Consider the following 56,798-nt stretch of genomic DNA (forward strand, 5'->3'; position numbering starts at 1 on the left):
ACCTACACCGGCTCGATCGGTGCGGAATTCATGCATATCTCCGAGGTCGAGCAGCGCCAGTGGCTGTACCAGCGCCTGGAACTGGCCGGTGGCAACTACAGCCTGGACGCTGACACCCAGCGCCGCACGCTGGAGCGCCTGACCGCCGCCGAAGGCCTGGAACGCTACCTGCACACCAAGTACGTCGGCCAGAAGCGCTTCTCGCTGGAAGGCGGCGACTCGCTGATCCCGATGATGGACACCATCATCCGTGACGCCGGCAAGGACGGGGTCAAGGACGTGGTGATCGGCATGGCCCACCGCGGCCGCCTCAACGTGCTGGTCAACACCCTCGGCAAGAACCCGCGCAAGCTGTTCGACGAGTTCGAAGGCAAGTTCGAGCACGACGAGCACGCCTCGGCCGGCGACGTGAAGTACCACATGGGCTTCTCGGCCGACGTGGCCACCGACGGTGGCCCGGTCCACCTGGCGCTGGCGTTCAACCCGTCGCACCTTGAAATCGCCGACCCGGTCGTGGCCGGTTCCGTGCGTTCGCGCCAGGAGCGCCGCAAGGACAGCGCCCGCAAGCAGGTCATGCCGATCCTCATCCACGGCGACGCGGCCTTCTCCGGCCAGGGCGTGGTCATGGAGCTGTTCCAGATGTCGCAGGCCCGCGGCTTTGCCGTCGGCGGCACCGTGCACATCGTGGTCAACAACCAGGTCGGCTTCACCACCTCGAACCCGGAAGACACCCGTTCGACCCGTTACGCCACCGACGTCGCCAAGATGATCGCCGCGCCGGTGCTGCACGTGAACGGCGACGATCCGGAAGCCGTGGTGTTCGCATCGAAGCTGGCCTTCGAGTTCCGCCAGCGCTTCGCCAAGGACGTGGTCATCGACCTGATGTGCTACCGCCGTTGGGGCCATAACGAAGCCGACGAACCGGCGATCACCCAGCCGCTGATGTACCAGGTGATCCGCAAGCACCAGACCACCCGCGAGCTGTACGCCGCGCAGCTGGAACAGGCCGGCGTGATCGCTGCCGGTGCCGGCAAGGCGATGGTCGATGCCTACCGCAACAAGCTCGATGCCGGTGAAGTCACCACCGAACTGGCCCAGGTCGAAAAGACCCCGCCGAGCAGCGCGCTCTTCGTCGACTGGCCCAAGCTGCTGGAAGGCAAGCTGTCCGACCCGGTCTCGACCAAGGTCGACCCGGCCAAGCTGAAGCAGCTGGCCGAGATGATCAACACCGTGCCGGCCGAGGTAGAGCTGCACTCGCGCGTGGCCAAGGTCTATGACGACCGTCGCAAGATGGCCGCCGGTGAGATCCCGGGCGACTGGGGCTTTGCCGAAAACCTCGCCTACGCCACCCTGCTGGACGAAGGCAATGCCCTGCGTCTGGTCGGCCAGGACGTGGGCCGCGGTACGTTTACCCACCGCCACGCGATCCTGCACGACCAGAAGACCGACAACTACTACCTGCCGCTGCGGCAGCTGGTGGACTCCCCGGAGAAGGCCAGCATCATCGACTCGCTGCTCAGCGAAGAAGCGGTGATGGCCTATGAGTACGGTTTCTCGACCACTGATCCCAACACCCTGTGCATCTGGGAAGGCCAGTTCGGCGACTTCGCCAACGGCGCCCAGGTGGTGATCGATCAGTTCATCGCCGCCGGCGAAGCCAAGTGGGGCCGCATCACCGGCCTGACCCTGCTGCTGCCGCACGGCTATGAAGGCCAAGGTCCGGAACACAGCTCGGCGCGCCTGGAGCGCTTCCTGCAGCTGTGCGCGCTGGAGAACATGCTGGTGGTGGTGCCGTCGACCCCGGCGCAGGCGTTCCACATGCTGCGTCGCCAGATGCACCTCACCACCCGCAAGCCGCTGATCGTGATGTCGCCCAAGTCGCTGCTGCGCCACAAGCTGGCCGTGTCGACCCTGGACGAGCTGGCCAACGGCGAATTCCAGCACCTCATCGGCGACGCCAATGCGGACGCCAAGAAGGTCAAGCGCGTGGTGCTGTGCTCGGGCAAGGTCTACTACGACCTGCTCGAAGACCAGACCAAGCGCGGCCAGGACGACGTGGCGATCATCCGCGTGGAACAGCTGTACCCGTTCCCGCGTGCGCTGCTGGCTGCCGAACTGAAGAAGTACGGCAAGGCCACCGACGTGGTGTGGACGCAGGAAGAACCGCAGAACCAGGGTGCTTGGTACCAGATCCGCCACCACCTGCAGTTCTGCCTGGCCGATGGCCAGAACCTGCACTACGCCGGTCGCGCCCGTTCCGCCTCCCCGGCTGCCGGTCACATGGCCGACCACATCATCGAACAGCAGAAGCTGGTCGCCGATGCACTGGTCAACCCGTTCAACGACGCGGTCGCTGAATAACTTTCCCTCATTCCAGAAAAGACAAACCAGGAAGCCCCCGCATGGCCACCGAAGTCAAAGCCCCGGTACTGCCCGAATCCGTCGCCGACGGCACCATCGCCACCTGGCACAAGAAGGTCGGCGACGCCGTCAAGCGTGACGAAAACCTGCTCGACCTCGAAACCGACAAGGTCGTGCTGGAAGTGCCGTCGCCGGTTGATGGCGTGCTGAAGGAAATCAAGTTCGAAGTGGGCGCCACCGTGACCTCCAGCCAGGTCGTGGCGGTGATCGAGGAAGGCGCCGTGGCTGCTGCCCCGGCCCCGGCCGCTGACGCCCCGAAGGCCGAAGCCGCCGCCCCGGCCGCTGCTGCACCGGCCGCTGCCGCTGCGCCGGCGCCGGCCTCGAAGTCGGCTGCCGATTCGCTGCCCCCGGGCGCGCGTTTCAGCGCCATCACGGAGAACGTGAACCCGGCCGATGTCGACGGCACCGGCCGCCGCGGCGCGGTGACCAAGGAAGACATCGTCAACTTCGCCCGCAACGGCGGCGCCGGCAAGTCCGGTGGTGCCCGTCCGGAAGAACGCGTGCCGATGACCCGCATCCGCAAGCGCATCGCCGAACGCCTGATGGAGTCCAAGAACTCCACCGCCATGCTGACCACCTTCAACGAAGTCGACCTGTCCAAGGTGTCGGCCGCGCGCAAGGACCTGCAGGACGAGTTCGTCAAGGCGCACGGCATCAAGCTGGGCTTCATGAGCTTCTTCGTGAAGGCCGCCGCCAACGCGCTGCAGCGCTTCCCGCTGGTCAACGCCTCCATCGACGGCGACGACATCATCTATCACGGCTACGCCGACATCTCGATCGCCGTGTCGACCGAGAAGGGCCTGGTCACGCCGGTGCTGCGCAACGTCGAGCGCATGTCGTTCGCCGACATCGAAAAGACCATTGCCGACTACGCCAAGAAGGCGCGTGACGGCAAGTTGAGCCTGGAAGAACTGCAGGGCGGCACCTTCACCGTGACCAACGGCGGCACCTTCGGTTCGCTGCTGTCCACCCCGATCATCAACCCGCCGCAGAGCGCCATCCTGGGCATGCACGCGATCAAGGAACGTCCGATCGCGCAGAACGGCCAGGTCGTGATCGCGCCGATGATGTACCTCGCCATGTCCTACGACCATCGCATCATCGACGGCAAGGATTCGGTGCAGTTCCTGGTGGACATCAAGAACCAGCTGGAAAACCCGGGCCGCATGCTGTTCGGCCTGTAAGACCTCCCGCCCCTCCGCGACCGCGCGGAGGGGTTCTGGTAAAGCATCAAGGAATTTTCAATGGCTGAACAATTCGACGTTGTCGTCATCGGTGCCGGCCCGGCCGGTTACCACGCCGCCATCCGCGCCGCGCAGCTGGGTCTGAAGACCGCCTGCATCGACGCCGCCCTGGGCAAGGATGGCAAGCCGGCGCTGGGCGGTACCTGCCTGCGCGTGGGCTGCATTCCGTCCAAGGCGCTGCTGGACTCCTCGCGCCAGTTCTGGAACATGGGCCACATCTTTGGCGACCATGGCATCAGCTTCAAGGATGCCAAGATGGACGTCGAAGCGATGGTTGGCCGCAAGGACAAGATCGTCAAGCAGTTCACCGGCGGCATCGCCATGCTGTTCAAGGCGAACAAGGTCGCTGCCTACTACGGCTTTGGTGAGCTGCAGCCGGGCAACGTGGTCAAGGTTACCCAGCACGACGGCGAAGTGGTCGAGCTCAAGGGCACCAACGTGATCATCGCCGCCGGTTCGGACTCCATCGAACTGCCGTTCGCCAAGTTCGACGGCGAGACCATCGTCGACAACGTCGGCGGCCTGGACTTCACCGAAGTGCCGGCCCGCCTGGCGGTGATCGGTGCCGGCGTGATCGGCCTGGAACTGGGCAGCGTGTGGAAGCGCCTGGGTGCGGAAGTGACCATCCTGGAAGCGCTGCCGACCTTCCTGGCCGCTGCCGATGCCGAAGTGGGCAAGGTTGCTGCCAAGGAATTCAAGAAGCAGGGCCTGGACATCCGCCTGGGTGCCAAGGTCTCCAAGGCCGAAGTGACCGGCAAGGGCAAGAAGAAGGAAGTCGCCCTGACCTACACCGACGCCGAAGGCGAGAAGAGCCTGGTGGTGGACAAGCTGCTGGTGGCCGTGGGCCGTCGCGCCGCGACCAAGGGACTGCTGGCCGAAGGGACCGGCGTCAAGGTCAACGAGCGTGGCCAGATCGAAGTGGACGACCACTGCCACACCGGCGTCAACGGCGTGTGGGCGGTCGGCGACTGCGTGCGCGGCCCGATGCTGGCGCACAAGGGCTTCGAGGAAGGCATCGCGGTGGCCGAACTGATCGCGGGCCTGCCGGGCCACGTGAACATGGACACCATTCCGTGGGTCATCTACACCGAGCCGGAGCTGGCCTGGGTCGGCAAGACCGAAGAGCAGCTCAAGGCTGAAGGCATTCCGTACAAGGCCGGCAGCTTCCCGTTCGCCGCCAACGGCCGTGCCGTGGCGATGATCGAGCCGGCCGGTTTCGTGAAGGTGCTGGCGCACGCTGAAACCGACCGCATCCTCGGCATGCACCTGGTGGGCGCGAACGTGTCCGAACTGGTCCACGAAGGCGTGCTGACCATGGAGTTCAGCGGCTCGGCCGACGACCTGGCCCGCATCTGCCACGCGCACCCGTCGCTGTCGGAAGTGGTCCACGACGCCGCCATGGCCGTGAGCAAGCGCGCCATCCACAAGGCCAACTGACCGGCCCTGGCGTGACGCAACGAAAAACCCCGCCTCGGCGGGGTTTTTTGTGGGCGTCTGATGGCGCCTGATCGATTGCCGGTAGAGCCACGCCCTGCGTGGCTGCCTTTCCGTCCGGCACCGCGAAGCCACGCAGGGCGTGGCTCTACCCCGCCTTTGGTTCACGCAGCCACAGGGCGGCCGCCGCCCAGCAACCTGGCCGGAAGCATCAGCACCGCACCCAAAAACGCGAACAGCGCCGAGAACGTAATCCCCACCAACCGGAACGGCAGGCTCAGCAGCCACACGAACGGCCAGGCCAGCAGGGCCAGGATCGCCAGCGGCCAGCACAGCACGAACAGCAGGCACCACACGCCGAGCGCGAACAGGGTCTTCATGACGGTCTCCAGGCGGCACCTTGCCGCGTGGGACCACGATGGCGCCCTGCCCCGCCCGGTTCAAGCAGATTGCGACGAAACCCGGCATACGCCGACGAACCGTAGTGCCGGCCGCCGGCCGGCAACCACGCACGCCCGTCCGAAGGTCCATGAAGAGCCGGCCGGCGGCCGGCATTACTCGAATGAGCCGACCGAATCGTGCGACAGGTTGTCGAAGCGGGTGTATTCGCCGAAGAACTTGAGCTTGCACGAGCCGGTCGGGCCGCCTCGGTGCTTGCCGATGATGATCTCGGCCAGGCCCTTGTCCGGGGAATTTTCCTTGTTGTAGTAGTCGTCGCGGTAGATGAACACGATCATGTCCGCGTCCTGCTCGATTGCGCCGGATTCGCGAAGGTCGGCCATCACCGGGCGCTTGTCGGTACGCGTTTCCAGCGAGCGGTTGAGCTGCGAGAGCGCGATCACCGGTACGTTGAGTTCCTTGGCCAGGCCCTTGAGCGAGCGCGAGATTTCCGAGATTTCGGTCGCGCGGTTCTCGCTGTTGCCCGGCACGCTCATCAGCTGCAGGTAGTCGATCACGATCAGCCCGAGGTCGTGCTCGCGCTTGAGGCGGCGGCACTTGGAACGCAGGATCTCCGGCGACACACCCGGGGTGTCGTCGATGAAGATCTTGGTTTCCTTCAGCATCCGGATCGCGCCGGTGACGCGGCTCCAGTCCTCGTCTTCGAGCTGGCCGGTACGCAGCCGCTGGGCGTTGATGCGACCGTTGGAGGAAATCAGGCGCATCGCCAGCTGCGAGGCCGACATTTCCATCGAGAACACCGCCACGCCCTTCTTGGACTTGATCGCGGCGTACTCGGCGATGTTCAGCGCGAAGGTGGTCTTGCCCATGGCCGGACGCGCGGCCAGGATGATCAGGTCGGTCGGCTGCAGGCCCGAGGTCATCGCGTCGAAGTCGGCGTAGCCGGTCGGCAGGCCGGTGATGTTGCCGCCGTTCTCGAAACGGTTGCGCAGCTCTTCGAAGGCGTCCTTCAGTGCGCCGGGCATCGCCACGAAATCGGTGCGGCCGCGGGCGCCCTGCTCGGCAATGGCGAACACGGACTTTTCCGCTGCCGAGAGCAGCTCGCTGCTCTCACGGCCTTCGGGCTGGAAGCCGTCGTTGACGATGTCGGTACCGACCTGGATCAGCTGCCGCAGCACTGCCTTGTCGCGCACGATCTCCGCATAGGCGGCAATGTTGGCGGCCGACGGCGTGGTGCTGGCCAGTTCGATCAGGTAGGCGCCGTCGCCGACCAGCTCCATCTTGCCCTGCGATTCGAACCACTCGCCCAGGGTCACCGCATCGAACGGGCGGTCGCGTTCGGACAGCTCGCGGATCGCGCGGTAGATGGTCTGGTGGTCGCGCCGGTAGAAGTCGGTTTCGGTGAGCTGGTCGTTGATCCGGTCGTAGCTTTCCGGGGCCAGCATCAAGCCGCCCAGCACCGCCTGTTCGGCCTCGATCGAATGCGGCGGCACGCGCAGCGCGTCGATGCGCATTTCGTCGCGATCGAAGCGGTCACCGCGGTCTTTGCGGTCGGAACGGAAGCCGGAGCGGGCGGACATGGCGGGGGTACTTCCTGCTGAGTGGTGCGTGGGACATGGTAGGCGCGGAGCGGCCAACCCGGTTATGCACAACCCTGTGGATAAGCCGTGGATAGCTGGACGCCCCGATACCCCCATTATCGCAGAAGCCCCCTGCTCAACGCTGACCGCCATGCGTGGCGATCCAGGCCAGGAACTTGTCCACGTATGCCTGCAGGAAGTCGCGGGTGCCTTCGTTGCTGATCGTGCCGTGCTCGTCGATCAGGCCTTCCTTGAAATGGATGAAGGCCTCCGGCTGCCCCAGCACCGGCATGTCCAGATAGGCCAGCACGTTGCGCAGGTGCTGCTGGGCCAGTGCGGTGCCGATCGCGCCGATGGAGGCGCCGATCACTGCCGCCGGCTTGCCGGCGAAGGCACTGTGGCCGTAGGGGCGCGAGCCCAGGTCGATCGCGTTCTTGAGCACGCCGGGGATCGAGCGGTTGTATTCGGGGGTGACGAACAGGACCGCGTCGGCCTTGCGGATCTGGTCCTTCAGGCGCAGGCCTTCGGCCGGGTAATCCTTGTCGAAGTCCTGGTTGTAGAGCGGCAGGTTGCCGATCTGCACGTACTCGAAGGTCGCCTTGCCGGCGACCAGTTTTTCCAGCGCGTGGGCCAATGCCTGGTTGTGCGAGCCCTTGCGCAGGCTGCCGACGAGGACGGCGATGGTGGGGGTGGCCATGGGGTGTCTCCGTTCCAAGGGGAACACCCAGCCTATGGTGGAGAACCGTTGCTGCTGGTGAAGGGTAGGGTCGGTCCCCAGACGACTGCCGATGGCGGCTCAACGCCCGGTTACGCATGAACAGCACCGAAGCGAAAGCCTTTGCCGCCGACTGTCATGCCATCACCGGACGCGGGGCGCGCAACGGCAGTCGATCGGGATGCGACCCTACCAGTACGCGTCCGCTCCCTGTTACGTGCGTGCCACCCCCGCCCTCGCCTGCTTCCAATGCGCCTGCCAGGCCTGGAACATCAATACGTTCCACAGGTGGGTGTGCCACTTGCGTTCGCCGTTCTTGAACTGCGCCCACAACGGTGCCACCGCGTCCACGTTGAACACGCCTTCGGCGGCGAGCCGTGCCGGGTCCAGCAGTTCATCGGCCCAGCCGCGCAGGTCGCCCTTCAACCAGGCGCTTACCGGCGCGCCGAACCCGCGCTTGGGCCGGTGCACCATGTCCTGCGGCACGTAACGGCCCAGTACCCGCTTGAGCATGTACTTGCTGACCCCGTCGCGCTGCTTCATGCCCAGCGGCAGCGACCAGGCGAACTCGGCCACCCGCCAGTCCAGCAGCGGCGCGCGCGCTTCCAGGCTGACCGCCATGCTGGTGCGGTCGACCTTGCACAGCAGGTCGTCCGGCAGATAGGTGCTGAAATCGGCCAGCATCATCGCGTCGGCCGGCGAACCGGCGCCGTGCAGCGGGTCGGCCAGGTCGTAGAAGCTGCCCGCGCCGCGCGCGCCGATCACCGCCGCGACCGGGTCGCGCCAGCGCGAAATGCGGTTGCGGTACACGTCGCCAATGCCGCGTGCGCCGGTTTCGGCCAGCAGCGCGGCCAGCCCGCCGGTGCGCGAGGACTCGCCCTGGGTGTGCGCATGCGCGGCCATCCAGCGCCGCAGCGGTGCCGGCACCCGGCCCAGCATTGTCCAGTTGCGCAGCGCGCGCTGGTACCGGCTGTAGCCGAAAAACAGTTCATCGCCGCCGTCGCCCGACAGCGCCACCGTCACCGCACTGCGCGCCAGCCGCGCGACCAGCGCGGTCGGTACCTGCGAGGCGTCGGCGAAGGGTTCGTCGAACATCCCCGGCAGGTCCGGCACCACCGCCAGTGCGTCGGCGCCGCTGACGTACAGCTCGGTGTGGTCGGTGCCCAGGTGCCCGGCCAGCGCCTTGGCCAACGGCGCCTCGTCGTGGTCGGAGCCTTCGAACCCGATGCTGAAACTGTGGATCGGGCTGGACGACTGCGACTGCATCAGCGCCGCCACCACCGACGAATCGGTGCCGCCGGAGAGGAACACCCCGACCGGCACGTCGGCCACCATGCGCAGCCCGACCGCGTCGCGCAGCACCGCGTCGAGCTGGTTCTCGGCCTCGTCGTCGCTGCCCAGGAACGGCTGCGCCAGCGCCTGCTGCATGCGCTCGCGCGCGTTCCAGAACGGCAGCTGCTGCTGGTCCGGGCGGTGCGCGGCCGCGCCGGCGGCCACGGTCGCCGCATCCAGGCGCAGCACGCGGCCCGGCATCAGCTTGAAGCAGCGCTCATGGATGCAGTGCGGCGCGGGAATGTAGTCCAGCCGCAGCAGCAGGGTCAGCGCGTCGCGGTCGATGTCGTTGTCGAAGTCCGGGTGCTGCCACAGTGCCTTCAGCTCGGAGCCGAACACCAGCGTGTCGCCGGCCCAGCCGTAGTACAGCGGCTTCTTGCCGACGCGGTCGCGGGCCAGCCACAGGCACTGTTCGGCGCGGTCCCACAGGGCGATGGCGAACATGCCGTTGGCCCGCTGCAGGGTGTCGTCAAAGCCCCAGGCGACGAACGCGGCCAGCAGCACCTCGGTGTCGGAATGACCCCGGAACACATGACCCAGGCCCTCCAGCTCCAGCCGCAGCGCCGCGAAGTTGTACACCTCGCCGTTGTAGGCCAGCACGTAACGGCCGTCGTCGGAGGCCATCGGCTGGTGGCCCAGCGGCGACAGGTCAAGGATGCTCAGGCGGCGGTGCGCCAGCGCGATGCCGCTGGCGGCGTCGGCCCATACCCCGCTGTCATCCGGCCCACGGTGAAGCAGGGCATCGCCCATGCGGCGTGCCTGCTGTTCCAACGCGGCCTGCTCCCGTCCGGGGGCGGCCAGCAACATTCCTGCCAGTCCACACATGCGTCAAAGGTCCTGCGCCAACACCCGCGCGGCGCTTACCACGGCATTGTCGCTTGGAAGCACGCACAATGCTGCCCCCGCCAGCGGCGTGTAGGTGTCGGCACCGCACACGCGCTGCAGCGGCAGGTGCCCCAGCCCGACTTCGACCAGGGCGGTGATGATGCCCTCGCCCACCCCGGCGCTGTGCCGGCCTTCGTCGACCACCAGTACCCGGCGCGCGTCGGCGGCCTGTTCGGCAATGAAGCCGGCATTGAGCGGCACCAGCCAGCGCAGGTCGACCACGCGGACCTGCCAGCCCAGTTCGGCCTCGATGCTGCGCGCGGCACGCAGGCTCATCGGCACGCCGTTGCCGTAGGTGAAGATCACCAGGTCGCTGGCCCCGGCCGCGTACACCCGCCCCTCGCCCAGCACCAGCGCCTGGTCGGGTTCGGGGTACGGGAACAGCCACTGGCCATCGCCCGCGGCATGCAGGTCCTTGCTCATGTACAGCGCGATCGGTTCCAGGAACACCGCCACCCGCCCGTCGACCCGCGCCAGTGCCGCCAGCGTGCGCAGCATCATCGCGGCATCGTCGCCGCGCGAAGGACAGCCCACCACCAGCCCGGGAATGTCGCGCAGCGCGGCGATCGAGTTGTCGTTGTGGAAATGCCCGCCGAAGCCCTTCTGGTACCCCAGCCCGGCAATGCGCACCAGCATCGGGTTGCGATACTGGTCGTTGGAGAAGAACTGCAGCGAGCAGGCCTCGCCGCGCAGCTGGTCGGCGGCGTTGTGCAGGTAGGCCAGGTACTGGATCTCCGGGACCGGCAGCATGCCCAGGTTGGCCAGGCCCTGGGCCATGCCCAGGATCATGGTTTCGTCCAGCAGGGTGTTGAACACCCGGCGCGGACCGAACGCCTTCAGCAGGCCCTTGCTGACCGTGTACACCCCGCCCTTCTGCGCCACGTCCTCGCCGAACAGCAGCGCGCTGGGGTACTTGCACAGCAGGTCGTGCAGGGCCTGGTTGATCTGCACCGCCAGGTGGCGCGGCGGCTGCCGTTCCGGCAGCTGCGCGGCACTGCCGAACGCCGCCTCGCGTGCGGCGGCGTCTGGCACGCGACGGGCCTCGGCATCCACCGCCGCCGGCGTGTACGGCGCCAGCGGCGCCATGATCTCGGCCAGCGCGGCCAGCTTCGGCCGCTGGTCGGCCGCCTCGGCCGCAGCAAAACAGCGCGCGCGCATCGCCTCGTAGCGTTCCAGCAGCTGCGCGGGGGTCGTCCAGCCCGATTCCAGCGCGATCCGCGCCGAGCGCAGCAGCGGGTCGGCCGCTTCGGCCGCGCACAGCTCCGGCAGCGGCCGCCATTCGATTTCGAAGTCGGTACCGGCATGGCCCATCAGGCGGGTCGTGCGCAGGTGCAGGAAGGTCGGTCGGCGGGTGCGCCGGCAGTGTTCGAGCGCGCGTTGCACCTGTTCGTGGCCGGTGGCCAGGTCCAGGCCATCGGCGAAGAAATAGTCCAGCCCCGGACGATGGCGGAAGCTCTCGGCGATCCAGCCTTCAGGGGTCTTCACCGAGATGCCGATGCCGTTGTCCTCGCAGACGAACAGCACCGGCGCCGGCAGCTTCTGGTACGCGGCCCAGGCTGCCGTGTTGAACGCGGTCTGCGCGGTGGCGTGGTTGGCCGAGGCATCCCCGAACGAGCAGATCACCACGCTGTCATCCGGGATTGGCAGGGCGTGGCCGATCCGGCGTGCGGTCTCGATCGCCATCGCCGTGCCCAGCGCCTTGGGCAGGTGCGAGGCGATGGTGGAGGTCTGCGGCAGCACCCACAGCGGCTTGCTGCCCCACACCTTGTGGCGGCCGCCGCTGGCCGGGTCGTCGCGGCTGGCCGCGAACGACAGCGCTGCGTCCATCACCGGGTCCATGTCCGGCAGCTGGCGGAAGCGCTCGGCCATGAAGGCACCGGAGCGGTAGTGCAGGAACGCCGGATCGGTATGCCGGGCCAGCCGCGCCACCAGCGCATTGCCTTCGTGGCCGGAGGAGCCGATGGTGTAGAAGACCTTGTTCTGCACGCGCAGCACGCGCGCCATCAGGTCCAGGTGGCGGCTGACCAGCTGCGATTCGAACAGCGCGTCGAAGCCCTGAGCGTCCAGCGTGCTGCCCGGCAGGATCGGTGCGCGGGGGTCGGGACGCGGCGCGGCGGGGCCGTCCCACTGCCGCACGAACTCGATGAAGTTGACGTCGCAGATCTCGGCCCGGTTGAGGCCTCTCATGCGCGCGGGAATCGGATCGGGGACCACGGCCACCATGCACTACCCTCCAGCTGAGCCGAACGGACGGACCGGGCGAGCATGGCGGCAAGCGGTGCGGGTTGCCAAGCGCGGGTGCAGCATGCGGAAACGCAACAGGCCGGCGAAGTGCCGGCCTGTTGGGAGTGATTCGTTTGCCGGGCAGAGCCCGGCATTACGGCGAACGTACCGTTACCGGGTCGTCGTATCCAGGGCGGCGGTCTGGGTGACCAGCTGGCCATCCACCACCGGAAGGCGGTCGCTGGCCGGCTTGTTGGCCATCTTGACCGTCTTTTCGACGCCGTCGTAGCGGTAGGTGACGTTGTAGCCGGTCACTGCGTTGTTGGTGCCCATGGCGATGCGGTTGCCCGGCTTGCTGGCCATGCGCATGGTGCCGGTGGTGCCGTCTTCATTGCGGTAGGTCACGTTGTAGCCGGTGACCTTGGTCGACTCGGAGGTCGCGGTTTCGGTGTGGCACTGGCGCTCGGTGCGGTTGACCACGCGGCCACCGACATGGCGCTTGTCGACCTGGTTGCCGATCAGGCCACCGGCCACTGCACCGGCTGCGGTCGCGGCCTTCTTGCCGTTGCCGCCACCGACCTGGTTGCCGAGCAGGCCGCCGATGACCGCACCGGCCACGGTGCCGCCGACGTTGCCGTCGCGCTCGGGCAGGCGTTCCTGCACCACCACGTCTTCGCAGACTTCATGCGGGGTCTGGGTGGTGGAGGTCTCGCGCACCGGCTCGGTGCCGATCACGGTGGCGTAGGCCTTTTCCTTCTGGGTCAGCGGATCGACCTTGACCACGTCGGCGTATTCCAGGCGACCGGCCTTGTCCACGGCCAGCTCGTCGGTACGGGCACCGTCGTCGGCCAGCGGCGTGGTGTCGATGGTCGGGTGGTTCGGGTTTGCGGTGACCGGGTCGGCGGAAGTACCGCTCTTCATGAAGGCGGCGGTGGCGATGCCGCCGACCAGCAGGGCGCCTGCGGCGACCAGGGCAGTAGTAGTGGTGCTCTTCATTTCCGTCTCCCTGCGGACCATCCGCAACGTTCTTGATGCGGATTCCAGCATGCCATTGCTGAACGGTATCTCCACATGACGCATACACCGCTGTAACCCATTCAGGTTCTGTGCGAGAGAGGCTCGTGATAGCGTTTACAGCAACTGCCGAGGAGGTCACACAATGCCGGGTCCCCTGCTGCTGCCAGTGATGTCGTGGGCGCAGAAGCTGCGCTATCCCACGCTGTTCAAGGTCACGGCCGCGTTGTTTGCCATTACGTTGGTCATTCCCGACCCGGTGCCGTTCGTGGACGAGATCCTGTTCGGCCTGGGTACGTTGCTGCTGGCCAACTGGAAGCGCCGCAGCGACACCCTGCCCCCGCGCCTGGACCAGCAGGACGCGTGAACCTGTTCGACAGCCACTGCCATCTGGATGCCGACGAGTTCGATGCGGACCGCGCGCAGGTCATTTCCCGCGCGCAGGCCGCGGGCGTGCGCTCGCAGGTGCTGCCGGCGGTGACTGCGGCCAGCTGGCCCAAGCTGCGCGAGACCGCGCGGATGGCCGAAGGCCTGTACCCGGCCTATGGCCTGCACCCGATGTTCCTCGACCAGCACCGGCCCGAACACCTGGACCAGCTGCGCGAGTGGATCGTCCGCGAGAAACCCTGTGCGGTGGGTGAGTGCGGGCTGGACTTCTACGTCGACGGCCTGGACGCCGAGCAGCAGCAGTTCTACTTCGACGGGCAGCTGCGCATCGCGCGCGAGTTCGACCTGCCGGTGATCGTGCATGCGCGCCGCGCCGTGGATGCGGTGATTGCCGCGATCAAACAGGTCGGTGGGCTGCGCGGCGTGATCCACAGTTTTCCGGGCAGCCCGGAACAGGCGGCGCAGTTGCACAAGCTGGGCTTCCTGGTCGGCCTGGGCGGTCCCCTGACCTATGACCGTGCCCAGAAGCTGCATCGTGTGGTGGCGCAACTTCCATTGGAGCAGCTGCTGCTGGAGACAGACGCGCCAGACCAGCCGGATGCAGGCATTCGTGGGCAGCGCAATGAGCCGGCGCGTTTGACGGTGATTCTGGAAACGGTGGCGCGGTTGCGCGGCGAGGAGGCCGAAGCGATTGCCGAGCAGACCACGGCAAATGCAAAGCGGTTGTTCAATCTCGCTTAGAGACACGCCACGCGTGTCCCAAGCGGTGCCGGCGCCCCCGCGGACACGCATGGCGTGTCCCTACGCGGTCATGCGTCGACCGGTTTTTTCTTCAACAACATCTCCAACGCCTTCCCCACCGCCGCGAACGCAAACGCGCCGGTGATATGCGTCGCCGCGCCCAGACCCGCCCCGCAATCCAGCTTCAACGCCGCATCCGCCCCCAGCTGCGGACGCACGCCACACACAGTCCCATCGGCCTGCGGGTACTTCACGTTCTCCAGCGAGTACACCGCCGGCACGCCGAAGTAGCGCGAGGCGTTCTTCGGGAAGTTGAAGTCGCTGCGCAGCTTCTTCCGGATCAGCGCCAGCATGGCGTCGTGCTCGGTGCGCGACACATCACGAATGCGCACCAGGGTCGGGTCGGTACGCCCACCGGCGGCGCCCACGGTCAGGATCGGCAGCTTGCGGCGGCGGCACCAGGCGATGGTTTCCACCTTGACCCGGAAGCTGTCGCAGGCATCGATCACCAGGTCGAAGTCGCGGTCCAGCAGCTCCACCATGTTGGACACGGTCAGGAACGAGGCAATCGCATCCACCTCGATGTCCGGATTGATCGCGCGGCAACGCTCGGCCATGGCCTCGGCCTTGTTGCGCCCGTACTGCCCGGCCAGTGCCGGCAGCTGGCGATTGGTGTTGGAGACGCAGATGTCGTCGGCGTCGATCAGGGTCAGGTGGCCCACCGCCGTGCGCGCCAGCGCTTCCACCACCCACGAGCCGACCCCGCCCATGCCGACCACCGCTACCCGGCGGCGCGACAGCTGGTCCACGGTGCCTGCCCCATACAACCGGTCGATGCCGGCAAAGCGTTCGCGCAATACGTCGTTCATGCCGTCCATTTTAGACGGCCCGGGGTCGGCGATGTACGGCCGCCCTGCGCGGCGGGTAGGATGCAGCGAGCCACCCACAAGGACGCCACCCCCATGAACACCCCCACCCGCCGCCCGTCTGCCGCCTACCGTTATCTGTTCGTCGCCGGGCTGGGCCTGATCGTGGGCATCATCGCCACGGTGATGATCTCGCGCGCGATCCAGGCGCGGCAGGACCCGTTCCCGGACAGCCTGATGCACGTGATGCAGCGCCAGGTCGCCCTGCTCGGCGACGCGCAGGCGCAGAACCGCTGCAGCCTGGCCGACAGCGTGCCGCGCCTGCAGACGCTGCGTTCGCTCTCCAACGACATGGACATCGCCTTCCCGGACATGCGCGACAACGCGCAGTTCCAGCAGCACGCCAGTGGCCTGCGCGCCACGCTCAACACCGCCCTGGCCACCCCGCCCGCCGACTGCGCGGCGATGGGCACGCTGGTGGAGAAGATCAAGACCAACTGCCAGGCCTGCCACCAGGATTTCCGCTGATTCATCTGCCAGCCACGATGTGAGGGCCCGATTGGCGCCCTGTTCACACAGGACCCGACAGGATCTGCGCCATGCGACCCACACGGAGTACCACCATGAAGATCCAACTCATTGCTGCAGCTGCCATCGCGACCCTCGGCCTGGCCGGCTGCGCCACCTCGCCCGGTTATGGCGGCGGCGGCTACAACAGCGGTTACAACAACAGCGGCTACAACAACGGTGGCAACTACAACACCAACCGCTGCGCCGACTGCGGCATCGTGACCCGGATCAACCAGGTGGCCTCGGGCCGCAGCGCGCCGAGCGCGACCGGTGCGATCCTGGGCGGCATCGTGGGCGCGGTGGCCGGCCATGAGATCTCCGACCACACCGGCGGCAGCAAGGGCAACCAGAACATCGCCGCGGCGGCGGGCGCGGTCGGTGGCGCGCTGGCCGGCAACCAGATCCAGAAGAATGTCACCAGCGACACCTTCGACATCACCGTGCGCATGGACGATGGCCGCACCGTGGTGGTCAACCAGCGCGACCTGGGTGGGATCCGCGAGAACACTTACGTGCGCGTGGTCAACGGCCGGGTGGTCATCCGCTGAGGCCAGGCGTTCGGCCCCCGCTGGAAAGAAGAAGGCCCGCTTGCGCGGGCCTTCTTCGTTACCACGCGTGCGCGGTGGCCTGCCGGATCAGACCGGCTGGACCTTGTCGGCCTGCAGGCCCTTCTGGCCCTGCACGACTTCGAAGCTCACCGACTGGCCTTCCTTGAGGCTCTTGAAACCCTGGGTTTCAATCGCACGGAAGTGCACGAACACATCTTCACCGTTCTGGCGGCTGATGAAGCCAAAGCCCTTGGCGTCATTGAACCACTTCACAGTACCCTGCTCACGATCAGCCATCTCACTTACTCCCTGGTATCTCTGCTTTGTCGTTGGATACGCCTTTGCGGGCGGCTGACAGCAAGGGGGAAGCGAGGTGCATCGATGGAGCGGATCTGGAAGACCTACCATCATCAGGCCACGATCCACGGTGACCTTGCCAAGCTCAGCGACTGCAACTTAACCCGGGCAATTTTAAAAATCAACTGGCATATTTCACAAATGTCAACCCAAATTCGGCAAACATACGGCACAGCATGGACCCTTCATTCATCTTTTACCTGATCGCGGTAGTGCTGGTTCTGGTCGGCATCGCCGGCATCGTGCTGCCTGCCCTGCCCGGTATTCCGCTGGTATTCGCCGGGCTCCTGGTCGCCGCCTGGGGCGATGGCTTCGTGCATGTGGGCTGGGTGCCGCTGACGGTGCTTGGCCTGCTGACCCTGGCCTCGTTCGCGGTGGACGTGATCGCCACCATGGTCGGCGCCAAGCGGGTCGGCGCCAGCAGCAAGGCGCTGTGGGGCACCTTCATCGGCAGCATCGCCGGACTGTTCTTCATGCCGATCGGGCTGTTCGTCGGCCCGCTGGCCGGCGCCCTGCTCGGCGAGTACTGGCACACCCGCGAACTCGGCCGCTCGACCAAGGTCGGGCTGGCCACCTGGATGGGCATCCTGCTCGGGTTGGCGCTGAAGCTGGCGCTGGTGATCACGATGCTGGGCATCTTCGCGTTCGCCTGGTGGTTCTGATCCGCACCGGCTTCACGCCGCGCGCACAGGGGACACCGGCATAAACGCGCTGAAACCGTCACGCGCGTTCTTGCGCGCGCTGGCGGGAATCCGGGGCAGCCGCCACACTGTTCCGGCTCTCCCCTCATTCATCGGCCAGTCCCCATGACCCACCGCCCCCGTTCGGCCCTGTTCTCCGCCCTGGCCCTGGCAACCGCGAGCCTGCCCGTGGCCGCACAGGAGGCCTCGCCGAGCCCGGCCTCGCCCGAGGCCTGTTCGCAGGTGAGCACCGACGCGGCGCGCCTGGCCTGCTACGACAAGCTGTTCCGGCCGACCGCGGAAACCACCCAGGCGGCCGACGCGGCAGCGATCGCGGCCAAGCAGGAACGGCGCGAGGAACGCGCGGCGGCGCGCACGCCTGACGCCCCGGCGACCGAACGGGTCAAGCAGCGCGTGGGCGAGGTCTTCAAGAACGACGGTCACGAAGCCGCGCTGGCCAATGCCGGCAAGGGCTCGCTGCTGGACAGCCGCTGGGAACTGGCGCAGGACTCCAAGCTGGGCGCCTTCCAGCTGCGGGCCTACAAGCCGGTGTACCTGCTGCCTGCGTTCTGGACCAGCGACAAGAACCAGATGCCGCAGTCGCCGAATCCCGACAACACGGTTACCACGCCGCAGCAGCTGGACAGCAACGAGCTGAAGTTCCAGCTGAGCTTCAAGACCAAGGTGTGGGAAAACGTGTTCGGCGACAACGGCGACATCTGGGCCGGGTACACCCAGAGTTCGCGCTGGCAGGCCTACAACGCCGACAACTCGCGCCCGTTCCGCGAAACCAATTACGAGCCGGAAATCATGATGATGTTCCGCAACGGCTACTCGATCGGTGGCTGGCGCGGGCGCATGAGCGGGCTCAGCCTGACCCACATGTCCAACGGCCGCGCCGATCCGCTGTCGCGCAGCTGGAACCGGGTGATCGCCACCATCGGCCTGGACCGCGAGAACTGGGCGCTGGTGCTGCGCCCCTGGTACCGCCTGCCGGAAGACCGCGAAGACGACAACAACCCGGATATCGAGGATTACATGGGCCGCGGCGACGCGACCCTGACCTGGAACCGCAATGGCCACGAAGTCTCGCTGATGGCGCGGCATTCGCTGCGCGGTGGCGACCGCTCGCATGGCGCGCTGCAGCTGGATTACGGCTTCCCGATCAGCAACCTGCTGCGCGGGCACGTGCAGATCTTCGACGGGTACGGCGAGAGCATGATCGATTACAACCACAAGGCCACGTATGTGGGCGTGGGTGTGTCGTTGCTGGAGTGGTATTGAGGTTGCGGTGCAGCCACGCAGGGCGTGGCTCTACCGCCAATCGGAAATCCCCTCGCGCCGATAAACCTCGGCGAATGCGGCCCGCGCCTTCATGTGGTCCGCAAACGCCTTCAACACCGGCCACGAATCGCTCGGTCGCGGCATGTTTCGCGACCAGCGCATCAGCATCACCAGCATGAAATCGACCACGCTCAGGCGCTCGCCCAGCACGTACGGTCCGTTGCTCTCCAGGTGCTCCGCCATCTGCGCCCAAGCCGCTTCAAGCTGCTGTCGGGCCATCGCACGGGTGGCCTCGGTATTGGCCTCGCCGGCCGGCTCACTGGCGTAGAACCACGCCCGGTACGCCGGCTGCAGCGTGTTGGCGCACCAGAACATCCAGCGGTAGGCCTGGCCACGTTCGGGGGTACCCGGCGCCGGCAGCAACCCGGCCTGCGGATGCAGATCGGCCAGGTGCAGGGCGATTGCCGCCGCTTCGGTGAACACCTGCCCTTCCATGACCAGCGTCGGCACGCGTCCAGCGGGATTGAGCGCCAGGTAATCGGCGCCCTTCTGCTCGCGCGTATCGAAATCCAGCAGCACCAGTTCGTGCGCGATACCCAGCTCGATCAACAGCCAATGCACCACCAGTGAGGCGGTGCTGGACGATCCATACAGCGTGGTGGCCATGTGCGGCGCCTGCAGTCGGGAAACCCCGATTATGCCTGCGCCGCTACCCACCGGATCGCAGGTGTCAGGCCACAACCACAGGGATCTGACCGATTTTTGCCTGCCACTCGCGCGGGCCGATGATGTGCACCGATTCGCCGGTGGAATCGACCGCCACGGTCACCGGCATGTCCTGCACGGTGAATTCGTAGATCGCTTCCATGCCCAGGTCGGCGAAGCCCACCACCTTGGCGGCCTTGATCGCCTTGGAGACCAGGTAGGCCGAACCGCCGACCGCCATCAGGTAGGCCGACTTGTTGTCGCGGATCGCCTCGATCGCGGCCGGGCCGCGTTCGGCCTTGCCGACCATGCCCAGCAGGCCGGTCTGCTCCAGCACCTGGCGGGTGAACTTGTCCATGCGGGTGGCGGTGGTCGGACCGGCCGGGCCCACCACTTCGTCGCGCACCGGATCGACCGGGCCCACGTAGTAGATGAAGCGACCCTTCAGGTCGACCGGCAGCGGCTCGCCCTTGTTGAGCATGTCGACCATGCGCTTGTGCGCGGCGTCGCGGCCGGTGAGCAGCTTGCCGTTGAGCAGCAGGGTCTGGCCCGGCTTCCAGCTGGCCACGTCTTCCGGGGTAATGGTGTCCAGGTCGACGCGGGTGCCCTTGGAGGCGTCATAGGTGATCTGCGGCCAGTCTTCCAGCGACGGCGGGTCCAGCATCACCGGGCCGCTGCCGTCCAGGGTGAAGTGGGCGTGGCGGGTGGCGGCGCAGTTGGGGATCATCGCCACCGGCAGGTTGGCGGCGTGGGTCGGGAAGTCCTTGACCTTGACGTCCAGCACGGTGGTCAGGCCGCCCAGGCCCTGCGCGCCGATGCCCAGCGCGTTGACCTTGTCGTACAGCTCCAGGCGCAGTTCCTCGGCCCGGTTGGAGGCGCCGCGCGCCTTGAGCTCGTTGATGTCGATCGGCTCCATCAGCGATTCCTTGGCCAGCAGCATCGCCTTTTCGGCGGTGCCGCCAATGCCGATGCCCAGCATGCCCGGCGGGCACCAGCCGGCGCCCATGGTCGGCACGGTCTTGAGCACCCAGTCGACGATGGAATCGGACGGGTTGAGCATGGCGAACTTGCTCTTGGCTTCGGAACCACCGCCCTTGGCGGCAACGATCACGTCGACGTGGTCGCCGGGCACGACCTTGACGTTCACCACGCCCGGGGTGTTGTCCCTGGTGTTGACGCGCTTGCCGGCAGGGTCGGCCAGCACCGAGGCGCGCAGCTTGTTGTCCGGATGGTTGTAGGCGCGGCGCACGCCTTCATTGGCCATGTCTTCCACGCCCATGGTGGCGTCGTCCCAGCGGACGTTCATGCCGATTTCCAGGAACACGGTGACGATGCCGGTGTCCTGGCAGATCGGGCGGTGGCCCTCGGCGCACATCCGCGAATTGATCAGGATCTGGGCCATCGCTTCCTTCGCGGCCGGCGACTCTTCGCGCTCGTAGGCGGCGGCGAGGCTCTTGATGTAGTCGACCGGGTGGTAGTACGAGATGTACTGCAGCGCGTCGGCGATGGACTGGATGAGGTCTTCCTGCTTGATCGATGTCACGTAATGCTCGCTTGCTCGGGGCTGGCGGGGGGTAAGCCGGCCATTTTACCCCTGTCGCGGATCGGTGTTGAGAATCGATCCCGCCCGGGAATGTCACGGCGCCGGCCCCTGATCCGTCTACCCTATGAAGACGCCCATTCCGGCCGTCACGGAGTTTCCCGATGTCCGCTTCCCCCCGCGTCCCCTATGCCCGCCTGGCCGCCGACGCCTTCAAGGGCCTGCTGGCCACCAGCAAGGCCGTGCATGACAGTTCGATCGACCCCACCCTGATGGAGCTGGTGTTCCTGCGCGTGTCGCAGATCAACGGCTGCGGCTACTGCATGGACATGCACGGCACCGCGCTGCGCAAGGGCGGGATCGAGCCGCGCAAGCTGGACACCCTGCCGGCCTGGCATGAGAGCCGGTTCTTCGACGAGCGCGAAAAGGCCGCCCTGGGCTGGGCCGAGGCCCTGACCCGGCTGAGCACGGCGGCACCGTCGGACGCGGCCTTCGACGCGCTGGCGCCGCATTTCGATGAAAAGGGCATCAGCGACCTGAGCATGGGCATCGCGGTGATCAATGCCTGGAACCGGCTTGGCGCGGGGTTGCTGCCGCCGCTGCCGTAAAGGGTGGGTGACCAAAACCCTCTCGAACCGATCGACCCGTCGTAGTGCCGGCCGCCGGCCGGCTCCAGGCGATGGCCAGCAGCATGGGGAGCCGGCCGGCGGCCGGCACTACGCGTCGACGGGGGCCGGTGCACAATGGCCCGCATGCCTCCTGCGCCTCCCCAGAAAAACCCCAGCCTGCGCGAACGCTTCAAGGCGATGCGCAACCTGCCCCCGTTCCTGCGCCAGGTCTGGCAGACAAGTCCGGCGCTGGCCACGGCCAGCCTGGGCCTGCGCGTCATCCGCGCGCTGCTGCCGGTGGCGATGCTGTACGTGGGCAAGCTCATCATCGATGCCGCGCTGCTGCTCAGCCGTCACGAGGCCGGTTTCCCGCCCTTCGGTGAGGCCCTCTCCAGCGGGCTGCTCAATCCGCTGCTGAGCCTGCTGGCGCTCGAATTCGGCCTGGCGATCGCCTCGGACCTGCTCGGCCGCATCGTCAGTTACGCCGATGCGCTGCTCTCGGAGCTGTTCACCAACGTCACCAGCGTGCGGCTGATGGAACACGCCGCCGAGCTGGACCTGGAGGACTTCGAGGACCCGGACCTGCAGGACAAGCTGGACCGCGCCCGACGCCAGACCATGGGCCGGATGAGCCTGATGAGCCAGCTGTTCGGCCAGGTGCAGGACCTGATCACGGTGGCCAGCCTGGCGGTCGGCCTGCTGATGTACGCGCCATGGCTGATCCTGCTGCTGGCGGTGGCGCTGGTGCCGGCCTTCATCGGCGAGTCGCACTTCAACGCGGCCGGTTACAGCCTGAACTTCCAGTGGACCCCCGAGCGCCGCCAGCTCGACTACCTGCGCCAGATCGGCGCCAGCGTGGAAACGGCCAAGGAAGTGAAGATCTTCAACCTGCACCGGTTCCTGATCGACCGCTACCGGTTCCTTGCCGAGAAGTTCTTCCTCGCCAACCGTGCCCTCGCCCGCCGCCGCGCGTTCTGGGGCACGCTGCTGGCCGGACTGGGCACGCTGGGCTACTACACCGCCTATGCCTACATCGCCTGGCGCACCGTGCGCGGCGACTTTTCGATCGGCGACCTGACCTTCCTGGCCGGCAGCTTCCTGCGCCTGCGACAGCTGCTGGAAGGCCTGCTGATCGGGTTCTCCCAGGTGGCCAGCCAGGCGCTGTACCTGGACGACCTGTACTCATTCTTCGAGATCGAGCCGGAAATCCATTCGCGCGCCGACGCGGTGCCGGTGCCGCAGCCGATCACCCGGGGCTTCGTGTTCGAGAACGTGGGGTTCCGCTATCCGGATGCCGAGGCGTGGGCGGTGCGCCACCTGGATTTCGAGCTGCGCGCCGGCGAAGTATTGGCCCTGGTCGGCGAGAACGGCGCCGGCAAGACCACCCTGGTGAAGCTGCTGGCGCGGCTGTACGACCCCGACGAGGGCCGCATCCTGCTCGATGGGCGCGACCTGCGCGAGTACGACCTGGACGACCTGCGCGCCAACATGGGGGTGATCTTCCAGGACTTCGTGCGCTACAACCTGACCGCCGGCGAGAACATCGGGGTGGGCCTGGTCGAGGCGATGACCGACGACGCGCGCATCCGCGACGCGGCGCGGCGCGGCATGGCCGACGAGGTGATCGAGGGACTGCCACAGGGCTACGAGCAGCTGATCGGGCGCCGGTTCAAGCAGGGCGTGGACCTGTCCGGCGGGCAGTGGCAGAAGATCGCCATCGCGCGCGCGTACATGCGCGACGCGCAGGTGATGATCCTGGACGAACCCACCGCCGCGCTGGACGCGCGCGCCGAGTTCGAGGTGTTCCAGCGCTTCAAGGAGCTGTCCGACAACCGCACGGCGGTGTTGATCTCGCACCGGTTCTCGTCGGTGCGCATGGCCGACCGGATCCTGGTGCTGGCCGAGGGCCGATTGGAGGCCAGCGGCACCCATGCCGAGCTGATGGCGCAGGGTGGACGGTATGCGGAGTTGTTCGAATTGCAGGCGGCGGGATACCGCTGAATGGGGTTCAATGAGAATTTATCTCATTTGGGCTAGAATACCCCCGACAACACAGATCAGACCCCACCCCCATGTCTTCCGCTTTTGGTGCCGAAACGGTGCTTGAAGTCCGTCACTGGACGGACGCCTACTTCAGCTTCACCACCACCCGCGACAGCGGTTTCCGCTTCGAGAATGGCCAGTTCGTCATGATCGGGCTGGAAACCGAGGCGCGGCCGCTGCTGCGTGCGTATTCGATCGCCAGCGCCAACTGGGAAGAGAACCTGGAGTTCTTCAGCATCAAGGTGCAGGACGGTCCGCTGACCTCGCGCCTGCAGCACATCAAGCCGGGCGACAAGGTGCTGGTCGGCAAGAAGCCCACCGGCACGCTGCTGATCAGCGACCTGCACCCCGGCAAGCACCTGTACCTGCTGGGCACCGGCACCGGCCTGGCGCCGTGGCTGTCGGTGATCAAGGACCCGGAAACCTACGAGCGCTTCGACAAGGTGATCCTCACCCATGGCGTGCGCTTCGAGAAGGACCTGGCCTATCGCGAGCTGTTCGAGAAGGAACTGCGCGAGCACGAGTTCCTGGGCGAGATGATCGGCGACAAGCTGCTGTATTACCCGGCCGTCACCCGTGAGCCGTTCCCGAACCAGGGCCGCCTGACCTCGCTGATGGAAAGCGGCGAGATGCAGCGCACCCTGGGCCTGCCGGAACTGAACCCGGAAAACGACCGCGCGATGATCTGCGGCAGCCCGCAGATGCTGGCCGACCTGCGCCACGTGCTGGACGCCCGCGGTTTCCAGACCTCGCCGCGCATCGGCACGCCGGGACATTACGTGTTCGAGCGCGCGTTTGTAGAGAAATAACCGGCGCCGGGTGATCCGCGAGGGACACGCATGGCGTGTCACTACGCGTAGAGACACGCCATGCGTGTCCCGCGCAGACCCCGCCGCCCCAGCGTAGAGACACGCCATGCGTGTCCCGCGCAGACCCCGCCGCCCCAGCATAGAAACACGCCATGCGTGTCCCACGTTCACCCCAACGCAGCCTCCACGTCTCCGCGCAGGTTTTCCGGCTTATCCGTGGGCGCATACCGCTCGAGCACCCGACCATCGCGGCCGATCAGGAACTTGCTGAAGTTCCACTTGATCGCGCTCAAGCCGAGCAGGCCGGTTTTCTCCTTTTTGAGCCACGTCCACAGCGGGTGTGCGCCGTCGCCGTTGACCTCGATCTTCTCCGACAGCGGGAAGTCCACCGCGTAGGTCAGCGAGCAGAAATTCCGGATCTCGTCGGCGTTGCCCGGCTCCTGGTGCCCGAACTGGTCGCACGGGAAGCCGATCACCACCAGGCCGCGTTCGCGGTACTCCTTCCACAGGGTCTCCAGGCCTTCGTACTGCGGCGTGAAGCCGCACTTGCTGGCCACGTTCACCAGCAGCAGGGCCTTGCCCCGGTACTGCTCCAGCGGCTGCGGCTGGCCGTCCAGGTCCACGAACGAGAAATCGAATGCGGTGGTCATGGTCGTGCTCCGGAGTGGGGATAGGGTGATTGTAGGCCGCAGCCACGCAGGGCGTGGCTCTACCGGTTCGAAACCCTCGCCTACACATGCCTTTCGACACAAGCCCGGGGCCATCACCCCGGGTTAACCTCGGGCACTTGTCTGACCGGAGATTTCCCCTTGACCACCCGTCTTGCCCTCGCTGTCGCCGTGACCCTCGGCCTTGCCCTGCCCGCCTATTCCGCCGTTGCCGCCACCCCGGCCGCCAACGCCGCCCAGCAGGCCAACCCGTTCTTCGCCGACAGCCCGCTGCCGCTGCACTACCCGCAGTTCGACAAGATCAAGGACAGCGACTTCGCTCCCGCCTTCGACGCCGGCATGGCCCAGCAGCTGAAGGAAGTGGAGGCCATCGCCAACAACAAGGCCAAGCCGACCTTCGAAAACACCCTCATCGCCCTGGAAAAGAGCGGTGACACCCTGGACCGCGCCACCACCGTGTTCTTCAGCCTGGTCGGTGCCGATACCAACGACACCCGCAAGAAGCTGCAGGCCGACTACTCGGCCAAGTTCGCCGCGCACAGCGATGCGATCGCGCTGAACGGCAAGCTGTTCGACCGCATCCAGGCCCTGTATGACACCCGCACCCAGCTCGGCCTGGACGCCGAAGGCGTGCGCCTGGTCGAGAAGTACTACGAAAGCTACGTCCGCGCCGGCGCCAAGCTCAACGAAGCCGACAAGACCAAGCTCAAGGCGATGAACGCCGAGCTGGCCAGCCTGGGCACCAAGTTCAGCCAGAACGTGCAGAACGAAGTGAATGCCTCGGCCGTGACCGTGGACGACGTCAAGCTGCTGGACGGCCTGTCGGACGAGCAGATCGCCGCCGCCTCCGAAGCCGCCAAGGCGCGCAAGCTCGACGGCAAGTACGTCATCGCGCTGCTCAACACCACCGGCCAGCCGCCGCTGACCAACCTGACCAACCGCGACCTTCGCAAGAAGATCTACGACGCCTCGGTCACCCGTGGCAGCCGCGGTGGCGAGTTCGACAACACCGCGCTGGTCGCGCGCATCATGCAGCTGCGTGCCGACAAGGCCAAGCTGATGGGCTTCGAGAACTTCGCGGCCTACAACCTGACCAACCAGACCGCCAAGACCCCGGAAGCGGTCAACGCCATGCTGGGCCAGCTGGCCCCGGCCGCGGTGGCCAACGCCAAGCGCGAAGCCGCCGACCTGCAGGCGATGATCGACAAGGAACAGAAGGCCGCGGGCAAGCCGACCTTCCAGCTCGAAGCATGGGACTGGGCCTACTACAGCGAGAAGGTGCGCCAGGCCAAGTACAACTTCGACGAGTCCCAGCTCAAGCCGTACTTCGAGCTGAAGAACGTGCTGGAAAACGGCGTGTTCTTCGCCGCCAACCAGGAATACGGCCTGAGCTTCAAGCAGCGCACCGACCTGCCGGTCTACCACGACGACGTGACCGTGTACGACGTGTTCGACGCCGACGGCAGCCAGCTGGCGATCTTCATCTTCGACCCGTACGCGCGCGCCTCCAAGCGTGGCGGTGCGTGGATGAACTCCTACGTTTCGCAGTCGGCGCTGACCGGTTTCAAGCCGGTGGTGGCCAACCACCTCAACATTCCCAAGCCGCCGGCCGGCCAGCCGACCCTGCTGACCTGGGATGAAGTGACCACCACCTTCCACGAATTCGGCCACGCCCTGCACGGCATGTTCTCGAACGTGAAGTACCCGTACTTCTCGGGCACCTCGGTGCCGCGCGACTTCGTCGAGTTCCCCTCGCAGGTCAACGAGATGTGGGCCGACAACCCGCTGATCCTGAAGAACTACGCCAAGGACCACCGCAACGGCACCGCGATGCCGCAGGCACTGCTGGACAAGGTGCTGGCCGCGTCGAAGTTCAACCAGGGCTTTGCCACCACCGAATACCTGGGTGCGGCCATGCTCGACCAGCGCTGGCACCAGATCGGTCCGGACCAGGTGCCGGCAGCCAAGGACGTGATGGCCTTCGAGCGCGCCGCGCTGGAGAAGGACGGCATCTACTACGCGCCGGTTCCGCCGCGCTACAAGACCCCGTACTTCAGCCACATCATGGGCGGCTACTCGGCGGGTTACTACGCCTACATCTGGTCGGAAGTGCTGGATGCCAACACCCAGAAGTGGTTCCGCGAGAACGGCGGCCTGAGCCGCAAGAACGGCGACCATTTCCGCCAGACCCTGCTGTCCAAGGGCGGCAGCGTGGACGCGATGCAGCTGTTCCAGGACTTCGCCGGTCATGCGCCGGAGATCGGTCCGCTGCTGGAAAAGCGTGGCCTGACCCAGCCGTAATCGGCCAGGGAGTCGCGACATGAAAACCGCCCGGCACTGCCGGGCGGTTTTTTTTCGAACGCAGCACAGTGGGTCGGGGACACGCATGGCGTGTCGCTACGCGGCGCAGCGTAGTGACACGCCATGCGTGTCATCGCGGTGCCAGATATCCTCCCGGAACCCCACCAGGCGACAACACCAGCTGCCACAACTGCGCATGCCGGCAGCGGAAGCTCGCCATCGATCCGGCCAGATAGAACCGCCACATCCGCTTGAACCGTTCGTCATAACGCTGCGGATCCAGCCGCCCCCACGCCGCCTCCACGTTCGCCCGCCACGCCTGCAGGGTGCGGTCGTAATCCGGCCCGAAGCTGTGCCAGTCCTCCAGCACGAACAACCCCTCGAACGCGGCGGTGATCTGCGCGGCCGACGGCAGCATCGAATTGGGAAAGATGTAGCGTGCGATCCACGGGTCGGTACGGTGCCGCGATATGTTGCTGCCGATGCTGTGCAACAGGAACAACCCGTCCGCCTTCAGGCATCGCCGCGCCATCTCGAAGTAACCGCGGTAGTTCTTGTCGCCCACGTGTTCGAACATGCCCACCGACAGGATCGCATCGAAATGCTCCTCCACGTCGTGGTAATCCTGCAGGCGGATCTCGATCGGCAGGCCGGCGCACAGCTCGCGCGCGAACTCGGCTTGTTCCTGCGAAATGGTGATGCCCACGCCGGACACCCCGTAGCGCTCGGCCGCGAACTTCAGCGCCTCACCCCAGCCGCAGCCGATGTCGAGCACGCGCTGGCCCGGGCGCAGGCCAAGCTTGCGGCAGATCAGGTCGAGCTTGGCCTCCTGCGCTGCATCGAGGTCGCGTGCCTGGGCCCAGTACCCGCAGCTGTAGACCATGCGCCTGCCCAGCATGGCGTGGTACAGGTCGTTGCCCAGGTCGTAATGGCGACGGCCCACTTCCAGGCCGCCGCCGCCGGCCTGCAGGTTGAACAGGCGGGCCTTCAGCCCATCGGCCAGCTCGCGCCAGCCGTGCACGCGTTCGTCCACGTGCGCCTGCATCAGGTGCAGCAGGAACCCGTCCAGCGAGGCGGCGTCCCACTGCCCGTCCATGTAGCTCTCGCCCAGGCCGAGCGACCCCTGCGCGATGACCCGGGCGTAGAAGTGCGGGTCGTGGACCTGGATGTCGTGCGGACGCCCGCCGTCAACGGTGACGTCCGCCTCGTGCAGCAACTCGATTACCCGCCGTTGCAGCCCCCCGTCCATGTCGCCGCCCCGTCAGCCCTTGGCGAACAGGCCGGCGTAGGCCGGCGCCACGTGCGGCACCAGCACGGCGGCCGGCACATCCACCGTCTGCGTGCCGTCCGAGTACGGCCCCACCTGGTACGGCGGGAACACGAACCGCACCGCAGTGATCAGGCCGTTGGGGTCGGTGATCGGCTGGAACTGGCTGAAGTTGTCGGCGCTGGCGCCGGTGCCGTCGGCAATCATCCGGCTGGCGCTGCGCAGCGCTTCCTGCTGCTGGCCCGGCTCCATGTCGTCGCTGCTCAGCCGGGTCGCCACGCGCTCGCGCAGCTGGTCGGCCACGTAATCGCTGACCGCGCCCCAGCCTTTGGTATCCGGAATCAGCTTCTCGGCGGTAAGCATCTGCTGCTGTTCGGGCAGCCACACGAAGCGCGCCACCAGCGGCTCGCCGTGGGCGCCGCCGGTGTAGCGGCTGCCATCGGCGCTGATCACCACCATCTGCTGCGTTTCCAGCAGTTTCTCGAAACTCAGCGACAGCTCGTACGGCATGGTCGGCTTGTCGTTGCCCAGCCCGTCCACCGCCTGCTGCAGCTCGCCGCGCGCGGCGGTGGCGTAGTCCGACAGCGCCTTGGCCAGGCCCGGGTAGCGGTTCACGTCCGGCGGGTAGCTGATGCCAACCACGGCCTGCGGCGTGTTTTCGATGACGTCGCGCAGTTCCAGCGGTGCGTCGACGGTCGCCTGCGGAGCGGTGGTGTCCGGCTGCGTGGTGGCCGGGCCTTCGGTCGGCGCGGCGGTGGTGTCCGGCTCGCGCTTGCAGCCGGCCAGCAGCACCAGCCCCACGGCCAACGCCAGCGCACCGGTACGCAGCGCGCGGCGGTTTCCTGCGATGTTCATTGCAATCCCCTCGTTGAATCCCGTCATGATGTTCCTTCTTCCGTGAAAGGCGCCTGTTTTTTCAGGGCGCGAGCAGATCCTGGTACTCGGTGTGCCGTTCGAAAAAGCTCTCTGCGTAAGCGCAGGCGGGCACGACCTTGAGTTTGTTGTCGCGGGCATAGCGCAGGGCGACCTTGGTCAGCTCACCGGCGATCCCCCTTCCGCCGATCGCCTCAGGCACCTCGGTGTGGGTGATGACCATCCGCTTGCGCTTGATCTGGTAGTCCAGCAGGGCCAGATGGCCCTGGACGCGGGCCTGGAACCGGTGCAGGACCGGATCGTGCTCCACTTCGTACGCCAATCCGGGCGGGGTGACCGAAGCCATGGGCGGTGTCTCCTGCGGCGACTGTCGCGATAGTGCGCAGCGTGGCGCCATGATCGCGTGAAGCCTGAACAGGGGCAACAGGCGACGTAACGGGTCACATCTGGCCCTAAAGCTCGGCTGACTCAAGCCGATATAGGGATCGGACAGGGCGCAAAAGCTGGCACGGCTTTTGCGACTCCTGCCTGCCCCATCCGTGTCCCAAGGAGCGTTACATGGACAATGCACCCGATGTTGCCCTGCCCGGCGATGCCGACAGCTCGCTGCTGGAAGGCCTGTTCCAGCTGGCCCTGAACGGCCAGACCAACGGGTCGGACTTCGACCTGATCGACCACGAGGTCTACACCCGCCTGCTCAGCGCCTACGGCGTCGACCAGCGCTTCGCCGCGTGATCAGCCGCCCAGGCTGAAGCGCGGGTTGCTCAACTCGGCCAGGAAGTGCCCGAAGATCTCCGGGCGCATGGCCAGCATGAAGATCACGCCGAACGCGGCACCGGCCAGGTGCGCGCTGTGGTTGATGCGGTCCCCGCCCCGGCGGTCCATCCAGATGCTGTAGCCGACGTAGAACGCGGCGAAGACGATCGCCGGGGCCGGGATGAAGAACACGAAAATTTTGCTCCACGGGCTGAGCAGGACGAAGGCAAACAAAACCGCCGACACCGCGCCCGAGGCGCCCAGGCTCATGTAGTTGGGGTTCTTCTGGTTCTTCAGGTAGCTGGGCAGGATCGACACCACGAGCGCCGCCAGGTAGAACGCCGGGTAGGTCAGGTAACTGCCAGTCAGGCCCACCATCACTGTTTCGATCTGGCCGCCGAAGAAGAACAGCGTGACCATGTTGAAGATCAGGTGCATCCAGTCGGCATGGATGAACCCATAGGTCACCAGGCGGTCGTACTGGCGCTTGCGGTCCACCGCCGGCGGCCACAGGATGAGGCGGTCGGCCAGCGCGCGGTTGTTGAACGCCATCCACGAAACCAGGGCGGTGATGGCGATCAGCAGCAGATTGACGGGGGTCATGTCGGTACTCAGGCAGCGCGGTAGTTGTCGACCATACGATAGCGCTTGGCATACCAACCGAAGGCCAACGCCGCGACGAACGCGAAGCCGGCGAAGAAGAACATCAGGAACGCGGCCTCGCTGAGCCCGGTACTGGCGATCTGGTGGGTCACCGTTTCATTGCGCACGGCGGCATTGGACAGCAGCACCCACAGGTTGCCGATGGTGGTGGTCAGGTTCCAGAAGCTCATCACCACGCCCTTCATCGCCTGCGGCGCCTGGCTGTAGGCGAACTCCAGGCCGGTGGCCGAGACCAGCACCTCACCGAAGGTCAGCAGTGCGTACGGCAGCATCTGCCAGAAGATCGACATGACGTTGCCGCCGTCCATCATCACCTGGATGCCGCCGACCACGATCCAGGCCAGGCCGCTGAAGGCAATGCCGGCGGTCATGCGGCGCAGCGCGGTCGGCTCGAAGCCGAAGCGGCGCAGTGCCGGGTACAGCACCAGGTTGTTGAACGGAATCAGGATCATCACCAGCAGCGGGTTCAGTGCCTGCATCTGCGAGGCGGTGAACCAGGACGGCATGGCCATCTGCTGGCCCTGCAACACCCAGGTGGACGCCTTCTGGTCGAACAGCGAGAAGAACGGGGTGGTCAGCGCGAAGATCACCAGCACGCGCAGCACCGAACGCACGCCTTCCACGGCTTCCGCCGGGTGCACCGCGCGGGCCCGGTCGAGCTGGATCCAGGTGCCGCCGCCCACGCCGGCCAGCACCAGCACCAGCGCGATGCACAGGCAGATCACGATGCCGAGGCTGCCGACCAGGCCCATCGAGGCCACCGCCAGCACCGCGCCGAGGATCGCCAGGGTGCGGCCCGGACGGCCCTTGCCCGGCACCTGCGCCGACAGCGCGGTGCGCACCACGTTGCCGAACGAATGCGGGTCCTTCGGCGGCAGCGGCACCAGCACGTAGCGCTTGCGGCCCAGCCAGAACACGAAGGTGGCCACGAACATCAGGATGCCCGGGATGCCGAACGCCCACTGCGGACCGAGGTTCTTCAGCGCCAGCGGGATCAGCAGCGAGGCGAACAGCGAGCCGAAGTTGATGATCCAGTAGAACGCGTCGAACACGATCTTGGCCAGGTGCTTGTTGCTCTGGTCGAACTGGTCGCCCATGAACGAGGCCACCAGCGGCTTGATTCCGCCGGCGCCCAGCGCGATCAGGCCCAGGCCGAAGAAGAAGCCTTCGCGGCTGTTCTCGAACAGCGCCAGGCAGGCGTGGCCGGCGCAGTAGATCAGGCTGAACCACAGAATGGTGTGGTACTTGCCGAAGAACTTGTCGGCCAGCCAGCCGCCGAGCAGCGGGAAGAAGTACACGCCGATCATGAAGCTGTGCATGATGTCCTTGGCCTCGCCGGCCCGGCCATCGGCGGTGATCTCCTGCAGCAGCAGCGAGGTGATCAGGAACTGCACCAGGATGTTGCGCATCCCGTAGAAACTGAACCGTTCGCAGGCCTCGTTGCCGATGATGTACGGAATCTGGCGCGGCATCTTGCCCGTGCCAACGCTGGCGGCTGCGGTCGTGCTCATGCTATGGGGCTGTCCTGCGGCTTCAAAGGGCGCAAGGTTACCGGAAGGTCCCCGGCCGCGCACGCTGCGGCCGAACGTGACATTTGACGGAAGTCACGGCACGTCCACGGCTCAAGCGTAAACTTATCGTTATGCGCCTCCTCCCCACGGTTGTCGCAGGACACTGGCACGGCTGGCTCCTGCTCCTGATGTTGACCACCCCCGTCCTGTCGGCCGACGCCCGCCAGGGCGAGCCTGCGCCGCGCCTGCTGAAGATCGCCACGCTGGAGCTGCCGGTGGGCGACGACAGCGAGTGGGAACAGCGCCGGGACCAGCTGCTGCAGGTGCTGGAGGGGCTGCAGCCGGACGTGATCGCGGTGCAGCGGGTGCAGCAGTCGCAGGGCCGCAACCCGGCCTGCTGGCTGGCGACCCGGCTGCGCTACAGCTGCGACTTCGTCACCGCCGACCCGCCCAGCCAGCGCCTGCGCCATGGCAGCGCCATGCTCAGCCGGCTGCCGGTGTCCGAGGACGGGGTCACGCTGCTGCATCCGCCGGGCCAGTTCAGCGCCGCCGGCATGCTGCGGGTGAAGCTGCAGGAAGAGCTGGTCAACATCTACGTGGCGCGGCTGCGCCCGGACCCGGACGAAGCCACGGTGCGCCAGCACCAGACCAGCGACCTGATGACCTGGATCGGCGCCACGTCCGATGGGTTGCCGTCGCTGATCGCGGGGGATTTCTCCGCCGACACCGAAGAACTGGTCAGCAGTTCGCCGGGCTTCCAGCCGGCGCGCAAGAATCCCGGTGAGCGGGTCGACCCGCCCTCGCTGGTCGGGGTAGCCGGCGGGCACGGCCTGGACGTGTTGTTCCAGGTGTCCCACTTCGCCAGCCAGGGCCTGCAGCCGGTCAAGCTGCCCGCACCGGAAGGGTCCGAAGGCGGTGGCAGCATCCGCTTGGGGATCATCGCAACGCTGCGCCTGCAGGACGTAACCGCAACACGCTGATTTCGGGACCGCATCACGCGTAGTGCCGGCCGCTGGCCGGCTCCACGCGATGTTTGGTACCACGAGGAGCCGGCCAGCGGCCGGCACTACGATCTGCGCAAACGCCGGGCGTAGTGCCCGGCGTCCTGTCATCAGGCGATCGCTTCCTGGTAACGACGCTCGACTTCGTTCCAGTCGATGACGTTGAAGAACGCGCCGATGTATTCCGGGCGACGGTTCTGGTACTTCAGGTAGTACGCGTGTTCCCACACGTCCAGGCCCAGGATGGGGGTGTTGCCTTCCATCAGCGGGCTGTCCTGGTTGCCGGTGCTCTCAACCACGACCTTCTTGTCCGGGGTGACGCTCAGCCAGGCCCAGCCGCTGCCGAAACGGGTCAGCGCAGCCTTGGTGAAGGCTTCCTTGAACTTCTCGAAACCGCCCAGGTCCGCGTCGATCGCCTTGGCGACGTCGCCCTTCGGGTTGCCACCGGCGTTGGGCGCCATCACCGTCCAGAACAGGCTGTGGTTGGCGTGGCCGCCACCGTTGTTGCGCACCGGGCCCTGCAGGTTTTCCGGCAGCGACTTCAGCTTCTTGACCAGCTCTTCCACCGGCAGGTCGGCGTACTCGGTGCCTTCCAGTGCCGCGTTGACGTTGTTGATGTAGGTCTGGTGATGCTTGGTGTGATGGATTTCCATCGTGGCCGCATCGATATGCGGCTCAAGCGCGTCGTAGGCGTAGGACAGCTTGGGGAGGGTGTAGGCCATGTGGTTCTCCTGGTAGCTCACTCGCCCGGCGAAGACCGGGCGTTGCGAAGTCGATGATGGGGATGGATGTGAAGGTTACCAACCCCCTATGTAAGGGAATGTGCATCGCGCCAGGAAATCACCGGCCCGCGGTAGTGCCAGGCCCTGCCTGGCAGTAGAGTAACCCCATGCGCAAACCCCTACTCCTCCTGCTCGCCATCCTCCTGCTGGTCGGCGGCCTGTTCGGCATCAAGCAGCTGCAGCGCGCGCCTGCGCCGCAGTTCGCCCCTTCGCTCACCCAGCCTGAGACCGGCACGGCACCCGCCTCCAGCGCCCCGGCCAACCCCGGCGCCACCGCGCAACGTTCCGCAGATGCCCTGCCCGCCTTCCTGCCACCGGAAGCGCGCCAGACCATCGTGCTGATCCAGCGCGGCGGGCCGTATCCGCACCGCCAGGACGGCAGTGTTTTCAGCAACCGCGAACAGCGCCTGCCCGACCGGCCGCGCGGTTACTACCGCGAGTACACCGTGGACACGCCGGGCGCCGGCAACCGTGGTGCGCGCCGTATCGTGACCGGCGGCACGCCGCCGACTGGTTGGTTCTACACCGACGACCATTACGAGACCTTCCGCAGTTTCGAGGTCCCACCTGCCGGGAGCTGGCAATGAATCACGATGCATTCGAACTGGGCCTGGACGACATCAACAATGCCGGCGTGTACGCGATCGGCAACGATGACATCGGTCCGTTGTCCGCAGCCATGCGCGATGCGGGGCTGCGCGTGGCCACCATCGACCTGGCCGGCTGCCACGACAAGCGCACGCTGCTGAGCCGCATGGCGGCGCAGCTGGATTTTCCGAGGACCTTTGGCGGCAACTGGGATGCGCTGGTGGATTGCCTGCGCGACCTGTCGTGGATCAAGGCGAATGGCTATGCGCTGTTCTTCAGCGATGCCGATGGCCTGCGCGGCGATGCGGCAGCGGATTTCGATACGTTGCTGGAAGTGCTGGATGAAAGCAGCCAGTTTTGGGCCGCGCAGGATGTACCGTTCTGGGCGTTCGTGGCGTTGAACGACGAATCGGCGGAATGATGCGCCGATGACGCCACGCGTCATCGACTTCCGTTGTCTTCCTGCAATTCCTTCTTGAACGGCACATCCGGTGGCGGCCGCGCCACCGCCGGCTGGTCCTGCATGTTCGGGTCGGTCAGGCCGCAGCCGCCGCCGAACTGCAGGATCGAGATCACGCAGGAAATCTTCGAGCTGGTGCCGGGAATCGGAATCTCCACGGCCTTGATGCCCTTGCGTACCCATTCGGCCAGCAGCGATTCGTTCGGCGCCCAGTATTTGTCGAACGAGGTCGGCGTGTAATCGTACGGCGGGCGCTTGAGCCAGGTGCCGGACTGCGCGATGCGCTCCTTGCTCCAGCCGTCGTTCTCGCCGCCGGGCGCGCCGCGCTCACTGTCGCCGCTGCCATCCTGGCCGGGCACGCGCACGCTGCCGTCGGCGTTGAACAATCCATCGCCGCTGCGGCCGGCACCCTGGTTGGCCTGGGCGCCGCTGCGCTCGCCGTCGCGGCTGCGGTTGGCTGCGCCCCAGTCGTCGCCCTTGGCCGGCGTGGCCCAGTCGCCGGGATTCGGCGCCGGGCGCGCGGCCGGTGCCGGCGAGGTCGAGGGCGTGGACGCCGTGCTGCGGCTCGGCGCGGCCTGGCGGGCCGGGTTCGGGCTGGCGCTCGGCGTGGCCGAGGGCGTGCTGGCCGTTGCGCTCGGCGTGGCCGGCGCCGGACGCGGCGCGGCATTGGGCACGGTGCGCTCGCGCACGCTCACCTCGGGGCTGCGCCCGGGCACGGTGATCTCACGCTGCGGCACCGGCGCTACGGTGACCGACACCGAAGGCGCCGGTGCAACTTCGCGCTCGCGCACCTGCAGTTCGCGTTGCGGCACGCGGATCTCCACCTGCGGGCCGGCGGTGGGCACCGGCGGGGTGGGCGCGGTGATGGTGGTGACTTCGCGCTCGCGCACGGCCAGCTCGGGGGTGCGCAGCTGTGGTTCGACCGGACGCAGGGTCGGGGTGACCGGCGTCGGGGTCGGCGCCTGCACCACCTCGACGGTGCGCTCGCGCACCTGCACTTCGGGCGCCTCGCGCGGAATCACTCGTACTTCGGTACGCGGCACGCTGGTGGGCGGCACCACGAAATCGGTGGTGGCCTCGACCACGTCGGTGGCCTGGACCGGCTGTTCGACCGGGGTCGGCGCGGGGGTCGGCGGGGAGGGTTCGGCGGTCGCGGTGGGCTGCGGAGGCGGCGGCGTCGGTTCGGCGTCGCTGGTGGACGGCGGTGCGGGCGGCTGCGGCGCGGTGGCCGCAGGCGTGCTGGCGGTCGCGCGCGAGCGTGCCTGCGCGGCGGCGGCCTGCGCTGCGGCGGCGGCGGCTGCAGCACTGCTGGCCTCGGCGGGATCGCCACCGCCGCTGTCCTGCGGGGTGCCGCTGCCGAGGAACTCGACCTGGATGCGGCCGCCATCGCCGCCCTGCTCCGGCGCCACCGGCGGGCGGATCAGCGCCACCCACAGCAGCAGCGCGGCAAACAGCAGGTGCAGCAGCAGGCTGGCCACGCCGGAGGTCCAGCGCATCCAGCGCTGGTCGCGCGGGGCCGGGTCCCAGGTCTGCCAGAGCAGCCGGCGCATGGCCTGCACGGTGCCCAGCGCCGGCAGGCGGCCGGGCGAACCGGGCAGCGGGCGCTGGATCAGTTCGGCGATGACTTCGGAGGAGCGGAACGGGCGCGGCAGCGGCGTCATCGAACGCAGCCACAGGCCCCACCCGTAAGGGAGGCCGGTGGTTTTTTCGACGATGCGTTTTTCCGGCTGGCGAGCCAGCAGCGCGTGGAGGATCTCGTCAGCCCGGCGCAGTGTCACGCAGGACGATCAGGCAGCCGTGCCGCGGGGAATGTACGGCGCGTGCCCGCTGTCATGGTCGGTCGCGTCACGCACGGCGGTGATGCCGGGCACGCGGCCCATCAGCGTTTTTTCGATGCCCTGCTTGAGGGTGACGTCGGCCATGCCGCAGCCCTGGCAGCCGCCGCCGAAGCGCAGCAGCACGACGCCGTCGGAGGAGACTTCCTGCACGGCGACCTTGCCACCGTGCGAGGCCAGCTGCGGGTTGACTTCGTTTTCCACGACCCAGCGCACGCGCTCGACCAGCGAGGCGGACTCGGCCGGCACTTCGCCCTTGATCTTGGGCGCCTTGATGGTGAGCTGCTGGCCGCCGGTGCCGTTGGTGACGATGTCGATGTCGGCACCGTCCATCCAGGCGACGCTGGTGGCGGCGACGTACAGGGTGAAGCCGTCGCAGTCCACGGCCCACTCGTCGCCGAGCAGGTCGGACGGTTCGGCGAACTCCAGCCGGGCGTCGGCGCGCGGGGTGCCGGCGTCGACGGCGCTGAGGCGCACGCCCATGCCGGGCACGGCTTCGCGCTCGATGAGCTTGCGGAAATAGGTCTGGGCAGTGTCGGAGATCTGGATCATGCGGCTATTCTAGCGGCTTACATGTTATGCGCTCATTCGGTTTATACACCGTCCGGCGCATTGTTCAGGCATACACGAGGTGGAGGATTCCATGGCCGACCTGATTCCGCTGGCCCAGGCGCACTGCGTGCCCCGCAAGGGCAGCGACCACAAGCTGGGCGAGGCCCGGGTAGCGGAGCTGCTGCCGCAGATCCCGGGCTGGGAGCTGGCCGAACAGGGCCAGGCGCTGACCCGGACGTTCCGCTTCAAGGACTACTACCGGACCATGGCGTTCGTGAACGCCCTGGCCTTCATCGCCCATGCGGAAGACCACCACCCGGACCTGGGGGTGCATTACGACCGGGCGGTGGTGCGCTTTTCGACCCACGACGTGGGTGGGCTGAGCGAGAACGACTTCATCTGTGCAGCCAAGGCTTCGGGCCTGACGGAGTGAGTGTTATGACGATGCATATCGGAGTGCGCGCCGGGGTTGTGGGCGCGGTGTTGGTGGGACTGGTTGCCTGTGGCGGGCCTTCGGCGCCGGCTACGCCGGTGGCGCCGCCGACCGAGGTGGCGGCAGTGAAGACGCCGCCGCCGGTGTACCCGATCGAGCTGGCCTGCCAGGCGGTGGGTGGAACGACGACGCTGAAGGTGGTAGTCGGTACGGACGGCAAGCCGGGCCAGATCCAGGTGGTGTCGGGCAGCGGCAACGCGCAGCTGGACGAGCAGGCACGGAAGGCGGTGGAAGGCTGGCAGTTCAAGGCGGCCACGCGCGCGGGCCAGGCGGTGCCGACGACGATCCAGGTGCCGGTGAGCTTCAACCCGCCGCAGCCGAAGCCGGACGAGTGCTTCGCGGTGGAAGAACGACTGCGTCGCGGCGGCTGACCAGGGACGGGCCCGGAACGGATGCTGGATATTTCTTCTGAGAACGTATGGGTCGCGCTGCTGGTGACGCTGGCTGCGGGGCTGGCGACCGGCCTGGGCAGTCTGATGGTGTTGTTCTCGCGCCGCCCGAACCCGCGCCTGCTGGCGTTCGGGCTGGCGTTTGCGGGCGGTGCGATGGTGTTCGTGTCGCTGACGGAGATCCTGACCAAGGCGATCGATTCGTTCACGCTGGCCTACGATGCGCGGATCGGGTACGCGTATGCGACGGGGGCGTTCCTGTGCGGGGTGGTGTTGATCGTGCTGATCGACCATCTGATCCCGAATCCGCACGAGAGCCTGGACAAGCAGGACCCGATGTTCCGGGAGAACAACAAGGCGTACATCAAGCGGGTGGGCCTGTTGACGGCGGTGGCGATCACGGCCCACAACTTCCCGGAGGGGCTGGCGACGTTCTTTGCGACGCTGGAAAGTCCGTCGGTGGGGATGCCGCTGACGTTCGCGATTGCGATCCACAACATTCCGGAGGGCATCGCGATCGCGGTGCCGGTGTATTTCGCTACGCAGAACAAGTTCTATGCGTTCGGGGCGAGCCTGTTGTCGGGGCTGGCGGAGCCCATAGGTGCGGCGATCGGGTACGTGCTGCTGTCAGGGGTGTTGAATCACGCCACCTTCGGCTGGGTGTTCGGGCTGATTTCCGGGGTGATGGTGTTCCTGGCGCTGGACGAGCTGCTGCCGGCGGCGAAGCGGTACGCGAAGGGCCACGAGACCGTGTATGGCCTGGTGGCGGGCATGGCGAGCCTGGCGATCAGCCTGGTGTTGTTCAAGTGGTGACGGGCGGGGTGGGACCGCCTGGGCCGGCCAACGGCCGGCGCTACCGGGATGGGACCGCGATCGGTGGGTGACGCGGTGTTCGGGTGCCGATTCGCACGTGATGCGTCTGGGGTAATGGTTGGTTTATCCGGATCCCAATGGGCCCTCAGCAATTCGTAGGGTTCGGCCCCGGCCGGACACCGCGCGCAGCGCGGCGCAAGCGTCCGGAGCACGACATGCCTTCGGTTGCGGCCAGGCATCCGGGTGAAAACCCAAAACGAAACCGCGTATCAGGCGTCATGAACGCCTGACGGACGTCTTCGGTACGTCTAAACGCCGGGGAGATTGCCGCGAGCGATTACCCACCGGCTCCGGACCCTTGAGCCGCGCTTCGCGCGGTGTCCGGCTGGGGCCGGACCCTACGAACCGCTGAGGGCCCATTGGGATCCGGATAAACCAACCATGGGCCCCATTGGGATCCCCAATCACCCCAACCGATTCAACACGTCCACCAACTCGTCCGCCAGCGGCGCATTGAGCGTGTACGGGGTCTTGCCGTTGTCCAGGGCGAACTCCAGCGAGGCGGCGTGCAGGAACAGGCGTTTCAGGCCGATCTGATCACGAAGGCGCTTGTTGACGTCCGGATCGCCGTATTTGTCGTCACCTGCGACCGGGTGGCCGAGGTGCTGGGCGTGTACGCGGATCTGGTGGGTGCGGCCGGTTTCGATGCGGACTTCGCAATAGGAATGGCCGCCGCGGCGTTCCAGCACCTTGAAATGGCTGACCGACTCCTTGCCGATGGCGTTGACCTGGACGTGGCGCTCGCCGCCCTGGCGCAGGCCCACGTGCAGCGGGGCGTCGACGGTCATGGTGCCGTCGGGCATGCGGCCGACCAGCAGGGTCAGGTAGCGCTTGCGGATGCCGGCGCCGTGGTCTTCACGCAGCAGGGCCTGCAGCTCGCTCAGGGCGGAACGCTTCTTGGCGACGATGAGCAGGCCGGAGGTGTCGCGGTCCAGGCGGTGCACCAGCTCGAGGGTCTTGCCCGGGCGCAGCGCGCGCAGGGTCTCGATGGCGCCGAAGCTGATGCCGCTGCCGCCGTGGCTGGCCACGCCGGAGGGCTTGTTCAGGGCGAGCAGGCGCTCGTCTTCATAGACGATGGCGTCTTCCAGGCGCTTCATGAACGCGGCGGGCGGGCCAGCCTTGTCTCCCTCTTCGGTGAGACGGACGGGCGGGACGCGGACTTCGTCGCCGGCTTCGAGCTTGCGCTCGGCCTTGGCGCGGCCGCCGTTGACGCGGACCTGGCCGCTGCGCACCAGCTTGTAGACCAGGCTGCGCGGCGCGCCCTTGAGCTGGCCCAGCAGGAAGTTGTCCAGGCGCTGGCCGGCACGGTCCTCCGGCACGGTCAGGAGACGGACGCTGGTCTTGCCTTCAGCGGGTTTGGCGGGCGGTGCGGTGTCGGTCATTGGCCTTTTATTCTGTTACACTCGGCGGGCGAGATAAGGGATTGATTTCGTTGGAAGTTGCTCTGGGCCAGAAGCCCGACTTCCCTCGATTCCGGCACAGTGCGCAGCCACCGCCCCCGGGGCGGCCATGTTAGCGGCTCACCGGCAGTCCCGGCCATCGCCGGATGCCTGACACGCGTCTGCGCTGAAAAAATGTCCCTGTGGCGCTCCAGCCTGGCTGAAAGCTGCCTCCGGCCCGTAATACCCAAACCAAGAAAATGTAGCGCTCCCGCGGCCTGCCGTGGTGTCGTAGCGCTGGAAGCCCAAGCCGCCCTCCCCGCGCATGCGCGATGGGCGTCGAAGCGTGACCAGAAGCGAAACCCCATGGCGTTCCGCGCGGTAGCAGCGCGCGAGGAACGCACTATGAAGCGAATGCTGATCAACGCCACGCAGGCTGAAGAGCTGCGGGTTGCCATCGTGGATGGCCAGACGCTGTACGACATCGACATCGAACAGCCGTCCAAGGAACAGAAGAAGTCGAACATCTACAAGGGCCGCATCACGCGCCTTGAACCGTCGCTGGAAGCGGCCTTCGTCGAATACGGTGGCGAACGCCACGGCTTCCTGCCACTGAAGGAAATCTCCCGCGATTACTTCCAGGCCGGGGTCGACCACAACAAGGCGACCATCCGCGAGCTGCTCCGTGAAGGGCAGGAAGTGGTGGTCCAGGTCGACAAGGAAGAGCGTGGCAACAAGGGCGCCGCCCTGACCACGTTCATCTCGCTGGCCGGCCGCTACATGGTGCTGATGCCGAACTCGCCCACCGCCGGTGGCGTCTCGCGTCGCATCGAGGGCGAAGACCGCGCCGCGCTGAAGGAAGCGCTGGACAAGCTGAACATCCCCGACGACATGGGCGTGATCATCCGCACCGCCGGCGTTGGCCGCGATGCCGAAGAGCTGCAGTGGGACCTGGACTACCTGCTGCAGGTCTGGAAGTCGATCGCCGAAGCGGCGCTGACCAAGCCGGCCCCGTTCCTGATCTACCAGGAGTCGCGCCTGATCGTGCGCGCCCTGCGCGACTACCTGCGCGCCGATGTCGGCGAGATCCTGGTGGACACCGAGGAGCTCTACGACACCGCCCGCGACTTCATGCAGCAGGTGATGCCGCAGACCCTGCGCAAGCTGAAGCATTACAAGGACGACATCCCGCTGTTCAACCGCTTCCAGATCGAATCGCAGATCGAAGGCGCGTATGAACGCAACGTGCGCCTGCCGTCCGGCGGCTCGATCGTGGTCGACCAGACCGAAGCGCTGACCGCCATCGACGTGAACTCCTCGCGCGCCACCAAGGGCAGCGACATCGAGGACACCGCGTTCCAGACCAACCTGGAAGCGGCCGAGGAAGTGGCCCGCCAGCTGCGCCTGCGCGACCTGGGCGGCCTGGTGGTGATCGACTTCATCGACATGTCGTCGAACAAGCACCAGCGCGAAGTGGAAAACCGCCTGCAGAACGCGCTCAAGTACGACCGCGCGCGCGTTCAGCTGGGTCGCATCTCGCGCTTCGGCCTGATGGAAATGAGCCGCCAGCGCCTGCGTCCGAGCCTGGGCGAGTCCAGCCAGATCGTCTGCCCGCGTTGCGACGGCCACGGCCGCATGCGCAGCGTGGAGTCGCTGTCGCTGTCGATCATCCGCGTCGCCGAAGAGCATGCGATGAAGGAAAACACCGGGCAGGTGCTGGTCCAGGCCCCGGTCGAGATCGCCAACTACCTGCTCAACGAAAAGCGCAACGCGCTGCGTGAGATCGAACAGCGCCACGACGCGCCGATCGTGATCGTCGCCGACGAGCAGCTGCACTCCCCGCACTACGAAGTGACCCGCCTGCGTGAAAACGAGCTGGGCGAAGACAGCGGCCGTCCGAGCTACCAGCGCGGCACCCCGCGCAAGCTGCCGGTGCACGCCCTGACCAAGGCGCAGCTGAACATTCCGGCCGCCCCGGCGGTGACCAACGTCAAGCACAGCTCGCCGGCTCCGGTGCGCGAAGTGGCCGAACCGGTCGCTGCGCCGGCCCCGGTCGTCCCCGCCCCGGTTGCTGCACCCGCCGCTACCGGCGTGGTCGGCTGGCTCAAGCGCATCTTCGGTGGCGAACCGGCTCCGGCCGCCGCCCCGGCGCCGGCTGCACGCCCGGCCCAGGACGGCAACCGCAACGGTCGCAACAAGGACCGCAACGGCAAGGACCGCAATGGCCGTCGCGATGAACGTGGCGAGCGCGGTGAGCGTTCCGGCCAGGGCGCGTCCCAGCAGGGCCAGGGACGTGGCAAGGACCGTCGCGACGACCGTGGCGAGCGTGGTGGCAAGGGCGAGCGTCGTGAAGGCGAGCGCCGCGAAGAGCGCCGCCAGGACGCGACCGCCCAGGCGGCCGCTCCGAACGCCGGCCAGCCGCAGCAGGGCAAGCAGCGCAATGAGCAGCAGCCCAAGGCGCCGCGCAACGAACAGCAGCCCAAGCTGAACCAGAACCAGGGCCAGAAGCAGAAGCAGCCGCGCCAGCAGAACGACGGCGATAAGCCGCAGCGTCAGCCGCAGGCCGAAAACGCCAAGCCGGTGCAGAACGACGTCACTGTCGCCGACGCCGCACTGGTCGCCGCCGCCGCGGTGACCGTGGCCGACGCCGCCACCCCGGCACCGGTTGCTCCGGTCGCCGCTCCGATGGCAACGCCCGTCGCTGCGGACGACACCCAGGCAGCCGTGGTCGAAGGCGACGCCGGCGAGCACGGCGAAACGCCGGGCACGGCCGATGACGCCGCTGGCGAGGGCGCTTCGCGCCGTCGTCGTGGCCGTCGCGGTGGCCGTCGCCGCCGTCGTGGCAATGGCGAGCAGGCTGCCGGCAGCGATGGGCTGAACGACGACGCCGGTCTGGACGACGACGCCGAGGGCGACGAGCAGGACAACGACCAGGACGGCGACACCGCCGCTCCGGCCGCACGTCCCGCCGTGACCCAGGGCCAGCCGCAGCCGGAGTTCGACTTCGACGACGAAGGCACCGCCGCCCCGGCCGCACCTGCGCCGGCTCCGGTCCAGGCCCCGCGCCCGGCCCCGGTCGCCGCCGTGGCCGCCGCCGCGCCGCTGGCCGTGGTCAGCAGCCCGGTGGTGACCGCCGGTCACGCCGAGCCGACCCCGGCCCCGAAGGCCGAGCCGGTGGCCGAACGTGCGCCGTCCTACACCGACCGCGTGCCGTTCGTGGAGTCGCCGATGCCGGTGGCCGCTGCGCCGCAGGTTGAGAAGCCGGTGGTTGCGGAAGCGCCGAAGGCTGTTGAAGCGCCGGTCGTGACCGAAGCGCCGAAGGCTGTCGAAGCGCCGGTCGCGACCGAATCCCCGAAGGCCGTTGAAGCCCCGGTCGTGACGGAAGCACCGAAGGTTGTCGAAGCTCCGGTCGTGACCGAATCCCCGAAGGCTGTTGAAGCCCCGGTCGTGACGGAAGCACCGAAGGCTTTCGAAGCCCCGGTCGTGACCGAAGCACCGAAGGTTGTCGAAGCTCCGGCTGTGACCGAAGCACCGAAGGCTGTTGAGGCTCCGGTCGTGGTCGACGCACCGAAAGCTGCTGATGTCGCCATCGACGCCCCGGCCGAGCGCCCGGGTCCGACCGAAGTCGGTCGCCCCGTGCAGACCCGCATGCTCGACACCGCTCCGGTCGCCCAGACCGGCCAGCTGTTCGGCCATGCCGGCCACGACGCCGCCCCGACCGACGCCGCCGCCCAGGCCGCGCATGCCGAAGCCCGCGAAGACATCCCCACCGATGAACTCGCCCCGGCCGAAGCCGCCGCCAAGGAAGAACAGGACAAGGCCGACAAGCCCTGATCCCTTCCCCGAGGTAGAGCCACGCCCTGCGTGGCTCCACGCACCACCCAGACAGCGGCCGAAAGGCCGCTGTCTGCATTTACGCATGCCACCGCGCGGCGGATCCCTACATGCCCCCGATTCCGCCCAGGATTAGAATTCGCCCATGAGCAAGGAATTCGAGAACTTCGTCCGCGGTGCTTCCAAGGTTGCTGAAGAGCAGCACCCCTTCGATGCGGAACAGGAGAAGCGCACATGGGCAACCAAGCTCGACGAGCTACATGCCATCGTCGAGCGCAGCCTTCGCCCCTTCTTCCAGGATGGCTCCATTTCCATCCGTCCTGAAGTCATTCGCCTGAGCGAGCCGCATCTTGGCTCCTACGACGCCAAGGGCGTCCGCATCGTACTGGGCAACCTGACTGCCCAGCTCAAGCCGATCGCCACCTTCGTGGTCGGTGCCCGAGGACGGGTCGACCTGATTGGACCTCGTGGGCGGGTACGGATCGTGCTCGTTCCTGCTGATACCACAAGCTTCCCGATTCGGGCGGTATCTGCCTCAGGAGCCGACCGAACTTCGCCCCCTGTGGACGAGTGGCGCTGGAAGTTCACCACGTCGCCGCCGCACGTCCGTTACGTGGATGTTGATGAGGAAAGTTTCCAGAACGCGCTGATGGAGGTCATGGGAGCGTCCAATGGCTAAGGTCAGCTTTTCGGCGCAGGAACAGGACCTCGACCAGATCGCCGCTCAACATGCCAGGCTGAGCAGCGCGGTGTTTCATTACTTCGACAACGCCGGAGTGGGCGACATGTTGCCCGAACCCACCTTCGAGAGCATTGAAGAAGCCCGGGAAAGCTGTCTGACCGAAATTGAACACGCCAGTTCGCTTGCAGCACTGGCTGCACTGGAAGCGGCCATCAGGGTGGACTTTCTTGAACGCGTCTATGCGAGGCGGAAGGACCCGCTTTCCCGTGCAATGCGGGACCTGCACAAAGAGAAGGGAAACCGGGCGCGCCTGGAAGACGAATTGCTCGAGCTCTGGAAAGTAGACGGGGATGTCTCCGCTTCCGTGATCAGCGGCGTACGTGCTGCATTTCACTACAGACATTGGCTGGCCCATGGCCGCTACTGGTTGCTGAAAGCCGGAAGGAGCTATGACTTCACCACCGTCTATCAGGTCTCAGACGCCTTGATCAACGAGATGGATGCGTATCAGGGCAAGGCCTGATCCCCTCCCGGCGGTAGAGCCACGCCCTGCGTGGCTCCCGGGCAGAACCCAGACAGCGCCCGAAAATCTCGACAGCCCGTTAACGCCACGAGGCGCATCTTCGCGCATGCGGGGGCGCACGCTGAGGGATTTGCCATGGCATCTCTAGCCGGCGCACTGAACGCGCCCGCCGCCCGTTATCGTTACGACGCTGAACACCTCCTGGTGTGTACCGGTACCCCCAGTTCGCCGCAGTGGCGCTACTGGCTGGACGGTGTGGTGGTCAACGCCGTCGAGAACGACACTGAGCTGAGCTGGGCCTACTGCGGGGGCCAGCACGTCGCCACCCTGCGCAACGGTGCCGAGGCCGTCAGTACGCTGCTCGGCGCAGACCCGGCTGGCTCGATACTGGCGGAGGCCGACACCGAACTTCGCAGCCGATCCTACGCCCCGTATGGCCACGTGCCGTTGGATGATCCCGAGCCCCATCCGGCCTACAACGGCGAACTGCTCGACACTCCCAGCGGCTGCTATCTGCTGGGCGCTGGCAACCATCGACCATACAGTCCGACGCTGCAGTATTTCCTGGCGCCGGATCCGTTCAGCCCGTTCGACGAAGGTGGCTTGAATGCGTATGCCTACTGCGCCGGCGACCCGATCAACCGCACCGACCCGTCCGGCCATTTCTGGAAATGGATCGTAGCCGGGCTCAGCGTGGTGGCCGCGGTTGCAAGCCTCGGCGCGCTGGCGGTGCCGCTGGTCGCCGGAACCGCAGCCCTGACCGCGTCTGCCGTGGCAGGTTTCGGTTTCAGCGCGCTCGGGGTAGTAGCCGAGGCCGGAGCGCTGATTGCCGATGCAACCGGGGATGAGACGGCAGCAAACATCCTCGGCTGGGTTGGCCTGGGTATCAGCGCCGTGGGCATGGTCGCCGCCGCTCCGGCCATTGCCAAAGCAGGCTCGAAGCTCATGAAGGGACTGGGCCGGTCATTACGGTCAACGTCCAGGTCGGCGGAGTCGATGCCGCTGGTCCCGTTTACGCGGTCTCAGACTGTAACGAACACGACCAGCTACAGCTCCGCCATGACGATCGAGGCACCGACATTCCGCTTCAGAGCTCCAACTCCTCGCCGCCCGCGCGCCGCTCCTCGACCCGTCCGTGCCGCCCAGGTCGCCCCGACCGACGCGAAGCCTTTGCCCAGCATGGCGTTCGACGACCTGCCGAACGAAGAGCGGCGGATGCTGCTCTATGCCGTGCATCGCAATTCCAACAAGTTCAAGTACGGCCGAAAGGACGGCTCCACCTTCTACAACGGAGAAGGCAAGCTTCCCATAAAGCGCGAGAAGCACTACAGGGAGTACACCGTGGATGACTACACCTTCGAAACTCGCGGCAAGCGTCGAATCATTCTAGGTGGGCTGAAACGGCACGGTCCCCAGCAGGTGTATATGACTGACGACCACTACGAAAGCTTCATCGAAATAAGGAAGCCTAAATTCTGGCCCCGGCGCTGACAGTCGTGTTCGCCACGCGAACTGCTACCGCGCATGGCTTGGACGTAAAACCTGCCTACGGCGCGAACTGCAATCGAGCCCACACTCCGTAGTGGTCCGAGGCCCAGCGGCCTTCGGCGTAAGGCTTGTCGAACAACAGGCGCGCCTCGCGGGCTACCAGCTGGTCCTGCTGGAAGAAAATGTGGTCGATACGCGATGGCGCTTCGTAGTAGTGCCGGTTGAGCGTGCTTACCTGCGCCACTTCGTTGTTGACGTGCACGCTGCCGTAGCTGTCCCCGTAGCGTTGGCGCAGCGCGCTCAGGTCGCCTGCATCCACCAGCGCATTGAAGTCGCCGGCGATCACCACCGGCGCGTCGCCGGAGGTGGCGGCAATGAACTTCAACAGGTCCGCCACCTGCTCGCCCCGGATGCGGCCGCCGTTTTCGTCCGAACGTTCGTTGAGATGCGTGGCGTACACGTTCACCGGCTGGCCGTCGACGTCGATGCGCAAATGCGCGACGGTGCGGTAATCGGTGCGCGGCGCCAGCAGGTGCTCGCCGCGCGCCAGCACCGGGCGACGGGTCAACAGCGCATTGCCATAGCGCTTGAAGCGCCCCGGCGGGTCGGTCGACACGAACTGGTAGTCGTAACCCAGCTTGTTCGCCAGCCACGCCGCCTGGTTGCGCACGTGCGGCTTCTGGATCACTTCCTGCAGGGCGATGGCGTCGGGCTGCAGCGCCTCCAGCTCGCGCAGAATCACCTGCCGGCGCTGCGGCCAGTCTTCGCGGTCATGGTGCAGGTTGAAGGTCACCATGCTCATGCCCGGCGCCTGGGGTTCCGCCGCGCGCGCCGGCAGGATCGCCAGCGCGCACGCGACCAGCATGCAGCGCATGCCGGCCGCGACCCACCGCGCGCTCATGGCGCCTTGCGTTCGGCGCGGCGCACCGAAGCGGGAACCTGCACCTCCACCTTGGCCGGCACCTGGGTGATGCGCAGCTCGCCGTTGATCCACTGCGCGGGCTCGCCATTGATGGTGGCCTCGCCCGGCTCACCGGCATACGGCCACGGCAGCACCAGCCCGCCTTGCGGGGCCACCAGCCCCGGCTGCACCTGCAGGGTCAGCAGCTTGTCGCTGCGGCTCAACGAGTAGCCCAGCTGGCCGTACGGCGTGCGCAGGCCCTTGATCGCCACGCCCTGCCCTTCAAACCACCGCACCGGAACGCCGGCGGCCAGCACCAGGCTGTCGTCCACGTCGCGCGTGTAGGCGAACATGTCCAGCGCCGAGCGCACGAAGTCCGAGGCCACCCACGCATGCGGCAGGTCGCCGACGAAGAACGGCTTGCGCGGCGTGTGCGAAACCACTTCGGCCCACTGGTTCCAAGCCTGCGGCGCGCGGTCCTTGAAGAAGAACTCGGTGGCCTGCCAGGCGCGGTCGCGCCAGCCCAGGCGCACGAACGCGGCCACGTTGCGCCACTCGTACGGGGTGTAGTCCTTCCACTCTCGCTTGCCGTCGCGGCGCGCTTCGAACTCCTTCCAGTAGCGTTCGAAGGTGTTGTTCAAGTAAGGCTGCGGCAACCGGCCCTGCTCGCCGGCCGGGGCCAGCGCGATGGTGGTCGAGGTCGCGTCGAAATCGCCGAGCTCGGCCGAACCGGGCAGGAAATCGATCTTGTGCAGCGCGGTGGCCGCCAGCAGCGAGGCCTGCAGGTCGTCACGGAACTGGTCGCGCGACTCCGCGATCTGCATCGCCTCCACCTTGCCGAGCGTGCTGGCGATCACCGCCGCGTCCTTGTAACCGCGCAGCGCCCAGAAGTTGTCCCAGTACGAATGCATCGGCTTGGCCGAATAACCTTCGTGGCTGATCGACACCGGCATCATGCCGAAGAAGGCCGCATTGCGCGCGCGGTTCTCCTCGGTGCGCTCGCTCAGGCGCAGCTGCTCCATGTACTGGTAGGCGCCCTGCACGTGCGGCCACATCAGCTCCAGGAAGGTGCTGTCGCCGGTGTAGCGCCAGTACTCGGCGATGTTGAAGATCAGCTCGCCGTGGCTGTCGTTCTCCGGCACCGGGTCGGCGCCGCGCGGGTCCACGCAGCACGGCACCTTGCCGTTGTCGAACTGGTACGGCGCGTACCAGTTCACGTACTCGCGCACCGCGTCGCTGCGGCCCATGCGCAGCAGGCCTTCGGAAATCATCGCGCCGTCGCGGATCCAGCTGCGCGAATACGAGCGCGTACCCGGCTGCAGGCTCGGCCCGATCCGCGAGATCAGCATGTGCGCCAGCGCGGTGCGCAGGGTGTCGGCCAGCGGCTTGCCCGCCGCCGGCACCTGCAGCGACACCTGGTCCAGCTTGGTGCGCCACATCGAGGCGACCTGCTGCTGCGCCTTGCTGGCGTCGAAGTCCTTCGGCGTGGTCCAGCTGCCGGTCTGCGGCAGCACGATGGCCACCTCGCGGGTCTGGCCCGGCTCCAGCCGCCACTTGTACAGCAGCGCGCCCGAGGCCAGCCCGGTGGGGTCGCGCACTTCGGTGGCGGTCGGCAGGTTGCCTGCCGCCAGGTGGGTCACTTCCAGCTTGCCGTCGAACGGGCTGGCGAAGGCCGCATCCGGGGCCTGCACCGGGAACACGCGCGGGGCGCCGTTGACCTCGACCCGGCCCGGCTCGATATCCAGCCGGTCGATCCGGCTCACCCCGCCCACGGTGTTGAGGAACTGCCGCGGCGGGTTCACCTGCCACGGGCGTACCGCCAGCGCCAGGGTGTAGTCGTGCGCCACCTTGTCCGGGTTGTGCAGGGTGTAGCGGCCCACCAGCTGCGCCTTGTCCGGGCTGCCCTGCACGAAGCCGGTCACCTTCAGCGCAGCCTGCGGGTGGCTCCAGTCGACGCTGGCGATCGGCAGGTAGTCGTCCTGCAGCGACTGTTTGGACTCTACATCCGCCCAGCTCAGCAGCTTCTTGTCGACCAGCACGAACGGTTCAACGCTGAAGCTGGCCTTGGCCGGTTCCAGCGCGCCGTCCTCGCCGATCAGCGCCTGCTCCTTGCCGCCGTCAAGGCCCAGCAGGGTCCAGTACGGCTGCTCGCCACTGAACCCGCGCGGCACGAAGCCACGGGTCAGGTCGGCGCCGACCGATTCGACGAAATCATTCGGGGTGGCGGCAAAATCCAGCGGCTTGATCGAAATGTCGCGGATGCCGTAACGCCAGCTGCGGCCGCTTTCCAGGTCGAAACGCAGGTAGCGCGCTTCGGTATCGGGCAGCGCCAGCCAGTCGCGGTCGCCACCGCCCCCGGCGGTGATCTCACGCAGCGTCTTCCAGTCGCGGCCGTCCACCGAGGAGCGCACCACGTATCGGGTGGCTTCGAGCCCCGGCAGCCACTGGATCACCGCGCCGCCGAACTCGCGAACCTTGTGCAGGTCCAGGCTGATGGTCTGGTCGGGCACGCCGCCGCTGATCCACACGGTGTCGGGCTTGCCATCGGCAATCCGGCTCTGCAGCGCGGTGGCGGTGTCGGCGATCACCGACGGTGCCAGCGCCGAGGTATCGGCCGGCGGCAGCGGCTGCAGGGTGAGCCGGTCGAAGCAGACCGTGCCGCGCCCGCCGACCTTGCTGTAAATGGTGAATTCGATCGCCGCGCTCTTACGCAGGGTCTTGTCCGGGTCCGGGCCCCAGGCCTTGTCGATCTGGCGCTGGCGGTACTGCACCGGGGTCCAGGTCTTGGGGAAGGCGTAGCCGGGACGGTTGACCCACCACACGTTGTCGCCGCTGGCGTCGATCAGCTTGAACTGCAGGTCGTTGCCGGGCGAATCGCCGCGGATCTGGAAGCCCACCTGGTAGTTGTCCGGCCAGGTGACCGGCAGCTCGCGGCGGATCGCCACGTAGCCGGAGACCTCGTGGAAGTCATAGTCCACGCACAGCGCGCGGCCGCCATTGGCGCCGGCCACGCTGCGCAGCGAGCCGCTGACCTGGTCGGACACCACCAGCTTCCACGGTGCCATGTCGTCGAAGCTGTCCAGGACCTTGGGCGCCGCCGGCACTGCCGGGGGCGCGGCAGGCGCCGCCAACGACCACACCACACCCAGACCCAGAACACCCGCGACGACGACACGCTTCACCCTTTCACACTCCCCAGCAACAGACCTTGGATGTAGTAGCGCTGCAGCACCAGGAACAGGGCCAGCACCGGAACCACCGTGACCACCGCGCCGGCCATCATCATTTCAACGTCCATGATGTGCTCGCGCGACAACGTGGCCAGGGCCACCGGCAGAGTGTAGTGCTCCTGGTCGGTCAGCACGATCAGCGGCCACATGAAATCGTTCCACGCGCCCATGAAGGTAAAGATCGACAGGGTCACCAGCACCGGCTTGAGCATCGGCAGCACGATCTGGAAGAAGATCCGCAGCTCCCCTGCCCCGTCGATCCGCGCCGCTTCCAGCAGCTCGTCGGGAATCGAACGCGCGTACTGGCGCACCAGGAAGATGCCGAACACGCTGGCCAGCGCCGGCACGATGACACCGCCGAAGCTGTTGACCAGGCCGAGCTGCTTCATCAGCAGGAACAGCGGCAGCATCGCCACCTGGGCCGGGATCACCAGCGCCGCCAGCAGCACCTGGAAGATCCGCTCGCGGCCGACGAAACGCAGCTTGGCGAAGGCGTAGCCGGCCATGGTGTTGAGCAGCAGCGAGCCCAGCGTGATCGCCAGCGAAACGAACAGGCTGTTGACGAAGTTGTTGCCCATGCCGGTGCGGGCGAACAGCTCGTGGTAGTTGGCCGTGGTCACCGACGAAGGCAGCAGCGGCGGCGGGAAATGCGCCGCTTCGCCGGTCGGCATGAACGACACCGACAGCATCCACAGCAGCGGCGCCAGGCTGACCGCGGCCAGCACCAGCAACCCGCCGTTCACCCACCACGCATGCCAGCGCGACTGGCCGATCTCACGACTCATACCAACTGCCTCTTGCGGCCGAAACGCAGCATCAGGCTGGTTACCGCCAGGATGATCAGGAACAGCAGGAACGCCACGGCCGACGCGCGGCCCAGGTTCCACCACTTGAAGCCCTCCTCGAACATGAAGTACAGCACGCTCACGGTGCTCTGCAGGGGGTCGCCACGGGTCATCACGTAGGGTTCGGCGAACAGCTGGAAGTAGCCGGAAACGGTGATCACCCCGACCACCAGCAGCACCGGGCCGAGCATCGGCAGGGTGATGTGCAGGAACTGCTTCCAGCGCGAGGCGCCGTCGATCCGCGCGGCCTCGTACAGGTCATGCGGGATCGCCTGCAGGCCGGCCAGGAAGATCACCATGTTGTAGCCGAAGTTCTTCCACACCGCGAACAGCATGATGGTCGGCATCGCCCAGTTCGGGTCGCCCAGCCAGTCGATCGGGCTGATGCCGAGGTGGCCCAGCCCGTAGTTCACCAGCCCGTAGCTGGTGTGGAACAGGTAGCGCCAGATCACCGCCACCGCCACCAGCGTGGTCACCACCGGCGCAAACAGCGCGGTGCGGAACAGCGCCTTGAAGCGCGCGGCCGGGGCGTTGAGCAGCATGGCCGCGCCCAGCGACACGCCAATGGACATCGGCACGCCCACGATCACGAAGTACGTGGTGTTCCACAGCGACTTCCAGAACATCGGGGTCTGCAGCAGGTCGATGTAGTTGCCCAGCCCGACGAAGCGCAGGTTGCCGCCATCGGCGAGCGCGTACAGGTCGAAGTCGGTGATGCTCAGCGCCAGCGCCGAGAACACCGGCAGGCCGAAGAACACCCCGATCACCAGCAGGGAGGGGCCGGCGAAGATCCAGCCGGCAAGCGAACGCTGCTTCACGGGGTCACCTCCGGTGCGCCTTCAGCCTGGGTCCGCTGCTCATGCATCCAGCGGCGCTTGGCCAGTACCTTGTCCACGCGCTCATCTAATCTATTCACGGCTACATCCTGGTCCAGCCCACCGCGCACCACCTGTTCGGTGACGATGCGCATTTCCTGCACGATCCGCTCCCATTCCAGCACCTTCGGGGTCGGCCGTACGCGCTCCAACTGGTCGCGGAACGGCTGCGCCAGCGGGTCATTCGCCAGCGAGGCGAATTCCCAGGTGCTGCGCCGGGGCGGCAGGTCGCCGATGATGGAATGGAAGCGCTCCTGGATCGCCGGGCGCGACAGGAACTCGATCAGCTTCCACGACGCTTCCTTCTGCTGCGAGCTGCGCGAGATCACCAGGCTGGTGCCCCCGGCGATACCGGCGCCCAGGCCTTCCGGGCCCGGCAGCGCAGCGGTGCCCCACTGCCCTTCCAGCTCCTTCGGCTGCAGCTTCTTGAACTCGCGGATGTTCCAGGGGCCGGACAGGTAGAACACGTTGAAGCCGCGGAAGAATTCATCCCACACGTTCGAGATCTGGGTCTCGGACATGCGCGGCGCCCAGCCTTGGGCGAACATGTTTTCGTAGAAGGCCAGCGTGCGGCGGAAACCGGGGCTGCGGAAGTTGCCACGGGTGTCGTGGTCGCGCAGCAGCGGGTCGGGCTGCTGCAGCGCGAACGACAGCTGCTGCTCGAACTCGTTGATCGGCATCAGGATCGCGTAGCGGTCCGGACCCTGCATCTTCTTGATCGCCGCCATCATGGTGTTCCACTCGTCCCAGGTGCGCGGCGGGTGGTCGAAGCCGGCCTTGGCCAGCAGGTCCTTGCGGTAGTACAGCAGGCGGGTGTCCACGTACCACGGAATGCCCACCAGCTCATCGTGGATGACGTTGGTGTCCCAGATGCCCTGGAAATAGTCGGCCGGGTCCACCACCTTGGACTGCGCCACGAACGGCGCCAGCGGGGTCAGGGCGTTGAGTTCGGCGAACTCGGGGACCCAGGTATTGCCGAGCTGGAACACGTCCGGCAGGCCGTCCGCAGCGAACGCGGTCAGCAGCTTTTCATGCGCGGCGGTCCATGGAATGTTCTGCACGTCCACGTGCACGCCGGGGTTTTCGGCCTCGAACTCGCGGATCAGCTCGGTGACCACTTCGGCTTCGCGGCCCATTGCCCAGAAGCGCACGGTCACCCCTTCCGGTTCCTTCCGGCAGGCGCTCAACAACAGGCTGCCGGCAACCAGCAGCACAACACTCATCCACACCCGGGGGCGCGACAACAAAAACACGGCTTACTTCCCCTGAGGCTGGTTGCGGTTCGAATTGGAATTGTTCTTCTGTTCCTGCGCGGCGGCCGCGCGGGACTCGGCGATGCCCATGGAACGGGCCGCAGCGGCCTTCTCGTCCTTCTGCAGTTCCATCGGCTGGTCCTCGCCTTCCGGGGTCAGCCAGCCGCCGCTGAAACCAGCGCGCTCCAGGCCGCGACGGATGTGCGGGTTGTTCTTCATCGTGTCCCACACGAAGTCGTTGCGGTAGTTGGCGATCATGGTCAGGATCGGGCCCTGGTCGATGCCGATGTAATCGCTGGCCACCCAGCCACGGTCCGGCACGATGCGCCCGGTCTTGAGCGGAATGTCGAAGTTGAAGCTGGGGTTGAACGAATCCAGGAAGCCGTAGCTGGAGTACAGGTAATCGCCGTAGCGCTTGTGCATTTCCAGCGTGGCCGGGATCACTTCTTCCGGCGCGAACACCACCGAGGCGATCGCGGCGGTCGGCGCGATGGTGCCGTCGTCGAAGTTTTCGCGCAGGCCGGCGCCGCGCGAGGAGTAATGGCGGAACTGGCGCTGCTCGCCGCGGAACTCCTGGGTGGTGTTCTGCGGGCCGTCGCTGGCGGTCAGGCCCCACACGTTCTCGCCATAGTCCTTCCACTGCGCGGGGTTGGCGATGGCGTACTCGCGCTGGGCCAGCGCGGCCGAACGGCTGTTGAGGAAGTAGGTGCTGCCGCGCTCGCGCATGTACGCGTCCTGGATGTCGCGGAAGTCGATCCAGACGTGGCTGTACTGGTGGCCGAACAGTGGGCCGAAGGACAGGTATTCCTGGCCCTGGAACACGCCCCAGTCGTTGTCGTAGGTACGCGTCCACACCGTCCACGCGTCCGGGCTGACCGGGTGGGTGGGCGAGCCGAGCGCGAGGATGTAGACCATCATCGCTTCGTTGTAGCCCATCCAGTCGTGGTCGATGAAGCCGCTTTCCGGGAACCAGCCCATCGAGATCAGCGGGGCGCGCTGCTGCAGCCACGGCCAGTCGACGCGCTTGTACAGCGTATCGGCGATGGCGCGGATTTCCTTTTCGCGCGGGTCGTCGCCGGTGTAATAGGACTGCGCGAACAGCACGCCCATCATCAGCAGCGCGGTGTCCACGCTGGAGAGTTCCACCCAGCTGTCATAGCGGTGGCCCTGCTGCATGTCCAGGAAGTGGTAGTAGAAGCCCTTGTAGCCGCCCTTGCCGGTGCGCTGCGGGCCCATCGGCATGTCGCGGAAGAACTTCAGGGTGGTCAGCGTGCGGTCGACCGCCTGGGTACGGCTGACCCAGCCGTTCTCCACGCCGATCGGGTATGCGGTCAACGCGTAACCCACCGAGGCGATGCTGGCGAACGGGCGCGAGGGGTAGCGGTCCGGGCTGAGCCCGTTGACCTCGTTGGTGGTGTCCCAGAAGAACTGGAAGGTGCGGCGTTCGATATCGTCGAACAGCGGCGGCAGCTCGGGTTTCATCGGGCGCGGCGGAACGTCGGCCTCCACCAGGATGACCGGCGGCTTGGGCTTGGCGGGCTGTTCTTCTGCCTGCGGCTTGCAGCCCACGATCGCTGCAGCCAACACGGCCAGAGCCAGAACACGACGTGCCTTCATCGACCACCACCTCATTTACGTGTGCGTTTCAGGGAGGATAACGTCCCTGCAACTGAAATCGTTTACAAACCATGTGCCAAAAAAACCGGCGCCACCCCCAGGCGGCGCCGGCTGTTGCGATCAGAAGCGGAAGCCGACTTCTGCCTTCACCTGGCGCGGCGTACCGACGATATCGCCGGTCTCGTTGTAGCTGGCCAGCAGCTTGCCGTTGGACTTGGTGTAGTTGTAGTTGGAGAAGTTGTCGAAGTTGAACACGTTGATGATGTCGATACGTGCGTACAACTCGGTTTCACCCGGCATCTTGAAGGTCTTGGTGGCCTGCAGGTCGACCGAACGGTAGCCCCAGATCTTGCCACCGACCAGGAAGCGACCGTTGCCGTCCGGCACCGCGGCGCCCGGGGTCGGCAGGTCGAAACCGGTCGACTGCGTGACCGGGTACCAGTCATTGACGGCGGTCGGCGTGGCCAGGGTGATCTTGCCGCCGAAGGTGATGTCCCAGAAGCCGGCATACGAACCGGTCAGCACGATGCGGTGACGCGGCGCGCCGTTGGAACGGATGGTCGGGTAGTCGGTGATCAGGCCGCGGTCGAACGCGTAATGCTCGTTGATGTCGCGGTTGTGGCGGGCGGTGGTCCAGGTGTAGGCGATGGACGTGCCCCAGCCGCTTTCCTTGGTGAACGGCTTCTGCGCCGACAGCAGCACCTGCGTGGCACGGGTCTTGATGCCCTGCTGGCCGATGATCAGGCTGCCGAAGCCCGGAATGTTGCAGCTCCA

General features: G+C 66.8%; 51 protein-coding genes (2 of these 51 cut by a window edge). 24 read left to right on the top strand and 27 right to left on the bottom strand.

Going from position 1 to position 56,798, the window contains the following annotated elements; genetic code table 11:
* The 3 genes in view from HGB51_RS03825 to lpdA are tightly spaced (at most 60 nt apart) and all read left to right on the top strand, a layout consistent with a single transcriptional unit that may run on beyond the window.
* Positions 1-2,361 carry the 3' portion of a 2-oxoglutarate dehydrogenase E1 component gene (locus tag HGB51_RS03825; protein WP_070209280.1) on the top strand. It extends 471 nt beyond the left edge of the window, so 2,361 of the gene's 2,832 nt are visible here — the last part of the coding sequence; its start codon lies off the left edge, out of view; the stop codon is at positions 2,359-2,361.
* A gap of 41 nt (positions 2,362-2,402) precedes the next feature.
* Positions 2,403-3,605, top strand: a complete 1,203-nt coding sequence (gene sucB, locus HGB51_RS03830) for a dihydrolipoyllysine-residue succinyltransferase (RefSeq protein ID WP_070209279.1) — start codon at positions 2,403-2,405, stop codon at positions 3,603-3,605.
* Positions 3,606-3,665: 60 nt separating this feature from the next.
* Positions 3,666-5,102 carry a dihydrolipoyl dehydrogenase gene (gene lpdA / locus HGB51_RS03835; protein ID WP_070209278.1) on the top strand — a complete coding sequence of 479 codons (1,437 nt, stop codon included), beginning with the start codon at positions 3,666-3,668 and terminating at the stop codon, positions 5,100-5,102.
* A gap of 161 nt (positions 5,103-5,263) precedes the next feature.
* Here lpdA and HGB51_RS03840 read toward each other — a convergent pair whose 3' ends face one another.
* From HGB51_RS03840 to HGB51_RS03865, 6 genes are all read right to left on the bottom strand, one after another.
* The gene (locus HGB51_RS03840; protein ID WP_070209277.1) at positions 5,264-5,479 is read right to left on the bottom strand and encodes a hypothetical protein; all 216 of its coding nucleotides are present in this window, start codon (positions 5,477-5,479) and stop codon (positions 5,264-5,266) included.
* 174 nt (positions 5,480-5,653) lie between these two features.
* The gene (locus tag HGB51_RS03845; RefSeq protein WP_070208482.1) at positions 5,654-7,078 is read right to left on the bottom strand and encodes a replicative DNA helicase; all 1,425 of its coding nucleotides are present in this window, start codon (positions 7,076-7,078) and stop codon (positions 5,654-5,656) included.
* A gap of 136 nt (positions 7,079-7,214) precedes the next feature.
* The gene (locus HGB51_RS03850; protein WP_070208483.1) at positions 7,215-7,775 is read right to left on the bottom strand and encodes an NADPH-dependent FMN reductase; all 561 of its coding nucleotides are present in this window, start codon (positions 7,773-7,775) and stop codon (positions 7,215-7,217) included.
* Between the two features lie 231 nt (positions 7,776-8,006).
* A complete protein-coding gene (gene asnB / locus HGB51_RS03855) occupies positions 8,007-9,950 on the bottom strand; it encodes an asparagine synthase (glutamine-hydrolyzing) (protein WP_070208484.1) in 1,944 nt (647 codons plus the stop codon).
* Between the two features lie 3 nt (positions 9,951-9,953).
* A complete protein-coding gene (locus HGB51_RS03860) occupies positions 9,954-12,233 on the bottom strand; it encodes a thiamine pyrophosphate-dependent enzyme (RefSeq protein WP_070208485.1) in 2,280 nt (759 codons plus the stop codon).
* 171 nt (positions 12,234-12,404) lie between these two features.
* A complete protein-coding gene (locus HGB51_RS03865) occupies positions 12,405-13,229 on the bottom strand; it encodes a glycine zipper 2TM domain-containing protein (protein ID WP_070208486.1) in 825 nt (274 codons plus the stop codon).
* Positions 13,230-13,392: 163 nt separating this feature from the next.
* On the opposite strand from HGB51_RS03865, the gene HGB51_RS03870 reads away from it, so the two are divergent.
* Both HGB51_RS03870 and HGB51_RS03875 read left to right on the top strand, forming a co-directional pair.
* On the top strand, positions 13,393-13,614 hold the full coding sequence (locus HGB51_RS03870; protein WP_070208487.1) for a DUF6116 family protein: 222 nt from the start codon (positions 13,393-13,395) through the stop codon (positions 13,612-13,614).
* On the top strand, positions 13,611-14,375 hold the full coding sequence (locus tag HGB51_RS03875) for a TatD family hydrolase (RefSeq protein ID WP_070208488.1): 765 nt from the start codon (positions 13,611-13,613) through the stop codon (positions 14,373-14,375). The genes HGB51_RS03870 and HGB51_RS03875 overlap by 4 nt, the downstream gene beginning before the upstream one ends.
* 68 nt (positions 14,376-14,443) lie before the next feature.
* On the opposite strand, the gene HGB51_RS03880 is transcribed toward HGB51_RS03875, so the two are convergent.
* Positions 14,444-15,244 (bottom strand): tRNA threonylcarbamoyladenosine dehydratase, encoded by an 801-nt coding sequence (locus tag HGB51_RS03880; protein ID WP_070208507.1) that lies wholly within the window; start codon positions 15,242-15,244, stop codon positions 14,444-14,446.
* Between the two features lie 93 nt (positions 15,245-15,337).
* Here HGB51_RS03880 and HGB51_RS03885 point away from each other — a divergent pair, with 93 nt between their 5' ends.
* On the top strand, positions 15,338-15,769 hold the full coding sequence (locus HGB51_RS03885; protein WP_070208489.1) for a cytochrome c: 432 nt from the start codon (positions 15,338-15,340) through the stop codon (positions 15,767-15,769).
* Between the two features lie 95 nt (positions 15,770-15,864).
* Positions 15,865-16,359, top strand: coding sequence for a glycine zipper 2TM domain-containing protein (locus tag HGB51_RS03890; RefSeq protein ID WP_070208490.1), 495 nt, complete (start codon positions 15,865-15,867; stop codon positions 16,357-16,359).
* An 87-nt stretch (positions 16,360-16,446) separates the two neighbouring features.
* Here the strand turns inward: HGB51_RS03890 and HGB51_RS03895 are convergent, their stop codons facing one another.
* On the bottom strand, positions 16,447-16,656 hold the full coding sequence (locus tag HGB51_RS03895) for a cold-shock protein (protein WP_070208491.1): 210 nt from the start codon (positions 16,654-16,656) through the stop codon (positions 16,447-16,449).
* 236 nt (positions 16,657-16,892) lie between these two features.
* On the opposite strand from HGB51_RS03895, the gene HGB51_RS03900 reads away from it, so the two are divergent.
* The gene (locus tag HGB51_RS03900; protein ID WP_070208492.1) at positions 16,893-17,378 is read left to right on the top strand and encodes a DUF456 domain-containing protein; all 486 of its coding nucleotides are present in this window, start codon (positions 16,893-16,895) and stop codon (positions 17,376-17,378) included.
* A 144-nt stretch (positions 17,379-17,522) separates the two neighbouring features.
* A complete protein-coding gene (locus HGB51_RS03905; RefSeq protein ID WP_070208493.1) occupies positions 17,523-18,680 on the top strand; it encodes a phospholipase A in 1,158 nt (385 codons plus the stop codon).
* Positions 18,681-18,710: 30 nt separating this feature from the next.
* Here the strand turns inward: HGB51_RS03905 and HGB51_RS03910 are convergent, their stop codons facing one another.
* Positions 18,711-19,346, bottom strand: coding sequence for a glutathione S-transferase family protein (locus HGB51_RS03910; RefSeq protein ID WP_070208494.1), 636 nt, complete (start codon positions 19,344-19,346; stop codon positions 18,711-18,713).
* A gap of 64 nt (positions 19,347-19,410) precedes the next feature.
* Positions 19,411-20,928 carry a fumarate hydratase gene (locus HGB51_RS03915; protein WP_070208495.1) on the bottom strand — a complete coding sequence of 506 codons (1,518 nt, stop codon included), beginning with the start codon at positions 20,926-20,928 and terminating at the stop codon, positions 19,411-19,413.
* A 161-nt stretch (positions 20,929-21,089) separates the two neighbouring features.
* Between HGB51_RS03915 and HGB51_RS03920 the strand changes: the two genes are divergently transcribed.
* The 3 genes from HGB51_RS03920 (at position 21,090) to HGB51_RS03930 (ending at position 24,385) form a co-directional block, all read left to right on the top strand.
* A complete protein-coding gene (locus HGB51_RS03920) occupies positions 21,090-21,533 on the top strand; it encodes a carboxymuconolactone decarboxylase family protein (RefSeq protein ID WP_070208496.1) in 444 nt (147 codons plus the stop codon).
* 135 nt (positions 21,534-21,668) lie between these two features.
* Positions 21,669-23,534 carry an ABC transporter ATP-binding protein gene (locus HGB51_RS03925; protein WP_070208497.1) on the top strand — a complete coding sequence of 622 codons (1,866 nt, stop codon included), beginning with the start codon at positions 21,669-21,671 and terminating at the stop codon, positions 23,532-23,534.
* Between the two features lie 71 nt (positions 23,535-23,605).
* Positions 23,606-24,385, top strand: coding sequence for a ferredoxin--NADP reductase (locus HGB51_RS03930; protein ID WP_070208498.1), 780 nt, complete (start codon positions 23,606-23,608; stop codon positions 24,383-24,385).
* Positions 24,386-24,552: 167 nt separating this feature from the next.
* Here HGB51_RS03930 and HGB51_RS03935 read toward each other — a convergent pair whose 3' ends face one another.
* The gene (locus HGB51_RS03935; RefSeq protein ID WP_070208499.1) at positions 24,553-25,035 is read right to left on the bottom strand and encodes a glutathione peroxidase; all 483 of its coding nucleotides are present in this window, start codon (positions 25,033-25,035) and stop codon (positions 24,553-24,555) included.
* A gap of 159 nt (positions 25,036-25,194) precedes the next feature.
* Between HGB51_RS03935 and HGB51_RS03940 the strand changes: the two genes are divergently transcribed.
* Entirely contained in the window at positions 25,195-27,354 is a 2,160-nt protein-coding gene (locus HGB51_RS03940; RefSeq protein WP_070208500.1) for a M3 family metallopeptidase, read from the top strand.
* Between the two features lie 130 nt (positions 27,355-27,484).
* On the opposite strand, the gene cfa is transcribed toward HGB51_RS03940, so the two are convergent.
* The 3 genes from cfa to HGB51_RS03955 form a co-directional block, all read right to left on the bottom strand.
* Positions 27,485-28,603: a cyclopropane fatty acyl phospholipid synthase gene (cfa, locus tag HGB51_RS03945; RefSeq protein WP_070208501.1), complete on the bottom strand. Its 1,119-nt coding sequence runs from the start codon at positions 28,601-28,603 to the stop codon at positions 27,485-27,487.
* A gap of 12 nt (positions 28,604-28,615) precedes the next feature.
* The gene (locus HGB51_RS03950; protein ID WP_070208502.1) at positions 28,616-29,476 is read right to left on the bottom strand and encodes a DUF3298 and DUF4163 domain-containing protein; all 861 of its coding nucleotides are present in this window, start codon (positions 29,474-29,476) and stop codon (positions 28,616-28,618) included.
* 61 nt (positions 29,477-29,537) lie between these two features.
* Complete coding sequence (locus HGB51_RS03955; RefSeq protein ID WP_070208503.1) at positions 29,538-29,840, bottom strand: GNAT family N-acetyltransferase; 303 nt, start codon at positions 29,838-29,840, stop codon at positions 29,538-29,540.
* Between the two features lie 212 nt (positions 29,841-30,052).
* Between HGB51_RS03955 and HGB51_RS03960 the strand changes: the two genes are divergently transcribed.
* Positions 30,053-30,229, top strand: coding sequence for a hypothetical protein (locus HGB51_RS03960; protein WP_171966728.1), 177 nt, complete (start codon positions 30,053-30,055; stop codon positions 30,227-30,229).
* On the opposite strand, the gene HGB51_RS03965 is transcribed toward HGB51_RS03960, so the two are convergent.
* Together HGB51_RS03965 and HGB51_RS03970 are read right to left on the bottom strand one after the other, a co-directional pair.
* A complete protein-coding gene (locus HGB51_RS03965; RefSeq protein ID WP_070208504.1) occupies positions 30,230-30,853 on the bottom strand; it encodes a rhomboid family intramembrane serine protease in 624 nt (207 codons plus the stop codon).
* Between the two features lie 8 nt (positions 30,854-30,861).
* Positions 30,862-32,424: a POT-type proton-dependent oligopeptide transporter gene (locus HGB51_RS03970; RefSeq protein ID WP_070208505.1), complete on the bottom strand. Its 1,563-nt coding sequence runs from the start codon at positions 32,422-32,424 to the stop codon at positions 30,862-30,864.
* Positions 32,425-32,612: 188 nt separating this feature from the next.
* On the opposite strand from HGB51_RS03970, the gene HGB51_RS03975 reads away from it, so the two are divergent.
* Entirely contained in the window at positions 32,613-33,404 is a 792-nt protein-coding gene (locus HGB51_RS03975; RefSeq protein ID WP_070208506.1) for an endonuclease/exonuclease/phosphatase family protein, read from the top strand.
* A 131-nt stretch (positions 33,405-33,535) separates the two neighbouring features.
* Here the strand turns inward: HGB51_RS03975 and HGB51_RS03980 are convergent, their stop codons facing one another.
* Positions 33,536-34,147, bottom strand: coding sequence for a superoxide dismutase (locus tag HGB51_RS03980; protein WP_070209615.1), 612 nt, complete (start codon positions 34,145-34,147; stop codon positions 33,536-33,538).
* Between the two features lie 167 nt (positions 34,148-34,314).
* Here HGB51_RS03980 and HGB51_RS03985 point away from each other — a divergent pair, with 167 nt between their 5' ends.
* Both HGB51_RS03985 and HGB51_RS03990 read left to right on the top strand, forming a co-directional pair.
* On the top strand, positions 34,315-34,794 hold the full coding sequence (locus tag HGB51_RS03985; protein WP_070209609.1) for a guanyl-specific ribonuclease: 480 nt from the start codon (positions 34,315-34,317) through the stop codon (positions 34,792-34,794).
* Complete coding sequence (locus HGB51_RS03990; protein ID WP_070209610.1) at positions 34,791-35,216, top strand: barstar family protein; 426 nt, start codon at positions 34,791-34,793, stop codon at positions 35,214-35,216. The genes HGB51_RS03985 and HGB51_RS03990 overlap by 4 nt, the downstream gene beginning before the upstream one ends.
* A 20-nt stretch (positions 35,217-35,236) precedes the next feature.
* Here HGB51_RS03990 and HGB51_RS20375 read toward each other — a convergent pair whose 3' ends face one another.
* Positions 35,237-37,033 carry a hypothetical protein gene (locus HGB51_RS20375; protein WP_070209611.1) on the bottom strand — a complete coding sequence of 599 codons (1,797 nt, stop codon included), beginning with the start codon at positions 37,031-37,033 and terminating at the stop codon, positions 35,237-35,239.
* Between the two features lie 9 nt (positions 37,034-37,042).
* Positions 37,043-37,642, bottom strand: a complete 600-nt coding sequence (locus HGB51_RS04000; RefSeq protein ID WP_070209612.1) for an NfuA family Fe-S biogenesis protein — start codon at positions 37,640-37,642, stop codon at positions 37,043-37,045.
* A gap of 91 nt (positions 37,643-37,733) precedes the next feature.
* On the opposite strand from HGB51_RS04000, the gene HGB51_RS04005 reads away from it, so the two are divergent.
* Genes HGB51_RS04005 through zupT form a run of 3 tightly spaced genes read left to right on the top strand, consistent with a single transcriptional unit; the run spans position 37,734 to position 39,337 of the window.
* Positions 37,734-38,075: a 4a-hydroxytetrahydrobiopterin dehydratase gene (locus HGB51_RS04005; protein ID WP_070209613.1), complete on the top strand. Its 342-nt coding sequence runs from the start codon at positions 37,734-37,736 to the stop codon at positions 38,073-38,075.
* Between the two features lie 5 nt (positions 38,076-38,080).
* Positions 38,081-38,506 carry an energy transducer TonB gene (locus tag HGB51_RS04010; RefSeq protein WP_070209614.1) on the top strand — a complete coding sequence of 142 codons (426 nt, stop codon included), beginning with the start codon at positions 38,081-38,083 and terminating at the stop codon, positions 38,504-38,506.
* 21 nt (positions 38,507-38,527) lie between these two features.
* Positions 38,528-39,337, top strand: coding sequence for a zinc transporter ZupT (gene zupT / locus HGB51_RS04015; RefSeq protein ID WP_171966729.1), 810 nt, complete (start codon positions 38,528-38,530; stop codon positions 39,335-39,337).
* 464 nt (positions 39,338-39,801) lie between these two features.
* Here the strand turns inward: zupT and HGB51_RS04020 are convergent, their stop codons facing one another.
* Complete coding sequence (locus HGB51_RS04020; RefSeq protein WP_070209669.1) at positions 39,802-40,779, bottom strand: RluA family pseudouridine synthase; 978 nt, start codon at positions 40,777-40,779, stop codon at positions 39,802-39,804.
* Between the two features lie 411 nt (positions 40,780-41,190).
* Here HGB51_RS04020 and HGB51_RS04025 point away from each other — a divergent pair, with 411 nt between their 5' ends.
* The 4 genes from HGB51_RS04025 (at position 41,191) to HGB51_RS04040 (ending at position 47,306) form a co-directional block, all read left to right on the top strand.
* The gene (locus tag HGB51_RS04025) at positions 41,191-44,610 is read left to right on the top strand and encodes a ribonuclease E/G (protein ID WP_246233461.1); all 3,420 of its coding nucleotides are present in this window, start codon (positions 41,191-41,193) and stop codon (positions 44,608-44,610) included.
* 145 nt (positions 44,611-44,755) lie between these two features.
* Positions 44,756-45,289 carry a hypothetical protein gene (locus tag HGB51_RS04030; RefSeq protein WP_070209514.1) on the top strand — a complete coding sequence of 178 codons (534 nt, stop codon included), beginning with the start codon at positions 44,756-44,758 and terminating at the stop codon, positions 45,287-45,289.
* On the top strand, positions 45,282-45,815 hold the full coding sequence (locus tag HGB51_RS04035) for a hypothetical protein (RefSeq protein ID WP_070209513.1): 534 nt from the start codon (positions 45,282-45,284) through the stop codon (positions 45,813-45,815). Before HGB51_RS04030 ends, HGB51_RS04035 begins: the two co-directional genes overlap by 8 nt.
* A gap of 135 nt (positions 45,816-45,950) precedes the next feature.
* Positions 45,951-47,306, top strand: a complete 1,356-nt coding sequence (locus tag HGB51_RS04040; RefSeq protein WP_070209512.1) for an RHS repeat-associated core domain-containing protein — start codon at positions 45,951-45,953, stop codon at positions 47,304-47,306.
* Positions 47,307-47,361: 55 nt separating this feature from the next.
* Here HGB51_RS04040 and HGB51_RS04045 read toward each other — a convergent pair whose 3' ends face one another.
* From HGB51_RS04045 to HGB51_RS04075, 7 genes are all read right to left on the bottom strand, one after another.
* Complete coding sequence (locus tag HGB51_RS04045) at positions 47,362-48,177, bottom strand: endonuclease/exonuclease/phosphatase family protein (protein WP_084739116.1); 816 nt, start codon at positions 48,175-48,177, stop codon at positions 47,362-47,364.
* Between the two features lie 23 nt (positions 48,178-48,200).
* Positions 48,201-51,335: a discoidin domain-containing protein gene (locus HGB51_RS04050; RefSeq protein ID WP_246233463.1), complete on the bottom strand. Its 3,135-nt coding sequence runs from the start codon at positions 51,333-51,335 to the stop codon at positions 48,201-48,203.
* Between the two features lie 47 nt (positions 51,336-51,382).
* Positions 51,383-52,219, bottom strand: a complete 837-nt coding sequence (locus tag HGB51_RS04055; protein ID WP_070209662.1) for a carbohydrate ABC transporter permease — start codon at positions 52,217-52,219, stop codon at positions 51,383-51,385.
* Complete coding sequence (locus HGB51_RS04060) at positions 52,216-53,097, bottom strand: carbohydrate ABC transporter permease (protein WP_070209663.1); 882 nt, start codon at positions 53,095-53,097, stop codon at positions 52,216-52,218. Before HGB51_RS04060 ends, HGB51_RS04055 begins: the two co-directional genes overlap by 4 nt.
* On the bottom strand, positions 53,094-54,377 hold the full coding sequence (locus HGB51_RS04065) for a sugar ABC transporter substrate-binding protein (RefSeq protein WP_070209664.1): 1,284 nt from the start codon (positions 54,375-54,377) through the stop codon (positions 53,094-53,096). The genes HGB51_RS04060 and HGB51_RS04065 overlap by 4 nt, the downstream gene beginning before the upstream one ends.
* A 33-nt stretch (positions 54,378-54,410) precedes the next feature.
* Positions 54,411-56,024 (bottom strand): glucoamylase family protein, encoded by a 1,614-nt coding sequence (locus tag HGB51_RS04070; protein WP_171966732.1) that lies wholly within the window; start codon positions 56,022-56,024, stop codon positions 54,411-54,413.
* A gap of 120 nt (positions 56,025-56,144) precedes the next feature.
* Positions 56,145-56,798: the 3' end of a TonB-dependent receptor gene (locus tag HGB51_RS04075; RefSeq protein WP_070209479.1), read on the bottom strand. It continues 2,406 nt past the right edge of the window; only the last 654 of its 3,060 coding nucleotides appear in the window; its start codon lies off the right edge, out of view; its stop codon occupies positions 56,145-56,147.

The sequence above is a fragment of the Stenotrophomonas bentonitica genome (genome assembly GCF_013185915.1).
Taxonomy (GTDB): Bacteria; Pseudomonadota; Gammaproteobacteria; order Xanthomonadales; family Xanthomonadaceae; genus Stenotrophomonas; species Stenotrophomonas bentonitica.

Coding starts and splice junctions, on each gene's coding strand:
- sucB (WP_070209279.1), top strand. CDS start 2,403: ATGGCCACCGAAGTCAAAGCCCCGGTACTGCCCGAATCCGTCGCCGAC.
- lpdA (WP_070209278.1), top strand. CDS start 3,666: ATGGCTGAACAATTCGACGTTGTCGTCATCGGTGCCGGCCCGGCCGGT.
- HGB51_RS03840 (WP_070209277.1), bottom strand. CDS start 5,479: ATGAAGACCCTGTTCGCGCTCGGCGTGTGGTGCCTGCTGTTCGTGCTG.
- HGB51_RS03845 (WP_070208482.1), bottom strand. CDS start 7,078: ATGTCCGCCCGCTCCGGCTTCCGTTCCGACCGCAAAGACCGCGGTGAC.
- HGB51_RS03850 (WP_070208483.1), bottom strand. CDS start 7,775: ATGGCCACCCCCACCATCGCCGTCCTCGTCGGCAGCCTGCGCAAGGGC.
- asnB (WP_070208484.1), bottom strand. CDS start 9,950: ATGTGTGGACTGGCAGGAATGTTGCTGGCCGCCCCCGGACGGGAGCAG.
- HGB51_RS03860 (WP_070208485.1), bottom strand. CDS start 12,233: ATGGTGGCCGTGGTCCCCGATCCGATTCCCGCGCGCATGAGAGGCCTC.
- HGB51_RS03865 (WP_070208486.1), bottom strand. CDS start 13,229: ATGAAGAGCACCACTACTACTGCCCTGGTCGCCGCAGGCGCCCTGCTG.
- HGB51_RS03870 (WP_070208487.1), top strand. CDS start 13,393: ATGCCGGGTCCCCTGCTGCTGCCAGTGATGTCGTGGGCGCAGAAGCTG.
- HGB51_RS03880 (WP_070208507.1), bottom strand. CDS start 15,244: ATGAACGACGTATTGCGCGAACGCTTTGCCGGCATCGACCGGTTGTAT.
- HGB51_RS03885 (WP_070208489.1), top strand. CDS start 15,338: ATGAACACCCCCACCCGCCGCCCGTCTGCCGCCTACCGTTATCTGTTC.
- HGB51_RS03890 (WP_070208490.1), top strand. CDS start 15,865: ATGAAGATCCAACTCATTGCTGCAGCTGCCATCGCGACCCTCGGCCTG.
- HGB51_RS03895 (WP_070208491.1), bottom strand. CDS start 16,656: ATGGCTGATCGTGAGCAGGGTACTGTGAAGTGGTTCAATGACGCCAAG.
- HGB51_RS03900 (WP_070208492.1), top strand. CDS start 16,893: ATGGACCCTTCATTCATCTTTTACCTGATCGCGGTAGTGCTGGTTCTG.
- HGB51_RS03905 (WP_070208493.1), top strand. CDS start 17,523: ATGACCCACCGCCCCCGTTCGGCCCTGTTCTCCGCCCTGGCCCTGGCA.
- HGB51_RS03910 (WP_070208494.1), bottom strand. CDS start 19,346: ATGGCCACCACGCTGTATGGATCGTCCAGCACCGCCTCACTGGTGGTG.
- HGB51_RS03920 (WP_070208496.1), top strand. CDS start 21,090: ATGTCCGCTTCCCCCCGCGTCCCCTATGCCCGCCTGGCCGCCGACGCC.
- HGB51_RS03925 (WP_070208497.1), top strand. CDS start 21,669: ATGGCCCGCATGCCTCCTGCGCCTCCCCAGAAAAACCCCAGCCTGCGC.
- HGB51_RS03930 (WP_070208498.1), top strand. CDS start 23,606: ATGTCTTCCGCTTTTGGTGCCGAAACGGTGCTTGAAGTCCGTCACTGG.
- HGB51_RS03935 (WP_070208499.1), bottom strand. CDS start 25,035: ATGACCACCGCATTCGATTTCTCGTTCGTGGACCTGGACGGCCAGCCG.
- cfa (WP_070208501.1), bottom strand. CDS start 28,603: ATGGACGGGGGGCTGCAACGGCGGGTAATCGAGTTGCTGCACGAGGCG.
- HGB51_RS03950 (WP_070208502.1), bottom strand. CDS start 29,476: ATGAACATCGCAGGAAACCGCCGCGCGCTGCGTACCGGTGCGCTGGCG.
- HGB51_RS03955 (WP_070208503.1), bottom strand. CDS start 29,840: ATGGCTTCGGTCACCCCGCCCGGATTGGCGTACGAAGTGGAGCACGAT.
- HGB51_RS03960 (WP_171966728.1), top strand. CDS start 30,053: ATGGACAATGCACCCGATGTTGCCCTGCCCGGCGATGCCGACAGCTCG.
- HGB51_RS03965 (WP_070208504.1), bottom strand. CDS start 30,853: ATGACCCCCGTCAATCTGCTGCTGATCGCCATCACCGCCCTGGTTTCG.
- HGB51_RS03970 (WP_070208505.1), bottom strand. CDS start 32,424: ATGAGCACGACCGCAGCCGCCAGCGTTGGCACGGGCAAGATGCCGCGC.
- HGB51_RS03975 (WP_070208506.1), top strand. CDS start 32,613: ATGTTGACCACCCCCGTCCTGTCGGCCGACGCCCGCCAGGGCGAGCCT.
- HGB51_RS03980 (WP_070209615.1), bottom strand. CDS start 34,147: ATGGCCTACACCCTCCCCAAGCTGTCCTACGCCTACGACGCGCTTGAG.
- HGB51_RS03985 (WP_070209609.1), top strand. CDS start 34,315: ATGCGCAAACCCCTACTCCTCCTGCTCGCCATCCTCCTGCTGGTCGGC.
- HGB51_RS03990 (WP_070209610.1), top strand. CDS start 34,791: ATGAATCACGATGCATTCGAACTGGGCCTGGACGACATCAACAATGCC.
- HGB51_RS04000 (WP_070209612.1), bottom strand. CDS start 37,642: ATGATCCAGATCTCCGACACTGCCCAGACCTATTTCCGCAAGCTCATC.
- HGB51_RS04005 (WP_070209613.1), top strand. CDS start 37,734: ATGGCCGACCTGATTCCGCTGGCCCAGGCGCACTGCGTGCCCCGCAAG.
- HGB51_RS04010 (WP_070209614.1), top strand. CDS start 38,081: ATGACGATGCATATCGGAGTGCGCGCCGGGGTTGTGGGCGCGGTGTTG.
- zupT (WP_171966729.1), top strand. CDS start 38,528: ATGCTGGATATTTCTTCTGAGAACGTATGGGTCGCGCTGCTGGTGACG.
- HGB51_RS04020 (WP_070209669.1), bottom strand. CDS start 40,779: ATGACCGACACCGCACCGCCCGCCAAACCCGCTGAAGGCAAGACCAGC.
- HGB51_RS04025 (WP_246233461.1), top strand. CDS start 41,191: ATGCTGATCAACGCCACGCAGGCTGAAGAGCTGCGGGTTGCCATCGTG.
- HGB51_RS04030 (WP_070209514.1), top strand. CDS start 44,756: ATGAGCAAGGAATTCGAGAACTTCGTCCGCGGTGCTTCCAAGGTTGCT.
- HGB51_RS04035 (WP_070209513.1), top strand. CDS start 45,282: ATGGCTAAGGTCAGCTTTTCGGCGCAGGAACAGGACCTCGACCAGATC.
- HGB51_RS04040 (WP_070209512.1), top strand. CDS start 45,951: ATGGCATCTCTAGCCGGCGCACTGAACGCGCCCGCCGCCCGTTATCGT.
- HGB51_RS04045 (WP_084739116.1), bottom strand. CDS start 48,177: ATGCGCTGCATGCTGGTCGCGTGCGCGCTGGCGATCCTGCCGGCGCGC.
- HGB51_RS04055 (WP_070209662.1), bottom strand. CDS start 52,219: ATGAGTCGTGAGATCGGCCAGTCGCGCTGGCATGCGTGGTGGGTGAAC.
- HGB51_RS04065 (WP_070209664.1), bottom strand. CDS start 54,377: ATGAGTGTTGTGCTGCTGGTTGCCGGCAGCCTGTTGTTGAGCGCCTGC.
- HGB51_RS04070 (WP_171966732.1), bottom strand. CDS start 56,024: ATGAAGGCACGTCGTGTTCTGGCTCTGGCCGTGTTGGCTGCAGCGATC.